Here is a 57671-nt window from a genome sequence, read left to right on the forward strand (position 1 = left end):
CCGGGAATGAAGAACCGCCGTTTATTCCGTCGCAAATAACCGTGTTGCCGATCCCGGACAAAGTGGGCAGCGATATTGAATCGCTACCGATGCCGGAAGAGAAGGATTTTCGCGATTATATTCTGGTCTTTCCCGCCGGTTCAGGCATGAAACCAGTTTATGTGATGTTTAATACTCCCCGGAATCAACCGGGAGTGGTAACTGGTCGGGGGCAAAAAATCGAAGGAAACTGGTTAAGTCGCGCAGGACAAGGCATGGGAGCACCAATTCCCAGTCAGATAGCAGATAAGTTGCGTGGGAGGAGATTTAATAACTTTGATAATTTCAGAAAGGCATTTTGGAAAGAGGTTGCTAATGATCCTGAATTGTCTAAGCAATTTAAAACTGCGAATATGGGAAATATGAAAAAAGGAAAAGCTCCAGCTCCAAGGAAAGACGAATGGAAAGGAAAAAAGAAAAAATACGAGTTACATCATAAAAAACCTATTTCTGAAGGTGGAGATGTTTATGATATTGATAATATTAGTGTTGTTACGCCAAAGAGACATGGTGAACTACATAATTGGAGGTGAATAAACTATGGAAAGTAATGTAATGAATATTACTGAAAATGAATTTTTATCCTTGATAAAGAAAATATTTAATGGAAATTTTCGAACAGAGGAGGAAGAATCAGAAGCTATAGATGAATTTGAAAGAATTTCAGAACACCCCTCTGGCGGTGATTTAATCTTCTATCCAGAAGATGGTATTGAAGATAGTCCTGAAGGTGTGCTTGAAGTGATAAAGGAATGGAGAGCTAAAAACGGCAAACCGGGCTTTAAAAAATAGCGATTGAGTAAGTGATGAAAAGGATTTTTATAATCCTTTTCATCACGAGCAAGGTTAATACCTCACAACTATAATACCGGTATTGAATCGCTCCCGATGCCGGAAGAAAAGGATTTTCGCGATTATATTCTGGTACTTCTTATTCCTGTAACGATTATTTAACTGGTTTAAGACAAAGTTTACTTAAAATTGAAAACATTAATAAAGTTATTTCCTTTTTGAAAATACATTTTTGATTAAGTAATTGATATTCTTATTTGTTATTTTTCACAAAAAGGGATATAAGCATTAACAGAGTTAATTTTTGTTTTTAATTTTTCACTGATAACTATATAATAGGCCAGTTTTAAAATTCATGGTGTTAATCCCCGATATTTACTATCCCTGCATTTGTGCTTTTAAATGGTTATGGCGGATTAGGTAAATGTAAAATAAACGCAGGGATAACATCGTCGAGAAATCATTAAATATGGCAGTAAATAAGACGCTTTTAGTCATGCTGTATCTATCAGGGTGCCGGACATAGTTTATCTCTGCAACCACCAGAAGGTGAGAATCCTGCTTGATGTAAAATCGCCAGCCAGACTGTTTTATACTGTGCAAGTTCAACGGGAAACTCACTTAATTATCGATAATCAAGACGATGCATGAGCATTTCCATAAACTGGCAGCAATGAATACGTGACAAATCGGTTGAAGTGCTATAAACCCTTTGCCAAATCCGCTACAATGCGCGGTTCGAAAAACATCCCATTTATTTACGACTACACAACGTAAGACACTAAAATATGTTTGAAATTAATCCGGTAAAAAACCACATTCAGGACCTGTCTGAACGGACAACGGTTCTGAGGGGGTATCTTTGACTACGATGTCAAAAAAGAACGCTTAGAAGAAGTTAATGCTGAACTGGAACAACCTGATGTCTGGAATGAGCCGGAACGGGCACAGGCTTTGGGTAAAGAACGCTCCTCACTGGAAGAGATTGTTGAAACCATTGATCAGCTTGAGCAAGGTCTGGAAGATGTACAGGGCTTGCTGGAACTGGCAGTAGAAGCTGATGATGAAGAGACTTTTCATGAAGCTGTAGCAGAACTAGAGCAGCTTGAAGGTAAATTGGGTCAGTTAGAATTTCGCCGTATGTTCTCTGGTGAGTATGACAGTGCTAACTGTTATCTTGATTTGCAGGCAGGTTCTGGTGGTACCGAAGCTCAGGATTGGGCAAGTATGCTGATGCGTATGTATCTGCGTTGGGCTGAAGCCAAAGGGTTTAAAACTGAAATCATCGAAGAATCCGATGGTGAAGTTGCTGGGTTGAAATCAGCGACGATTAGAATCATAGGTGATTATGCTTATGGTTGGTTGCGTACTGAAACCGGTGTTCACCGTTTGGTTCGCAAGAGTCCATTTGATTCCGGTGGTCGTCGTCATACTTCATTTAGTTCTGCATTCATCTATCCTGAAGTCGATGATGATATTGATATTGAAATTAACCCAGCAGACTTACGTATTGATGTTTATCGCGCATCAGGTGCAGGTGGTCAGCACGTTAATAAAACAGAATCTGCGGTACGTATTACCCATATTCCAACTAACATTGTTACTCAGTGTCAGAATGACCGCTCTCAGCATAAAAATAAAGACCAGGCAATGAAACAGCTAAAAGCGAAGCTGTATGAACTGGAAATGCAGAAAAAGAATGCCAATAGGCAGGAAATGGAAGAGAACAAATCCGATATTGGCTGGGGCAGTCAAATCCGTTCTTATGTTCTGGATGATTCTCGCATCAAAGACTTACGCACTGGTGTTGAAACTCGCAATACTCAATCTGTGCTGGATGGCGATCTGGATAAATTCATTGAAGCAAGCCTTAAAGCTGGCTTATGAGGAACTAAAATGTCACAACAACAACAGGGCGCAGAACAGGCTCCCGATTTAAATAACGAACTGCAAACCCGCCGTGAAAAACTCGCGGCTTTACGTGAAAATGGCATTGCTTTCCCAAATGATTTCCGCCGTGAAAATATTTCACAAGAGCTGCACGCGAAATATGACGATAAAACCCAAGAAGAGCTGGAAGCACTGAATATTGAAGTGACGGTTGGCGGTCGTATGATGACTCGTCGCATCATGGGTAAGGCTTCTTTTGTCACGCTACAGGATGCGAGCGGTCGTATTCAGTTATATGTTGCTCGCGATGATTTGCCGGAAGGTATTTATAACGAACAATTTAAAAAATGGGACTTGGGAGACATTCTGGGCGCCCGTGGTAAGTTGTTTAAAACCAAGACTGGTGAGCTTTCTGTTCATTGTACTGAATTGCGTTTGTTGACTAAAGCTCTGCGCCCATTGCCAGATAAATTCCACGGTTTGGCTGATCAGGAAACCCGTTACCGCCAGCGCTATTTGGATTTGATTGCTAATGAAGAATCGCGCAAGACTTTCCAGATTCGTTCTCAGGTCTTGTCGGTGATGCGTAACTTTATTATCAGTAAAGGCTTTATGGAAGTGGAAACACCGATGATGCAGGTGATTCCTGGTGGTGCGGCGGCACGTCCGTTTATTACTCACCACAATGCGCTGGACATTGATATGTATCTGCGTATTGCGCCGGAACTTTACCTGAAACGTTTGGTGGTTGGTGGTTTTGAGCGTGTGTTTGAAATTAACCGTAACTTCCGTAATGAAGGTGTATCTCCGCGCCATAACCCTGAGTTCACGATGTTAGAACTCTATATGGCTTACGCAGATTACAAAGATCTGATTGTGCTGATCGAAGAGTTATTCCGTACCTTGGCTCAGAATGTTTTGGGGGATACACGGGTTAAATATGGTGAGCAGGAATTCGATTTCGGTAAACCATTTGCTCAAATGAGCATGAAAGAAGCTATTTGCAAATATCGTCCTGAGACCAATATGGCTGATTTGGAGGATATGGATAAAGCGGTGGCTATTGCTGAATCTCTTGGTATTAAAGTTGAAAAAAACTGGGGACTTGGCCGCGTTCAGTGTGAGATTTTCGAAGAAACGGCTGAAAGCCGCTTGATTCAACCAACATTTATCACTGAATATCCGGCAGAAGTTTCTCCGCTGGCTCGCCGTAATAATGAAAATCCGTTTATCACCGACCGTTTTGAATTCTTTATTGGTGGACGTGAAATTGGTAACGGCTTCTCAGAATTGAATGATGCTGAAGATCAGGCAGAACGCTTTGCTGAACAGGTTCGTCAGAAAGATGAAGGTGATGATGAAGCGATGTTCTATGATGAAGATTATATAACGGCTTTGGAACACGGCATGCCACCGACAGCCGGCTTGGGTATTGGTATTGACCGTATGGTCATGCTGTTTACTAACAGCCATACCATCCGTGACGTTATTCTGTTCCCGGCAATGCGTCCGCAGAAATAACAGACAGAATTAAGTTTTAAATTTCAACTCCCCTGTGGCATAGCTGTCAGGGGAGTTTTTATTTTCAATTGATTGAAATACAAGCAACTTAAATCAATACGGGCTTTTTCTCAAGAGCTTTACCAACCGACTTCAACCAAGCAAAAAGGTTGGAAGCAGTCCAAAATGACCCTGAGATGTCTATTAAACTTGTAGCGATTCAAAATGATTAGAACGCCTTTACTCGTTATAATACTGGGATGATTATGGGCCGAAGGCCATTCAAAAACGTATTAAAAGTGGAGTTTCACAATGACAAGTACCCAACAACGAGCCGAACTACAGCGTTAAATCTGGCAAATTGCCAACGATGTGAGAGGTTCAGTTGATGGCTGGGATTTCAAACAGTATGTACTAGGTACGCTGTTTTATCGCTTTATAAGTGAAAACTTTGCAAACTACATTGAAGGCGGTGATGAGGGTATCAACTATGCCGAGCTTTCAGATGATATTATCACTGACGATATTAAAGATGATGCCATTAAAACTAAAGGCTATTTTATTTATCCAAGCCAGCTGTTTGCTAATATTGCCGCAAGTGCTAATAAAAATGATAATTTAAACAAAGACTTAAATAGCATTTTCGTCGCTATTGAAAGCTCAGCCAGCGGCTACCCATCTGAAGTCGAGATTAAGGGTCTTTTTGTCGATTTTGACACCACCAGTAACCGTTTAGGTAATACCGTTAAAGACACGCTTAGCCGCCGTATTAAAAGGCGTGGCAGGGCTTCAATTTGGTCAGTTTGAAAATAACAAGATTGATCTGTTTGGTGATGCTTACGAGTTTTTAATCTCTAACTACGCTGCTAATGCAGGTAAATCAGGTGGTGAATTTTTTACACCACAACACGTTTCTAGGCTAATCGCTCAGCTCGCCATGCACGGGCAAACCAGCGTGAATAAAATATATGATCCAGCCGCTGGTTCGGGCTCACTGCTATTACAAGCCAAAAAACACTTCGATGCTCACATTATTGAAGACGGTTTCTTTGGTCAGGAGATTAACCATACCACCTATAACCTTGCACGTATGAATATGTTTTTACACAACATTAACTACGACAAGTTCAATATTATGTTGGGTAACACCTTAACCGAACCACATTTCGGTGATGACAAGCCCTTTGATGCCATCGTCTCTAATCCACCGTATTCGGTGAAATGGATTGGTAGTGATGATCCAACACTGATCAACGATGACCGCTTTGCTCCCGCTGGCGTATTAGCGCCGAAGTCCAAAGCCGACTTTGCCTTTGAACTGCACGCATTGAGTTACTTATCCAGCAAAGGCCGCGCAGCGATTGTTTGCTTCCCGGGTATTTTTTACCGTGGTGGAGCTGAGCAAAAGATCCGCCAATATCTGGTAGATAACAACTATGTTGAAACCGTGATCTCATTAGCGCCTAACCTGTTTTTTGGCACTACCATTGCTGTAAATATTCTTGTGCTGTCTAAACACAAAATTGATACCAAAACCCAGTTTATTGATGCCAGCACTCTGTTTAAAAAAGAAACCAATAACAACGTACTTACAGATAGCCATATCGAACAAATCATGCAGGTGTTCGATAGCAAAGATGATGTTGAGCATTTTGCTAAATCGGTCAGTTTTGAAGCCATCGCCGCTAACGATTACAATCTGTCGGTGAGTAGTTATGTCGAAGTTAAAGACAACCGCGAAGTAATTGATATTACAAAACTCAATGCTGAATTAAAGACCACCGTTAAAAAATGACCAGCTGCGGATGGATATTGATGCCATTGTTGCTGAGATTGAAGGCACGGAGAATGAGGCATGAGCAATATAAGCTTTATGGAGAAATTGCTTGATGGCGTTGAGGTGGAATGGAAAACGTTAGGTGAGGTGTTTGATATTTTTGCAGGTGGCGACGTGCCAAAAGATGCATTGTCGGATACTGAAACTGAAGAATTCAATATTTCCATTTTATCTAATGGGATTGGTGATAAATCTTTATACGGATGGACTAATAAAGCTAAAATTGAAAAACCAAGCATAACTATATCTGCAAGAGGTACAATAGGCTGGACGAGTTATAGAGACAAACCATTTTTTCCGATAGTACGTTTGCTAGTGTTAACTCCGAAGATTGAAATGAATCTGAAGTATGCCTACTACTTTATAAAAGCTATTGAGAATAGCTATAAAATTCCAGAAGCTGGTATACCACAACTTACCAAGCCAATGATTAAAGATATACAAATCCCCATCCCTCCACTTCATATCCAAGAAGAAATCGTCCGCATTTTGGACACCTTTACCGAGCTTACCGCTGAGCTTACCGCCCGCAAAAAGCAGTACAACTATTATCGCGACCAGTTGTTAAGTTTTGAAGAAGGTGAGGTGGAGTGGAAGACTTTGGGTGGGCTTGCGGAGAATTTTGATTCTATGCGTAAACCGATAACCAGTGGTTTAAGAGAGCCAGGTGAAATTCCATACTACGGAGCGTCGGGTATTGTCGATTATGTCAAAGATTATATTTTTGATGGTGATTATTTACTAGTTTCCGAAGACGGCGCAAATTTGGTTGCAAGAAATACTCGAATAGCATTCAGTATTAGTGGAAAAAGCTGGGTAAACAATCACGCACATGTACTCAAGTTTGAGACATATGCTGAAAGAAGATATGTTGAATATTATCTAAATAATATTGATTTAACACCGTATATCTCAGGTGCCGCACAGCCTAAACTAAATAAAAAGAATTTAAATAGTATTAGCATTCCCAATCCTTTTCTAGAAGAAAAAGAGCGTATAGTTTCCATCTTAGATAAATTCGACGCCTTAACCACCTCCATCAGCGAAGGTCTGCCGCGAGAAATTGAATTACGTCAAAAGCAATACGAATATTATCGCGATCTGCTGTTGAGTTTCCCCAAGCCAGAGGTAGAGGCGTAATATGAGCAAAACTTTTCTTGGCTATAAAAAGTGGGGTGATTTATTGCCAAAAACTGATGATGGCAGGCCCAATCCTTATGAAGCCAGGATTATTAATATCTCTAGTCATTCAAAACATGCAGGTGAAGAGGTCGCTGAGCTTACGGAAGATGATAAGCGTGTTTTGCGCTATCTGGTTAATGAAATTAACACTATGTACCGCTTCCAACAGGCAGAAGACTAGAGTGAATCTAATTTATAGGTGAAGTATGCACGAATGCAAAACTGTTGCTGAATCAAATAACTTTATCGTACTCGATAAATACACTAAGGAATTGCAGCTAAATGAAACCTACCAAAGCGAAGATAATTTAGAACGGGAATTGATCGACGATTTAATCAACCAAGGTTATGAATATGTTACTGGTTTAAACACGCCCCAAAACATGCTGGCTAATGTGCGGGAGCAATTACAGGTACTGAATAATGTTAATTTTTCAGAAAGTGAGTGGCAACGCTTTGCTGAGCAATACTTAGATAAGCCCAGCGATAACAGCATAGACAAAACTCGTAAGATTCATAACGATTATATCCACGACTTTGTTTTTGATGATGGACATATCGAGAACATCTATCTTGTGGATAAGAAAAACATTGCCCGTAATAAAGTACAAGTCATTAAGCAATTCAAGCAAACAGGGGCGCAAGCGAATCGATACGATGTGACCATTTTGGTTAATGGCTTGCCATTGGTGCAGGTTGAGCTTAAAAAGCGCGGAGTTGCTATTCGCGAAGCTTTTAACCAAGTACACCGTTATAGTAAAGAAAGCTTTAATACAGAAAACTCACTGTTTAAATACTTACAGCTTTTTGTGATTTCAAACGGTACAGACACGCGCTATTTTGCTAATACGACTAAGCGTGATAAAAACAGCTTTGATTTCACCATGAATTGGGCCAAGTCTGATAATACACTGATTAAAGATTTAAAAGATTTCACAGCCACGTTTTTTCAGAAAAATACCTTGCTGAATGTGTTAATTCATTATTCCGTATTTGATGTTAGCAATACTTTGTTAGTGATGCGTCCCTATCAAATAGCGGCTACTGAGTGTATTTTGTGGAAAATTAAAAGTGCATATCAGGCTAAAAATTGGAGTAATACTGAGAGTGGTGGCTACATTTGGCATACCACGGGGTCGGGTAAAACTTTAACCAGTTTCAAAGCGGCGCGTTTGGCTACTGAGCTGGATTTTATCGATAAGGTGTTTTTTGTGGTCGATCGTAAAGATCTGGATTTCCAGACCATGAAAGAATATCAACGTTTTTCACCTGACAGCGTTAATGGTTCGGAGAGTACCGCAGGGCTAAAACGTAATCTTGAAAAAGATGATAATAAAATTATTGTCACTACCATTCAAAAGCTTAATAACTTAATAAAAAGTGAAAGTGATTTACCAATTTACAATAAGCAAGTGGTATTTATTTTTGATGAGGCACACCGCAGTCAGTTTGGTGAAGCACAAAAAAACCTAAAGAAGAAATTTAAAAAGTATTATCAATTTGGTTTTACGGGCACGCCAATTTTCCCGCAAAACGCTTTGGGTGCAGACACCACCGGTAGTGTGTTTGGCCGAGAATTACATTCGTATGTGATTACCGATGCTATTCGTGATGAAAAAGTATTGAAGTTTAAAGTTGATTATAACGATGTAAGACCACAGTTTAAGTCCATTGAAACAGAACAAGACGAGAAAAAATTAACAGCGGCAGAAAACAAGCAAGCTTTTTTACACCCCGTTCGTATTCGTGAAATTTCTCAGTATATTTTAAACAATTTCAGGCAAAAAACGCATCGTCTCCAGGCCGGAGGCAAGGGTTTTAATGCTATGTTTGCGGTTAGTAGTGTGGATGCTGCCAAAGCTTATTATGAAGCGTTTAAGAATTTACAAAAAGAGGCTGATGAAAATAAAACGAGCAGAAAACCGCTTAATGTTGCCACCATCTTCTCTTTCGCCGCTAATGAAGAGCAAGATGCTATTGGTGAGATTATTGATGAAAGTTTTGAGCTCTCTGCAATGGACAGCAGCGCCAAAGAATTTTTAAGCGCAGCTATTGATGATTATAATGCAGCGTTCAAAATGAATTTTGGTGTGGATAGTAAAGGTTTCCAAAACTACTATAAAGATCTTGCTCAGCGAGTGAAAAATCAAGAAGTAGATTTACTGATTGTTGTCGGCATGTTCTTAACGGGATTTGATGCGCCAACATTGAATACCTTGTTTGTCGATAAAAATCTGCGTTACCATGGTCTAATGCAAGCTTTTTCACGCACTAACCGTATTTATGACGCCACTAAGACCTTTGGAAATATCGTAACCTTCCGTGATTTAGAACAGGCTACAGTTGAGGCCATCACTTTATTTGGTGATAAAAACACTAAAAACATAGTGCTGGAAAAAAGCTATAAAGAATACATGGAAGGCTTTACCGATTTAATCACCGGCGAAGCATGCCGTGGATTTTTGGATGTAGTGGCTGAACTACAAAGACGCTTCCCTAATCCTGATAATATTGTTAAAGAGCAAGATAAAAAGGACTTTGCCAAATTATTTGGTGAATATTTGCGTGCGGAGAATGTACTGCAAAACTACGATGAATTTGCAGGATTAAAGGCTCTACAGCATGTAGATATTGGTAATCCGGAGGCTGTTGAGACATTTAAAGTTAAATACTACCTGAGTGATGAAGATATCACCACGATGCAAGCGATTGAGATGCCAACTGAGCGTACTATTCAAGATTATCGCTCAACCTATAATGATACGCGTGATTGGTTACGCCGTGAAAAGTCGTCTAACGAGAAAGACAAATCTACTATTGACTGGGATGATGTCGTCTTTGAAGTGGACTTGCTCAAATCGCAGGAAATTAATTTAGATTACATTCTTGAGTTGATTTTTGAAAACAATAAAAAAAATAAAAATAAGGCAGAGTTAATTGATGAAGTTCGCCGTTTAATTCGTTCCAGCCTTGGCAATCGAGCAAAAGAAAGTCTAATTGTTGATTTCATTAATCAAACTAACTTGGATGAAATTATCGACAAGGCCAGTATTATTGATGAATTTTTCAAATTTGCTCAAGCTGAACAAAAACGTGAGGCAGAAGAGTTAATTAGCTCGGAGAAATTAAATGAAGATGCGGCTAAGCGTTATATTGCAGCATCGTTAAAGCGAGAATATGCAAGTGAAAACGGCACAGAGCTAAATTCAACGCTACCAAAGTTAAGTCCACTTAATCCGGAATACAGAACGAAAAAGCAGACCGTTTTCCAGAAAATTGCTGCATTTGTTGAGAAGTTTAAAGGTGTAGGTGGGCAAATATAGGTATAAGCTAATACACAACAGTCGATCTGCTACTCTAGCTATCATAAACTACTTACTGGCCATCTAGGCACCTTAGCGTTTAGATGGTTGGTGCGCGATTTTCCCCTTTTCTATTTGCATCATTGTCTCACCTTTCCTAGGCTTACAAATTGATGTGTCTCAATAGTTTTAGACTCCACAACAGACTGTAATTGTTGTGAATTTTTATGGAGCTATTTTCACCATCAAACAAAAGTTGACTCTGACAAATCTAACCGATAACGTATTAACCTGTAACTACAAATATCCCATCGTCTGCAAGGATTACCCACCGGGTGGCGAACAAAAACTTCTGTAGCCTGAAAGGGAGAGCAAATATTGCGGTACATCGGCACACTTTTGGAAGCAGATATTGTCAGACATAAACTCTTTGTCTGGCGATGAAGGTTTCTTAAACTAAAAATACGTCCAAAAGTGTTTTTATATTGTCATCGAAGTATGTTGAACGTTGGTTCATGTACTTAACCGATACCCCGCAATACCTCAACTTGCGTTCACTCTGGAGCACAGATATCCGTCAAGGGCAAGGCATTTTTTGTTTTGCCGCACTAGCGCGTGCCAGAGATCGCATGTTGTCAGGTATCAGCAAGGGGAAACTAATGAGCCGATTGATTAAAGAATTAAAATTTTTTGCCCGGAAGGCGGGCGGTAGCCATAAGACCTGCCATGACCGCATTCGGATTGCAGGGCGATTGGGTGCGTTGTTATTGAGCCTGAATATTCAGGTTAAAAGTCTCAGCCATTTGAAAGCCAAGCATGTGGAGCATTACGTTAATGCCCGTTTGTCTCAGGGGATCGCCAAGCGAACAGTGCAAAATGAAATGTCCGCGCTGCGTAATATTTTTCGCATGGCAGACAGGAATAAACTGGAAACTTCGCCACGTTTGAGCAATCTGGCATTAGGATTAAGCGGAACCAGCCGCGCCGGAACGAAACAGTCGATCCCTGATGCTACGTTTCAGGTTATTTATCAGAAAGCCCTTGAACGTGATGCCGGATTTGCCGTCACACTGAAACTTTCCCGATTGCTGGGACTTCGTCCTCAGGAAGCGGTGCAATGTAGCGCTTCACTAAAAAGCTGGCGCAAACAGTTGGATCAACCAGAGCTGAAACTTCATGTTTATTGCTGCATTACGTAAGCGCGGTACAACCTTAGCAGCTCTCTCTCGTGAAGCTGGACTCAGCTCATCAACATTAGCCAATGCACTCAGCAGGCAGTGGCCTAAAGGTGAATGGATAATCGCTAACTATCTTGAAATCCATCCTAGCGGTTATTTTGATAAACGTGGTCAAGTTATTGAGAGTAAGGTTTGCAATAAATCACAATAATAATTCGCTTTAATTTGTGATATGTTTCGTGAAAGTAATAAACTTCTATACAAAGCCCTGAGATTGAAATGGCTGCTTAATTTGACCATTTTTTAAACCTCACGGCTTTTTGCATTTAAAATGCCATAGGAAAAAAGGAGATTATGTATTATCTGAAATAATTAGTACGCTAACTTTACTGTGATTGTATGAGATCTGGATCACAGATTGAAAAATATAACAACAGCAAAGTGATATTTTTGAGGTTTTTAGCAAAAAATAATGTGTATAGAATAAAAAATATAATAAATTTTTTATTTAATATAAATTAGTTAAATATTTTGTTCGATTTCCTTCACCCGCTCCAGTTTTGTCTCTTCTTGAAAATACCGAGTAGTTCACATTAAAAGTATATTTTTTTTATATGATGTAGCCAGGTTAATTACTGAGATATTGTTTAATATGAAAATAATCCCATTATTAAATCAGCCTCGAATCAGCTAGACGTGATGTATTTTGAATGTGGATACATCACCATAGAAAGCATTCTATAGTAAATAAATAATCAATAGAGACTGTTTACCATGAAAGAAAAACATTGGTCGAAAACCCAACTTTTACATAAAGTTGTAACCAATCAAAATATTATTATCAAAGGAACTCATAGCTACTACAGTGATTGTTGGAGTGGTGATTTTGAAGAATCTGTCGTGCGTTATTTATACGGTGATAAGATCAGTCTTCAATGGGAGCCTAAGTGGCCAATTGATAAATTGTATATTGGCGATTATGTTTGCATAGCGGCTGAAACTATCATTCTTATGGGTGGAAATAATACGCACAGAGCCGATTGGTTCTGTTTATATCCATTCATGGAATATATTGAAGACGCATATGTAGGCAAAGGTGATACGCATATTCATGATGGCGTGTGGCTTGGTATTCGTTCAATGATTATGCCAGGTGTCACTATCGGAGAAGGGGCTATAGTTGCGGCTAATAGCGTCGTCACTAAAGATGTTGAGCCATATAGTATTGTGGCTGGATCGCCTGCGAAATTAGTTAAATATCGATTTGAACCGCATATCATAAATGAACTGTTAGCGTTAAAAATATATGATTGGTCAGAAGAGAAATTCAATGCTTTAAAACGATATCTCTGTTCTTCAGATATTAACGTGTTAATATCCGCTGTAAAATCATATGTAGAGAAATAGTTAATTAGGCTGGATTCAATAAGTATAACTTTTCACAATGTCTAATTACTGAATTATTTAATCGAAGTCTATTAGTTATTGGCTGAAATACCGTTTCGGAACTCAGATTGCAAACGGTATTTCTCCGAAAGCAGTCTGCCTTTGACTCACTAAATAGAAAACATCGTACAATAGGGTGAAAAAAATAAGACAAGAAATTGCTGTTTTTTGTTTAATATTACTTCAATATAAAAGAAAGTATGCTACTATTCTTTTATGAAAAGAAAAAATACACCAACGCCACACGACGCTATTTTTAAAAAGTTTTTAAGTCATATTGATACCGCCAGAGATTTTCTAGAGATACACTTACCTACCACATTACGGGCTGTTTGTGATCTTAATACACTGCGGTTGGAATCAGGGTCGTTTATTGAGGGCAATCTGCGGGCACATTATTCCGACATTTTGTATTCACTAAAAACTACGCAGGGAGATAGTTATGTGTATTGTGTGATTGAACACCAAAGTTCCCCGGACAAGATGATGGCATTCCGGCTGATGCGTTACTGTATTTCAGCCATGCAATGGCATCTGGAGCAGGGACATCAAAAATTGCCGCTGGTCATTCCGATATTGTTCTATCACGGAAAAATGCGGCCGTATCCGTGGAGTACCAACTGGTTCGATTGCTTCGATGCTTCGGCTCTGGCGGAAGAGCTCTATTCCAGCGCGTTTCCGTTGGTAGATGTGACGGTAATCCCCGACGATGAAATCCTGACGCACAAACGGGTCGCGCTACTGGAAATAGTGCAAAAACATATCCGGCAACGTGATATGGTGGAGCTACTGCAAGAGCTGGGCATATTGTTGGCGTATGATTATTACTATACAGGTGAGCAGTTAGAAAGCATGCTAAACTACTTACTACAGGTGGGAGATACCGCCGATCCAGAAGGTTTTATCCGGCGACTGGCAGAACAGTCCCCGAAGTATGAGGAGGTACTGATGACAATAGCGCAGAAATTGGAACATAAAGCACGGCAAGAAGGGCTTCAAGAAGGGCTTCAAGAAGGGCTTCAAGAAGGATTACAGAAAGGTGAAAAAAAAGGTGAAAAAAAAGGTGAAAAAAAGGCGAGTCTGAGAATTGCCAGTGCATTAATAGACATTGGTATCGATCGTGAAACGGTAATGAAAACCACTGGATTGAGCCAGAGCGAACTTGAACAAATACGCCATTGATTCGTGCTGAGAGCTTTAATCGGTATTTAAAGGTTCGTGTTAAAAGAGGGGGGCTTGTCCGGCGACTGGCAGAACAGTTCCCGAAGTATGAGGAGGTACTGATGACAATAGCGCAAAGATTGGAACATGAAGCACGTCAAGAAGGATTACAGATGGGTAGAAAACTGGCGGTTGTGAAAATCGTGTGTGCAATGATAAATACGGGTATCGACCGTAAAACGATAATTAAAATGATTGTGATGAGCCAGAGTAAGCTTGAACAAATAGACGATTGACTTATACCGATGCCTTAATCGGTATGAAAATTCGTGTAAATAAGTGCACGAAACTTTACATGGAAGCGATATATTATTTGGATAAGTTTGAAGTCATACTTTTTCTGTCTGGTATTGAGCTTTTTAATTGAAATAGTATTTGAATAGTTAAAAAATATTCTTCAAATAGAACATTCGAAACATCGTAATCCAATGAATTTTATTTTGGAAGTGGCAGCCGGATTGGTTGCCTATACCTTCCAATCTAAAAAAACTAAGTCTGAGTCCATGTATCTCTGAATGAGTTGTTCTTAGAGCAGAAGGTATTTCTGTTATTGGTAAATTCAATCGCTGAAATCAGCCCGCTTAATTTATTGGCAAGGCTGAAATGGGTTGAATTGAGCCGTAATACGAAAATGAATTCAGTATATATCTGATATTCTCTTGGCACTTCTAATCAATATTTCTTTATAATCAGGCGTCTTTTTTTCCACATTGGAAAATATAGCCTGACGTGTGGCATTGGTTATCTCTTTTCCTGCGAATTCTGGAATGCCGCTATTGAACGGAGGTTTTGGGTTATATTGCAGTGCCAATTGAGCTATTTGTGCGTGTTCTTCATCTTTAATTTCCGCGAGCAATGTTAAACCAAAATCAATCCCCGCAGTAACTCCGCCTCCTGTGATCCGGTTTCTATCGATAACGACTCTTTTATTGACCGGTATTGCACCGAACTTGCTGAGATTGTCCATCATCGACCAATGAGTCGCCGCTTTATACCCTTTTAGCAAGCCAGCGGCTCCTAGCAGAATAGATCCTGTACACACGCTTGTTACCCAAGATGCTTTACTGCCCGCTTTATGTATCCAATCAAGCATGTCTAATTCGTTAAGCAAAGCATAAGGATTTCCTGTACCGGGAACACATAAGATATCAACTTTGTCTAACTGCTCAAATGTTATGCTTGGTGAGAATGATATATGTTCCAGCTCAGTACGTACTGGAAGTAAATCGCGCCAAACATATTCAATATTTAACCATTCTCCTACTGCAAGAACCGTCGCGGGACCAATCATATCAAGGGGTGTAATGCCCGGAAAAATGACAAAAGCGAGGGTGGGCTTTCCTCCAGATGATGCTTTCATTGCCGAAGGTAATGCTACAGAGTGTTCTTTGGCAAAAGCGTTCTGATTGGCAAAACTGCCTATTGATGAAATTGTCAGTGCAGATTTAATAATAAAATTTCTTCTATCAATAGATATATTTTTCATGGCGAAATTTTCCTTATCGAGATTGAAAGCGAACCGAAATACGTGTGCCGTTACCTTTATCGATCGCTGAATATTTATATTCCCGGTAGTGAATTGATGGGATAACTGTAACCGTTAGTTAATTGGCGTATATGCCAATATTGCGACGATTTACGCCAAGTGCCATAATTTCCTTATGAACATCAAAACTCTCTATTTTCTGATCTTCCCCAATATAAATCTGCTGGATCTTTCAGGGCCATTGCAGGTCTTTACAACAGCTAATGATCTGGCAGAGAAGTCCGGTCACAGACAACCCTACACCATAAAAGTCGTGGCTTGTGATCCCGGGCAAGTAATGACAGAGGCCGGAATAAGTGTACAGGCAGAGCCCCTGCCTGAGCTGGATTCTCCCGCTGATACTTTGATCGTTGTAGGGGGAATCGGCGTTGAGTCAGCGGCGAACCATCCGCCATTGCGTAATTGGTTAAAGGGACATGCACCTTTGGCTAGGCGTATTGTGTCTATATGCAGTGGGGCATTCGTTCTGGCTGCCTGCGGGTTGCTTGATGGCCGCCGAGTCGTCACTCATTGGAGCAGCTGCGCGGAACTGGCCCGGCGTTACAGTAAATTACAGGTAGAATGTGATCCCATCTTTATTCAGGATGGTCCGGTGTGGACTTCTGCCGGTGTTACCGCAGGCATCGATCTGGCTTTGGCGCTGCTGGAAGAAGATCTCGGTCATAAAATGGCACTGGATGTTGCACGGAACCTTGTTATGTTTCTTAAACGTCCTGGTGGGCAAGAACAGTTTAGTGCTCCGCTGGCGTTACAAAGTAGCACAAGTAAATTTGCAGATCTGCACGCCTGGATGACCAACAATTTGGCAGGTGATCTTTCAGTGATAGCCTTGGCCGCTCGTGCCAATATGAGTGAGCGTAGCTTCGTGCGCCACTACGGCCAACATGTAGGAATTACGCCAGCCAAAGCGGTGGAGCGATTCCGTCTGGAAGCAGCCCGTCATCTTTTGGTTGAATCCACGCTATCGCTCAAGTGTATAACTTCCCGTTGTGGTTTCGGCTGTGAAGACACTTTACGCCGTAGTTTCTGCCGGGCGTTCGGTAGTACGCCGCAGGATTATCGCAAGCACTTCAGGACGACGCTTTAAATCACTTTTTCGTCAATATTTGTTTCTTTATTCCCGTATTCCCGGCCGTTTCCTGTTTCAATCGTCGCCACAACGTAGTACGGCTGATCCCCAGATATTCCGCAGTTGCACGGTGGTTGCCAGAAAATCGTTTCAAGGTTTCATGAGCTGAAAGTGGTGCAACATGTGAAGATTGTTCGGTCAGAGAAGGTTTTATACTTTTTTCTGCTGGTCTGGATGCAAGTTGGCGCTCCGGTGAAAGGGCTAATATCAATTCTGGTGTTAATGTATGCTCAGGATGGGCACTGAGGTATAACGTGAGCCGCTCCATGAGATTACGCAGTTCCCGGACATTACCGGGCCAATGATAGGCTTGCAATGCCTGCTGACAGGCAGAAAGCTCTTGCACTCTTGATTGTGATACCGGCAAGTTTAATGCAGCAAATGCTCGTCGCAGATATTCTAGCGCCAATATACCAATATCGTTGCCTCTTTCTCTGAGAGCTGGAATGTTGATCCGTAATACACTCAGACGATAGAACAGGTCTGTTCGAAAACGCCCTTCTTGCACCCAGGTATCCAAATCGCAATGTGTGGCGCAAATGATCCGAACATCAACGGCAATTGGGCGGTGTCCTCCTACTCTGACAACGGATTTTTCTTCCAGTACTCTTAATAGCCGTGTCTGAAGAGGTAATGGCATTTCACCAATTTCATCCAGAAATAGCGTGCCTCGATGAGCAACTTCAAAAAGACCAGCACGCCCTCCACGCTGGGAGCCGGTAAAAGCCCCTTCTTCATAACCAAACAATTCAGCTTCCAGCAGGGATTCAGCAATGGCTCCACAGTTAACGGCAACAAACGGACGCCGATGTTTTCCAGTAACTTGACCATACCGTAGGGTATATTCATGGTGAATGGCTTGAGCCACCAGCTCTTTCCCTGTACCACTTTCCCCTTGTATCAGCACTGTGGCAGGAGAACGGGCATATAACATGATGGTGTTGCGCACATGCTCCATCACTGTTGAATCTCCCCGGATATCACTGAGAGTGTGACGGATATGTAAGGTATTCTCTGTTGGATAGGTAGAAATGGAAGCCAGGTTGAGCTTGGTCATTCTGGCGATATCCAGAGCATCATGAAATGCCTGGCGAATAGAGTCGGCAGAATAGACAAAGACCCCCACAAGTTCAGCCTCATAAGCGAGATCGGTAATGAGTCCGGCACCGACAATTACCTTGATGCCGATAGCTTTTAATGCGTTGATCTGGGCCCGTGCATCTTCTTCCGTTACGTAGCTGCGCTGCTCAATACGCAAGTTGAATCGTTGCTGAAATTCTTCCAGTGCAGGCAATGTATTTTGATAGGTGATAACGCCAATGCGGGAGCTGATTTGTCGTGCGCGGGCCAATGCCTGCATAAAATCGAACCCGCTGGCCTTAGCAATGATAACAGGTACAGATAAACGACGTTTCAAATAGGCGCCATTGGAGCCGGCACAGAGCACCGCATCACAACGTTCGGTTGTCAAGCGCTTACGAATATGCTGGACTGCATTTTCAAAACCAAGTTGGATTGGCGTGATATCTGCCTGATGGTCGAACTCTGGCGTGATATCGCGGAATAGATCAAAAAGACGGGAAACAGATACTGTCCAAATGACCGGTTTTTCACTGCTATCACGACCTACTGGACCTACTGATTGTGCTTCTGCCATCCTGTTCCCCCTAAATTGTGTGCGCTGTTTTCGTTTTTCCCACGACAATAATTCAATGTTTCTAAATTGTTTCATAAATGTTTCATGAAACAATGGATGATTTATTATGAAACAAATACGATTTTGTATCAATGATGCTTTCCTACAGCATAGAAAATGTCTTAAATGCTATTTTTTAATTTAAAAACAATGCATTGACTCTTAAATTATCTTTATTTTTGAGTTTGCTAATCATCTTTTACTCTGATTGGCACATACATTGCTTTATAACAAATAAATTTCATTTTAATAACAATAAGGTTATGTATGGCGCTTTCTTCTGCTGGTTTGGCATTTCGTCAGGCTATAGAAACTGAATCTCCATTACAGGTTGTTGGTACTATCAATGCTAACCATGCATTGTTGGCAAAACGAGCGGGTTATAAAGCCATTTATCTCTCTGGTGGTGGTGTAGCGGCGGGTTCATTGGGCATGCCTGATCTGGGAATTTCAACATTGGATGATGTACTGATAGATATTCGCCGTATCACGGATGTATGCGATTTGCCATTGCTGGTGGATGCCGATATCGGTTTTGGCTCTTCTGCCTTTAATGTGGCCCGCACAGTGCGTTCAATGATTAAAGCTGGTGCTGCGGGGTTACATATTGAGGATCAGGTCGGCGCGAAGCGCTGCGGCCATCGTCCGAATAAAGAGATTGTGTCTAAAGGGGAAATGGTTGATCGCATTAAAGCCGCCGTTGATGCTCGTACTGATAAGAATTTCGTCATTATGGCTCGCACGGATGCTTTAGCTGTTGAAGGTTTAGAAACGGCGCTTGACAGGGCTAAAGCCTATATTGAAGCGGGGGCGGATATGCTGTTTCCGGAGGCTATCACTGAATTGCACATGTATAAAGCATTTGCGTCAACAACCGGGGTTCCAGTGCTGGCTAATATTACCGAATTTGGGGCGACTCCACTTTTCACTATTGAAGAGTTGAAAAGTGTGGATGTCTCCATTGCGCTTTACCCGCTTTCTGCTTTCCGGGCAATGAATAAGGCCGCCGAGCAGGTTTACACCACACTTCGCCGCGAAGGGACACAGAAGAATGTGATCAGCATGATGCAAACTCGCAACGAGCTGTACGAAAGCATCAATTACTACGATTTTGAACAAAAACTGGATGTGCTTTTCTCCCAGAAAAAATCTCAATGACGAAACAGTTCCACCCAATTTCATCATTTTATGTGGCATAAAACAGTAGAGGTGATCCCATGAGCGAACAGAAGACGATGACTGAGTCAACCACATTCAAGCCTAAAAAATCTGTTGCCCTTTCAGGAATCAGTGCGGGTAACACAGCACTTTGTACAGTTGGAAAAACCGGTAATGATTTGCACTACCGGGGTTACGATATTCTTGATCTTGCAACCCAGTGTGAATTTGAGGAAGTTGCCTACCTGTTGATCCATGAAAAACTACCTTCTCGCGCTGAACTGACCGCTTATAAAACGAAATTAAAAGCATTGCGAGGCTTGCCGGGTAGCGTTAAAGCAGCACTGGAGACATTGCCTGCTGCTGCTCATCCTATGGATGTCATGCGTACTGGAGCTTCCGTTCTTGGTTGCACATTACCTGAGAAAGACGACCGTAATCTTGCCGGTGCGCGTGATATTGCTGACAGACTGCTGGCCTCTCTCGGTTCCATGTTGCTCTACTGGTATCACTATAGTCATAACGGACGCCGCATTGAGGTAGAAACCGATGATGAGTCGATAGGTGGGCATTTTCTTCACCTTCTGCACGGTAAAAAACCCAGTGAATCATGGGAAAAAACTATGCATACATCTCTGATCCTTTATGCAGAACATGAGTTTAATGCCTCAACATTTACTAGTCGGGTTATCGCAGGAACTGGCACGGATATTTACTCCGCCATCATCGGGGCGATTGGCGCATTACGAGGACCAAAACACGGTGGAGCAAATGAAGTCTCTCTTGAAATTCAACAGCGTTATGAAAATCCTGACGAAGCAGAGATAGATATCTTGGCGCGTTTGGAAAGAAAAGAGGTCATTATTGGTTTTGGTCATCCGGTTTACACCGTCTCAGATCCCCGTCACGAAGTGATCAAAGATTTGGCTTTGAAACTCTCCAAACAGTCTGGAACAACCAAAATGTTTGATATTGCGGACCGACTGGAATCGGTGATGTGGGCTAATAAAAAAATGTTCCCAAATCTTGATTGGTTCTCTGCGGTTTCCTATCACATGATGGGGGTGCCAACTGCGATGTTTACACCGCTATTTGTGATTGCTCGTACAGCGGGATGGGCTGCTCACATCATTGAACAGCGTATTGATAATAAAATTATTCGGCCTTCGGCCAACTATACCGGACCAGAAAATCGGGTATTTATGCCAATTGATGAACGTGGATAACGTTATTTCTGGTGTAGGGTTTCCTGCATTAATGTTTTTTTAACAAGGAATTATTATGTCTACCTCTGTTACACATAACCGCCCTGAATATGATCAAGTTATTGTGGATATTGTGGATTATGTTATGGAATACCCCATCACATCATCCGTCGCACATGAAACGGCCTATTACTGTTTTCTTGATACGTTAGGCTGTGGGCTAGAGGCACTAGAATATCCGGCCTGTAAGAAACTACTGGGGCCGATTGTGCCGGGTACGGTTGTGCCCAATGGTGTACGTGTACCGGGAACTCAGTTTCAGCTTGATCCCGTACAGGCGGCATTTAACATTGGTACGATGATCCGGTGGTTAGATTTTAATGACACATGGCTTGCGGCGGAATGGGGACATCCATCCGACAATCTCGGTGGTATATTGGCAGTGGCTGACTGGTTATCAAGGAATGCCGTCGCGGGAGGGAAAAAGCCTCTCACGATCAAAGATGTTTTGATCGGAATGATCAAAGCACATGAGATCCAGGGATGCCTTGCACTAGAGAATGCGTTTAATAAAGTTGGGCTGGATCACGTTGTTTTGGTAAAAGTGGCTTCAACCGCCGTCGTTGCTGAAATGCTGGGGTTGAATCGGGAAGAGATCCTAAGTGTAGTATCGCTAGCTTGGGTTGATGGGCAGGCGCTGAGAACTTACCGTCATGCTCCCAATACGGGTTCACGTAAATCTTGGGCAGCGGGTGATGCGACGTCTCGTGCGGTTCGTTTAGCTCTGATGGCGCAAAAGGGTGAAATGGGCTATCCCTCGGTATTAACTGCAAAAACATGGGGATTTTATGATGTCCTGTTCAATGGTCAGCCTTTTAAATTCCAGCGTCCATATGGCGCTTATGTGATGGAAAATGTGCTGTTCAAGATCGCTTTCCCGGCAGAGTTTCATGCACAAACTGCTGTGGAAGCCGCAATGAGTCTGCATCAGCAATTGAAAGACGCCGGTAAGACCATTGATGACATTGCAAAAATCACTATTCGTACCCATGAGGCTTGTATTCAGATTATCGATAAGCAAGGCCCATTAAGTAATCCAGCTGACAGAGACCACTGTATTCAATATATGGTTGCAGTGCCTTTGATTTTTGGCCGCCTCACCGCTGCGGATTATGAAGATAGCGTTGCGGCAGATCCCCGTATTGATGCACTGCGGGAAAAAATAGTGTGTGTTGAAGACCCTGATTTTACCTGTGATTATCACGATCCAGAAAAACGCTCTATTGCCAACGCATTAACGGTTACGTTAGCAGATGGTAGCCAGCTTAATGAAGTCAAGGTTGAATTCCCTATCGGCCATGCTCGTCGTCGCGAAGAAGGTATGCCGTTATTGCTGCAAAAATTCAAAACCAACCTGGCACGCCAGTTCCCTGAAACCCAGCAGAGGAGAATTCTGTCTGTCTCCCTTGATCGTGCATTGCTGGAAAACATGCCTGTAAACGAATACCTCGATTTATACATTATATGATCTGAAACGCTACCAGAGGCTGCTCTCCCAGAGTGCTGCCCTATCATTTACGCAGCACTAGGAGAGACTATGTCATTCAAAGCTTTTTATCAGCAATCCATTAATGAGCCGAATGCTTTTTGGGCTGAACAGGCTCAACGTATTTTCTGGCAACACCCTTTTGAGCAGGTTTTAGATCATAATAACCCTCCATTTGCCCGTTGGTTTTGTGGAGGAAAGACCAACCTGTGTTACAACGCGCTGGATCGCTGGCTGGAAAGCCAGCCTGATGCTAAAGCGCTCATCACAATTTCAACCGAAACGAATAGTGAGAGAGTATTCACGTTCAGGGAACTGCATCAAGAAGTGAACAGAACTGCCGCTATGATGCTCTCCTAGGGCGTTAAAAAAGGCGACAGGGTTTTGGTTTATATGCCGATGATTGCTGAAGCGCTGTTTGTTTTGCTTGCCTGTGCTCGTATCGGTGCTATTCACTCGGTTGTCTTCGGTGGTTTTGCTTCCCATAGTCTTGCCACACGGCTGGATAATGCCGAGCCTGTGCTGGTGGTGTCTGCTGATGGGGGATCTCGTGGTGGAAAAATCATTCCCTACAAACCGTTGTTAGATGAAGCTATCGAACTGGCGAACTACAAACCGCGCCATGTACTGATGGTTAATCGTGGACTGGCTGAAATGGCTTGGGTGCCTGAAAGAGATATCGATTTTACTACATTGCGGCAGCAATACCTTAATGCTGATGTGCCTGTGGCTTGGCTTGAATCCAATGAGACCTCTTGTGTGCTCTATACCTCTGGTACGACGGGCACCCCAAAGGGTGTGCAGCGTGATGTTGGAGGTTATGCTGTCGCATTAGTGACATCCATGGATGTTATTTTTGGTGGTAAAGCCGGTGAAGTGTTTTTCTGTACGTCAGATATTGGCTGGGTTGTAGGGCATTCTTATATTGCCTATGCTCCTTTGATCGCGGGAATGGCGACGATCATGTATGAAGGGCTGCCGATACAGCCGGATGCGGGCATTTGGTGGAAAATAGTGGAAAAGTATCAGGTAACCCGGATGTTTTCAGCACCTACGGCTATTCGTGTATTGAAAAAATATCCAGTTGAATATATTGAACAATATGATATTTCATCACTTAAGTCATTGTATTTGGCGGGAGAACCGCTTGATGAACATACTGTCCGTTGGATAGCTGAGGCTATCAACATCCCTGTTATTGATAATTACTGGCAGACTGAGACAGGCTGGCCGATTATGGCGATTGCACGCAGTTTGGATGACAGACCGAGCCGATTTGGTAGTACGGGTTTCCCGATGTATGGTTTTCATGTCAAGCTTATTAATGAATTAACCGGCAAAGAGTGCGGTGATAACGAAAAGGGTATGCTGGTTGTTGAGGGGCCTTTGCCGCCGGGTTGTATTCAAACTATTTATGGTGATGATACTCGTTTTATCAATACTTATTGGTGCCACTTCGATCATCCGGTTTATTCCACATTCGATTGGGGTATCCGTGATAGTGACGGCTATTACTTTATTTTGGGACGTTCGGATGATGTGATTAACGTTGCGGGACACCGCTTGGGAACGCGGGAGATAGAAGAGTGTCTTGCCAGTCATGAAGATGTTGCTGAAGTGGCTGTTATTGGCATTAAGGATGCTGTCAAGGGGCAAGTTGCCATTGCTTTTGCTGTTCTTAAGGATGGAAGTGAAATCCAGAATGCTGAGCATTTTGCCTCTTTGGAAAAGGTCTTGATGGGTTTGGTAAATAAACAAATTGGCAATGTGGGTCGCCCGGAACGAGTATATTTCGTGTCTCAGTTGCCTAAGACCCGTTCAGGAAAAATGCTGCGTCGAACCATGCAGGCAATATGTGAAGGGCGTGAACCGGGTGATCTTTCTCTGGTTGAAAACCCAGCTTCACTGGAAGTTATTCGAGAAGTTGTTTTTTGCTGACAGATTGTAGCTCTAATCCAAGAGAAAAGTTTAATAAGTTTGATTGTGGAAATGGATTGCCTATGCTTATGGGGCCAAACGATTTAAGACTAAATTTTTCGTTATTGGTTTGCGGATAGTTTGAAAATTTCATCCCGAAATTCATCCTGCCAGTACATGGTCGTGAACGTTCCGATATCGCGTCTACGACCATGATGTAGTATAGAAAATCAGCATATCAAGGTGTTGCTATGCTTGATTCGGTTAGTGAAATGGTTATTGCACCAAGTAGAGTGGATGTTTTGTTGGATAGGAATCGTATTCAGCTGACGGTACCATCTTAATAGATGATTTATTATCTCTGATTATCTTTAATCCATTCACCGGCCATTTAGCCGAATTAAGAAGAAATGAGGCTGGTTGTCCAGCTGTGCCAATAGCAGGAGCACCGATTTTTAATGAAGCGCCATATGGAATGGCATGGAAAATCTCAGGCGTGACTTCGACGAAGTTCTTAGTTAAGAACTGAATTGGTCGAATGGAATCAGCTTGAAAACGCGTTCCTGATACAACAAATGTTAAAGGTAAGCCGACTGCTTTAATTCCATAGCCTTCGTAGATATTCGCAACCTGACTGGGAAGCATACTTTTACAGCTCATTCCAGCACTGATGTCGATACCAATATGTGCCAAGTTTGTAGGCGACCTACGAGGGAAATTACGCGCAGTCGCATTGATAACATCAATTGGCAGTGTACTGCACTGTCCGGTACTTGAGACAACTGAGTGCTTATCCGGTCTTGATACAATACCGGGACCTTCTACAGTGGCGGTGCTTAATTGGACATCGTTGTAAATTTTCGTAGAGAAGTCTGGCGGATAAAAGCTCAAAGATAGTCTGGAGCCATCATTGTGAGCTACGATCCATGCATTGAGTGCATCAGAAAACTGCATATCGACGCTTACCCAATAGTTTTGACGGTATTCGGTGTGATTCTCTTCCGTTTTTGTGACGAATCCATTCGGAGTAAGTTCTTCCACTTCACTTTGAAAGGTTGGATCGGGAGATCTTAAGATATATTGTCCACCGCCGCCGTAAATTTTATCTAGGGAATTTGCTCCGGTTGTATCGGTGTACATAAGGTAAAACATACCATTGAGATAGGATACGGAGGGTTGCCCTGCTCCGTAAGGATTTCCATCTAGCTTCTTGTTAGCGGGTAAGATTATCGGATTACCATTGTTTGCACGTGTCCAGTTAATTCCGTCAGTACTTGTTGCGAGGCCAATTTTTGTTATGCCTCCGATTTCAGTGCGAATACTGTCCCATCCACCGTAATACATATAATATGTACCATTAACTCGTATGACAGAGGGATCGCAAGTATGGACTTTATCGAATGCGTTCACTGCCTTGTCGGGAGAAAAAACAATCTGGTAAGCATTTTTACCCCCACGGGCACGGAAAGGGCCATCAAGAGATGAAGATTCGGCATAGAAAATATGGTCACCGGGATGAGTGGGATCGGAACCACACCACCACATCCGATATACCCCGTCCAACATCACGGAAGGCGCATAGTTGTATACCCCCCCCTTAACCACAGGACCGATAGAAGTTCGAATATCTGATGTTGTTAACGGTATCTCTGTTTGTGCGAATGATGGGGTTGCCAATAATAACTCGCAGAGAAGAATTGGGATCAATAAAATATTTCGGCAAGTCACACTCAAATGGTGGAGTAAGAATCTGCAAGAATGCAGAGCATAAACTAAAACATCATTTAACGCAGATTCGCAATGATTTTTCCAGGCCGACATTTTGAATATATGGTTGCTTATGTTTAATTGTTTAGTAATGATGCCCCAAATTTTGGGAACTGTTTTGGTACATAAAGTCACAATTTTCTCCAGAGTTTTAAGTTTAAGTAATGGAGCGAGTAAAGTTCTTAGCAAAACTTCCCTCAGATATGCCCCTAAAAAAAGATGCAAGGATTGATAACTAGTATTCGTCGTGTTAGCTCCATTCGGAGACTGATAATTTAACCTGTACTGTCTTTCAGCAATAATGCAGTGTAATATTCTGTTTTCATTGGTGGTTATAAAGGTAAATTTTTTGTGTTTTTTCCTTTCCAGTGAAAAACTATCAGAATTAAATAATTAAGTATAAAAAATTAATCAGATATTGTTCGTCTTGTGGTGAACATCTGTTCATGTCAAAAAATGTTACCTAAATCACAAAATAATATCAATGAGTTTATTTTTAAGACTATTCCTAATTAATCGAGCAAAAAATATCGGTTGGGGACCGGTTCTCTTATTCCGTTTTATCGTGTGTTGTATTTCAGCCATAGAAAACGCAAGTCTGCGTTTTTTCTGATGTTCACAACCGTAAAAAGTTGCATAACTTAAGGCTTTTCTAATGAGTATTTTTTGTTGAGGATAAAAAAAATGCGGCTGTAATATGAAGGTCTATGGATTATATATAAGGGTCAATATGGAAACAGAATTGTGTAGACATACTGAATCAAATCTACCTTTATTACGCATGGGGCAATGCCTTTGCTCGTGACGTTAATCTCTGTGATTTTGTTCGGTGTTCATTTGGAATTCACTTAGATTGTGGGTATTGTTGTCATTTATTTAGGAATTATGCGGCTAACTTCTCACAATGGTTTCCTAAATAGTGAAGAACGAGCAATGAGTTTCACGCTAGGTACCGTTGGTTTTTATCGTTACATTTATCTTGCTAAGAATGCAGTTATTGCGGCAGGCTGGATTTTCGATATTTTTGGTCGAGTTAATGAACATAATCCATCTCGCTAACCTGAGAAAAGCATCAAATTTTGCTGCCAAAGCGACATTCCTGCATAAAGTGTTTTAACATTTGGTTGTTAAATACGTACAATCCCGTCCCTGAATGTGTTCTCTACAAGAATAGGCTTAGTTTGTCACTGATCCAATTTTACCCATCGCGGTACCGCCTGCCAGCTTGGCTCGGTATATTCGCGATACTGATGTTGTTCATTGCGCCAGTGATTTCCCGGTCACTGGAACATGCGCGCATTGGTGAGGCTCATTCATCGAAAGTGGTCGATTGCCATATGGTGATGTCATCTAACGATGATATGCCCCGGAATATATCCCATTCTGACGTTTCTTCCGGTACTAACCATCATGATGGAATGCAGATGAGTATGCATGCCGGTGGTGGTATGTCGATGTTGGAGGATATTGCCTGTGGATACTGCGTTTTTCTGATCCATGTACCTATGCTGGATTTGGCGAATACACCGCTATTTTGGTCAACCTCGCTGACTTCACGGCCACCACCGATTCAAACCGTAGCTTCCTTTCTGCCGCATTTCATCTTTTCTGATTCGTTACCTCGCGCTCCGCCTGAACAGATCTGATCTCACTGATTTAAACATAACGAAATGCTTTGTCCTGCTAATTGTTAAATCAGGAAGAGCTTGTTTATGCCAAAAACTGTTTGGTTTGGTTCTGTGACGTATTCCACTTTTGAGAGAGATTTTTCGAGGGGTGGGTTCGTATTTAAGGAAAAATGATGTTTGAAAGAAATTCTTCTCATAAAAAAAATAAACTATCTCGTTGTATTAGTTCGGCAATGCCGCTTTTTCTGCTAGCTGCTTTCAATGGATATACGGCTGAAACGACATCAGATTCACATGAGCATAAGAATGGCCCAAAAACCAGTGATGGTGATGTAATCACTGTAACAGCCCCTTTATATTCTCCTTTGGCGATTGTCACTTCGCCAAAAACTCCCCGTCAGCCCGTTCCTGCAAGTGACGGTTCTGACTATTTAAAAACCATACCCGGATTTTCACAAATCCGTAATGGTGGGACTAATGGTGACCCGGTATTTCGGGGAATGTTTGGTTCAAGGCTTAAGATTTTAACTGATGGTGCAGAAATGCTGGGCGCTTGTCCGGGCAGAATGGATGCACCTTCATCTTATATTTCACCGGAAAGTTATGATTTGCTGACGGTGATTAAAGGACCTCAATCCGTGTTGTGGGGGCCGGGTGCTTCAGCCGGTACTGTAAGGTTTGAACGTGAACATCCCCGATTTAATAAGCCGGGGGTAAAAGTCAATGCCAGTGGATTGGCTGGCTCAAATAGTCGTTGGGATGGCAATGTTGATGCCAGTATCGGTAGTGAATTGGGATATTTACGTTTAATGGGAAATAAATCCCGTTCAGATGATTACAAAGATGGCGGTGGGTATCGTGTCCCGTCTCGCTGGGATAAATGGAATAGTGATCTGGCGTTAGGGTGGACTCCAGATAAAGATACATTGCTTGAATTAACCGCAGGGAAGGGTGATGGTGAAGCCCGCTATGCTGGACGTAGCATGGATGGCTCACAATTCAAACGTGAAAGTCTCGGTCTGCGTTTTGAGAAATCAAACATTGGTGAGGTTTTTGATAAAGTTGAAGCTCAGGTTTATTACAACTATACCAACCATATTATGGACAATATCACCTTACGTTCTCCGAACATGAGTATGTCTTCTTCGACCTGTAAGCATATGTGTGGCATGCACATGAATATGAATCACGGTATGTCGATGCAATTGGATCGCCGTGTCGTGGGCGGAAGAGCTATGGGGACCTGGCTATGGCAAGATTTCAAACTGGAAGGCGGTGCAGATACTCAAACCAATACCCATCGTAATAAAGTTGGCGGCGCATGGCAAAAGGATGCTCAATTCCATAATTATGGTTTGTTTGGTGAATTGACCTGGTATGCCACAGAACAGAGTGAGTTGATAACGGGTGCTCGTCTTGATCGCACTTTGGTAAAAAGATTTGCTGGAAATAGTGAGAAGGAACGCAATGATACCTTGCCAAGTGGTTTTGTGCGTTTAGAGCATACTCTGGCTGATGTACCACTGATGTTTTATGCCGGTGTTGGTTATACCGAGCGTTTTCCTGATTATTGGGAACTCTTTTCGCCTACATATGGTCCGGCTGGCAGTGCCAGTGCTTTTGATGGGGTAAAAAGTGAAAAAACCGTCCAGCTTGATATTGGTGCTCAATATACCAATGAGCGTTTTAATAGCTGGGTATCCGCTTACTTAGGGCGTGTAAATGATTTCATTTTATTTAGATATAGCCCTCATAATGCTCGCATCAGTCAGGCTGATAATGTCAATGCCAATATTATGGGGGGGGAGATGGGCTTTGGTTATCAACTGACAGAACATTGGAAAACGGATGCCAGCCTTGCTTATTCCTGGGGTGAAAACACCACGGATAATAAGCCGATGCCTCAGATTCCACCTCTGGAAGCTCGTTTCGGATTGACTTATGAACGTGGCGATTGGAGTAGTACCGGTTTATGGCGTTTGGTGAGCAGTCAGCATCGGATTGCTGTGAATCAAGGAAACGTTGTTGGTAAAGATTTTGAAAACAGCCCAGGTTTTGGCGTGCTTTCTGCGAACGTTGCCTATAAGGTTAACAAAAATATCAAAGTTAGTGCGGGCATCGACAATATTTTGGATAAAGAATACAGCGAACATCTTAACCTTGCGGGTAATAGTACCTTTGGTTATTCAGCGAATACCTCAGTGAATGAACCCGGCAGGACGGTGTGGGCTAAAATGAATGTAACATTTTAATTAGAAAGTGGCGTCCAGTGATTGGACGCCAATACTTGTTTTTTCTTTGGGTATTGCCGGAATAAAATCCGGCAAATAAAGATGATTACTTCTTATTACCGATATACGGATAAACTCTTACATAATCAACATCGAATGTTGCAGTGGTTTCATTAATAGGGCCATAACCCTGAGTTGGATAACTGCGTGGTACTTCAGAACTTAAAATAATATATTGGTTGGCGATTGAGATTGGGACTTGATCCAGACCCGATAGATTTTGAGGAATATCATCAACATAAAATGTATAACCATGCGGTGTCCATGCCACGGCAAATTTATGGAATTCACCATCAGCCAGCTGACTCATAGACAGTTTTTTTGACCACCCCTTATACGCACTGCCATAACCATTCCAGTGAATAGCATGATTATATTGCTCCTGCGTTGCTTCAGCTAAGTGTTCAAATACATCAATTTCGACGCCTGATTTTTCTGGATTTGTCAGATCATTACCTATTGTTGGTGATTGTATCTAGAATGCGACCTGATTACCTTCTGCACGATTAAATCTGACAGCGGCTTCCCAATAACCATATGCCTGCAAGAAACTTTTTTGTGTCGAAATCATTCCGCAATAATTCTGTAACTTGCCAGAAGAGCTATTGGAATAGGTTTTTATTGTTAAATGCCCGTTTTGTACAGTAACTGCTGATTGAGTATTAATACAATTTTTTCTGACACCCAAGCTACGATAATCCCACTTCTGGATGTCGAGCATTGTACCATTGAAATTATCTTCGAATGATGGGGTGCTGCTGAATCCCTCTGGGATGAGTGCCGAAGCATATCCACTGAATAATAAGCTTAATAACAACATAGAGGCTAACTGAACTTTCATATATTTTCCTTGTATGATTAACGTGTTTACATGTTTCCGTTCGACCCCTTGACTTGTATGAATTTCAAAAAATAAGTGATACTGATTTCATCTTTTTGCTGGGGTAGGGAGAGGTAACTTTATCGAATATTGGCGATTGGGTTACCGATTTAATCTGTTAACCCTATGCTTTTCGTTTTAGTTATTTAGGTAATAATGGTCAGCTCTGGAGGCTCATTCTGTGAGTTGTGCTGTAAATATTGGATGAATAAAACCCCGTTTATTAAAACGGGGTCAAATTATTGAGGTATATATGATTATTCTAAATTACTTCGATGCATCCAGAGCTTGGGCAAGATCGGCAATAATATCATCAATATGTTCAATGCCGATTGATAGACGGATCATATCATGTGATACGCCGGCTTTAATTAACTCCTCATCATTTAATTGGCTGTGAGTTGTTGACGCAGGGTGGCAGGCGAGTGATTTGGCATCACCAATGTTAACCAGGCGCACAATCAGCTTTAATGCGTCAATAAATTTTGCGCCGGATTCTTGTCCGCCTTTAATACCAAAGGAAAGGAGTGCTGATGGTTTCCCATTCATATACTGCTGAGCCAGTTCATGTTCTGGATGGTTTGGCAGCCCGGCATATTTCACCCAACTAACTTGAGGATGATCTTGCAGATAATGAGCAACTTTTAGCGCATTTTCAGTATGACGCTCCATTCTTAATGCCAGTGTTTCCAATCCTTGCAGGATAAGGAAGGCATTAAAAGGAGACAATGCAGCTCCCATGTTACGTAGTGGTACAACACGGCAATGCCCGATAAATGCAGCTTTGCCGAATTGTTTAGTATAGGTGACGTTATGGTAGGACGGATCTGGGGTAGTCAATATAGCAAATCGTTGCTGATGTTTTTCCCAGGGGAAATTACCGGAATCCACAATGATGCCGCCAATAGAGGTACCATGCCCTCCCATATACTTGGTTAAAGAGTGAATAACGATATCAGCGCCATGTTCAAAGGGGCGACAAAGCACAGGGGTAGCGACAGTATTGTCAACGATTAAAGGAACGCCATGACGATGGGCAACTTCTGCGAATTTTTTCAGATCGACAATGTTACCCGCTGGGTTACCGATAGACTCACAAAATACCGCTTTGGTGCGATCATCAATCAGTGACTCTAATGTGGCAATATCGTCGTGTTCAGCAAATCGGGTCTCAATACCGAACCGAGGCAATGTGTGAGCCAGCAAGTTATGCGTGCCGCCATATAACTTAGCGACAGATACAATGTTATCTCCGATGCTAGCAATGGATTGAATCGCACAGGTGACGGCAGCCATACCAGATGCAACGGCTAAAGCGGCTATCCCTCCTTCAAGTAGAGCAACCCGTTTTTCCAGTACATCATTGGTTGGGTTCATAATACGGGAATAGATGTTTCCCTCAATCTTTAAATCAAACAGATCGGCGCCGTGTTGAGTATCGTCAAACGCATAGGATGTCGTTTGATAGATAGGAACAGCGACGGCTTTAGTGGTTGGATCTGGGGAATATCCGCCGTGGATAGCAAGAGTTTCTGGTTTCATTTTTGATCTCTTCTTTTATCGGTAAGATGACATGTATCTTGGGTGAATAGATGTATACCCGTTATCTTTCAAGTTGCCTCTTTGTTGGCTGCACTCACTCACCCCGGTCACATCGTTCTCTATGACATAGTTATCTATGCTCCCGGGGATTCACTCCCTTGCCGTCGCGATGCATCTTGAAATCTATTGGGTATATGTAGACATTATATTTCCACTAATTCTTTATTAATTAAAGAAATAATTCGAAAAAGTGACTAATTATTTGCTTCTGTTTCAGTTATCTGTCTGCTACCTTTATTTTTTAATTATGTGGATATTGTTACAAAAGACATCAATGATTTTAGACAAGTAACATTAACTATTAAAACGAAAAATGAGAACAAGATACTCGAATAAATTTCTATTTTTGTATAAAGATCACAAAAAATTCTGTGAAATAGTTAGTTTGTGTTAATTTTATTTAATTATTCCATCTGTACTCTTTTAACGAAAATAGGAAATATATTTTTAATTTTTTAAAATTTTGTGAATTATTTTAGTCATAATTTATTGTTAATATGATCAACATTGAAGCCAATCAATAAATTGAGAGGATTTTTATGGGTAAATTTTCAAAAAAACTAGAGTTGAAACAACTTTTTTCGTTATCTTTACCCATCATAGGACAAATGGCACGTACAGCAATGAGCGTGGTCGATATTGTCATGTCTGGTCACTATGCTACCGCAGATTTAGCTGCTGTCGCGTTAGGAGGCAGTATTTGGTTTCCTATATTTGTATTGGGATACGGGGTTATTATCATGCTTGCGGCAGATGTGGCAAAGCAGAAAGCGCAACATGATGACGAAGGGATTAAAATAAGTCTTAAAAATTATTTTTTCCTATCGATGATCCTTTCGATACCAATAATTTTCCTATTAATATTAGTGAGTAAACTATTTTATTTTATACCCTATGGATTTCAAGATGCATCGCGACGGCAAGGGAGCGAATCCCCGGGAGCATAGCTAACTATGTGACCGGGGTGAGTGAGTGTAGCCAACAAAGAGGCAACTTGAAAGATGACGGGTATAAATTTGAATCAATCACTATAGGATTAAGTATTGGAGATAGTATTTGGACGCCAAAGGACAATCTTTCTTTTAATGATCATGTTAATTACCCACAAGCGTCTAGTCTAACGATTATATCAAGAAATTATCCACATTATCAGAATGTGGATAGACTTTACCAAACAGTTAAAGATTATAAAGAAGGAAAGATAGCCCCTCCAGATTATCATCTTGGAGCTTTTAACTGCATTCATTTTATTAAAGAGTTGACTGAAAATGCTGGAATAAATTTGAGTCTAGGATCTACTCCTAATAGTGTTGCTGAATACATAGAGCATATTGCTGATGGATATAGAACACCTATAGTAATAGATCTTAATGGAGATGGTGTTAAGACGATTTCCATTGATTCAGGTATAAAATTTGATTTCGAGGGTAACGGAGATAAGATTAAAACTGGTTGGATAAATGAAAATGATGGCTTTTTAGTTCTCGATAGGAACAATGATGGCATAATTAACAATGGAAGTGAACTATTTGGAGAGGAAACCATACTTTCTTCTGGTAAAAAAGCGAAAAATGGCTTTGAAGCTTTACTGGACTTAGACTCTAATAAGGATGGTATATTGGATGCTAATGATTTGTTGTGGTCTTCTCTAAAGATATGGCAAGATAAGAACCGGGATGCTTATACAGATCAAGGTGAATTGAAAAGTATGGAGGAAGTTGGAATTGAATCTATTAATTTGAACTATAAAGAAATGGAGTATTTTGACTCTGAAGGTAATTATCATGGTTTAGCATCATCTGTTAATTGGATGGATGGTAGAAATACAGATATTGTTGATGTTTGGTTTAAGCAAGGGGAAAGTAATCATTTTCCCCAGGATAATAAAATTGATAAATTAGTCAACCCTTTGGAGAATTTTATAGAACAAAATAGTGATGTAGCCATTGAAAATATTTAGAATGATCTCATTCAGCCACAGAATATTTTGATAAATAATTTAGGACAATATCATGAAGTATATTATTTTGATGATGGTTTTATTGGCTTCTAATGTATATGCTGAAAATATGGGGAAATATATTCCCAAAACTGTGTTTACAGGAATGCATTACGAGGATAAAGAAATTACCTTAAAAACACCCAAAACCGTTGAGGAGTTCAATAAATTAGAAAAACTGGCAGAAAAAGGGAGTGCGGATGCTAATTTTTTGCTTGGGCGTCTATATAGTGACATTTCATTGCCAAGTTCGGAAAGGGATTATGAAATGGCTAAATATTATTATGAGAAAGCTTTAGATTTAGATAATAATCACACATTGGCTTTATTTTGGTTAGGGTTAGCTTACGAATCTGGAGATAGTGATAAGCATGATGTAAAGAAATCATTAGAATTTTACGAAAGAGCCGGTAATCAAGGTCTTTTAAAAGCATACAATAATATGGCTGTCATTTATTTACATGGTGATACTAATGTTCCACAAGATTTAGAGAAAGCGAGAATATATTTTCAGAAAATGGCTGATATGGGAGATAAAGAATCTAAATATACTTTAGAGCATTGGGACATAATGCTGATACAACAAGGATACAAAGAACCTGAATGATGCTGATATTGGCTTGAAAGTGATCATGTCTGAAGTTTTTACATAATTCCTTGTCGAAAGGCAAGGAATTTTTCTGAATTTATTTAAATAACTTATTCAATTATTTTATATAGAGAAAATTATATCGATATTGTCATTTGGGAATTTATTTTAAGAAAAATTTCGGTGTGAATAATAATTTGTTTTTTAAGATTATGGTTATTAAATCCTGAACAACTTTTAGATTGTATTTTTTTGAATTTAAATCGTTATAGTAATATATTTATTTTAGTGATTTTGGTAAGCTATATTTTAGTGATATTTCTTTGAATAATTGTATTGCAATTTTGTAGAATAATTTTTTATTTTTAAATCAATAAAATGAATTATCTTTTTAGGATTTTTATTTTTCATTGTTAAATAATTCTTTATTAATTTCAGACCAATAATGAACATCATATTAGTACCCAGAAAAATAATAATAAAAGAATTAATTTCTTTAAGTGATAATATTAGTTGTATTTATTTTCGTGTATTGATTTTTTTACACTAATTATTGGTTTTTTCCACTTAAGATTAATCCCGTTATTATATTATGGTTATGGTAAATATTGATTTAATAATTAGATGGTTAGCTGTATTTATTGCCATTTTATACAAGTATGTGTAATGAATTTATGATAATGATTATCATTTCATTTTTTATTAAAAGTGCGTTAATATGCGCGGCAGTCTTAGGACAGTACTAAAACTATGTAATTAAGCAATCTCTAACATTTAATGAGTTAACATAAGGAATATGCTATGAACAGAGTTAAAGTGTTAATTGCAGTATTAGGTACATGTGGATTAGTTACACAAGTAATGGCTGAGCCGGGTTTTGGGCAAACCCAAAATTTTGATACTTACAGTCAAAGTATTAGAGTTGGAGTAACTGAACCGCGTGGTGGTGGTCATCCGACCCCAGGTGGAGAGCCTGGAATTGGGGTGCAATCTGTTGCTAGAGGTCAAATTACCAGCTTCTCAAGTCTTGCTCGTTATGTCGAAGCGGATAACAACGGAATTCATAAAATTTCTATGCCTGGATCAAGTAGCCATGAAGGTATGGGAGTATTTAACTTTAGTAAAGTGGCGAATGCTGATGTCTATTTCGGTGAATGGTCACAAACCGGTAAAGTAAGTGATACTACCCATGCCGCCTATTATTCTGGTAAAGATGTGACGACCAATTTGCCTACTGGGGGCATAGCGACTTATACGGTTAAAGGAATTAACCAATATAGTGGTAATAATGCTCTGCAAGGCACATTCACTGCTGATTTTGGTCAGAAAAGGCTTAATGGTTCAATAGCGAATAGTGCACTGACCGTTAATATTAATTCCAGAATTAGAGCTGATGGTTCATTTGCGGGTAGGGCAACAGCCGGAGATGTTGTCGGTACAAACAGAGGCCACTTTTTTGGTGATAATGCAGCTAGTTTAGCAGGAGCTGCTACGTTCCCTACGGATCATAGTAAAGATACTGCTTTTGGCGGGACTAAAAACCCATAATATGAATTTGTGTTAGCTGAATAAGGCAAAGTTCATAGGGACTTTGTCTTATTTTGCTTATATATTGGTCGGACTATAAAGCAGTGATATTCCAATGTTAAATAGCCTCATTATCCGTTTTACTATATTGATTAGTTGTTTATTTGTTTATTCCTCTTGGGTTTTGGCAGATGAAGATACCGGCAGAAGGTTGTGGCATAACGTACAGCGAAATTTGCAGGAGCAAGAAAAAGAGATCATCACTGATGAAATAGTTAATCAGAATAGCGGTAATTTATCGATAGTACTTAATGGTCTGACTTTTAGCGTCGAAAATAATGTCAATGATATTGGTCAGGCATTGTATTTAGCCATTAATCATCAACAAGTGAAGGATGTCGAGCGCTTTTTGTCAATGTATCAGAAGCTACCTGGGCATGATACCCAATTGGTCCATTTTGCTCAGGCAAATCTTGCTCGTTCACAGGGTGATTTAGTGACGGCGGAACAGCATTATCAAACTATCTTGCACAAACAACCTGATTTTACCCGCGCTAAATTAGAGTTAGCCAGGGTCTATTATGAAAACCAAAAAAATAAAGAGGCCAACTTACTGTTTAATGAAATTTTTGCTGATAATCATAATAACGAAAATAAATTACCACCAGCAGTCATTAAGAATATAACCAGTTATCAGGATGCCATTAATTTACGCAATGCCTGGCGTGGGTCTTTTGCCGTAGGCTATATTTTTAACGATAACACTAATATGTCTCCGAATCAGCCTCCTGTTTGCACTGAGTATTATGAAAATGGTAGTTGCAGGACTGAACGTAAATTACCTTTGGCGAAGAAGGCGAGTGGAATGAGTTATGATGCCACGTTGCGTAAGATATATCCGTTAAGTGGTCATCACGGTATCTTTTTGCGCTCAATGACTTATGGAGAAAGTTACCGTAATCATAGTGAGGAAAATGAAAATACTACTTCTGCTTATTTGGGTTATAACTATAAAGCGCTGAAAAATGATTTCCTGATGGGGCCAATTATTGAGTTTAATCATGTCGGTAATCGTTTCCGTTATCGTACTACCGGGGCGAAAGCGGAATGGATGAATATTCTATCTCAAAATTTGGCATTGAATCTGGAAGGCGAATATAAACAGTTTCGTTATCATAAACTTTATAATCATAATGACGGTAATATGACATCTGTTTATGCTACGCTATCTTATTATTTAACTGATCAAACAATCACTTTTGCTGGCGGTGACTGGATTTATAAAACCAGTGTTGAGAAAGAGGATGATTATCACCAGCGAGGAATACGGGCTGGTATTTCCACTCAACTGTATCCAGGAATTAATGCAGTGGCTTTTACCGCGTTACGTCAGCGGCAATTCGGTGATTACAGTGTGCCGTTAGGCGCACGTCGTAAAGACAATGAACAACTCTATTCGGCAATTATCAGTATGCCTAAATTTGAAGTTTTCGGCTTAACTCCGGTAATAACTTATCGATACAGAAAAAATAATAGCAATGTCGATTGGTTATATTCATATAGTAAGAATGAAGTTTTAGTTAAGTTCGAAAAGTATTTCTGATGCTAATTGAAGTAATCAATTATTTAAATCCGTACTATGGCAGATAATCACTATGTATAAATTAAATAATAAATATAGCAAAATAACATTCATGCTGGCATTAACCTACGGCATGATACCTTATCGCGTGGATGCTGAAACACCAACAGCTTCTTCTCAACCAGTCAACCAGTCCGCTGAAAATAAGACCGACTTAGGTAAGATCAATGTTTCAGCTACCAGCGAAAAAGATCAGGCAGGTTATGATGCGGTCTATGATAAAGATATTACCAATATTTACTTAGGTAAGGATTTGGTAGAGCGCTATAAGGGCGCTTCCCCAGCAGATGTTTTAAAAAGTGCAGTTGGTGTATTCAGTGGAGATTCCAGAAACAGTGGCGCATTAGATCCTAATATCCGTGGCATCCAGGGACAGGGGCGGGTTCCTGTGACTATTGATGGTACTGAACAGGCGATTACGACCTGGCGTGGTTATAACGGCGCGAACAACCGTAATTATATTGACCCTAATTTGATCAGTAGTATTGAAATAGAAAAAGGACCATCGCTGACTCGTGGGGTAAAGGGTTCGATAGGTGGCGCCGTAATGATAAAAACCCTAGGCATTGATGATGTGGTACCGGCAAATGAGCGTTTCGGTATTAATTTGAAATTGGAAACCAGCAGTAACGCTGTCAAGGAACGTGTACCGAATCTACAATGGGGACAAGATTATCGTGATATTCCTGATTTTATGCAGGGGTTTAATTATTCTGATCCCGCGTTAGAAATTACGCCGAAAACTTCAAAAGATAATAGATTATTGGGTCTGAAAGATAATGCGATACGTCTGGCGATAGGTACCCGGCAGGAATATTTTGATTTAATGGCAGCCTATAGTTATCGCAGTAAAGGCAACTATTTTGCTGGTAAGGGAGGTGCCCATCGTTATGATGCTTCGATCAGTGATGAGGATAAAGTTATTCTTGATGGCGGTACCCGAGCGTATGATCCTTATCTGCCTTTTGCGGCACGTATATATCGTCCTGGCAATGAAGTACCGAATACCTCCAGTGAAATGGAATCTTGGTTACTGAAAAATACCTGGCACTTGGCTAATCGACAGACTATTGAGTTTGGTATTCGCGATACCAAAACAACTTATGGTGAAATTATGCCTTCGCGGCTTGGTTGGGTTCGGGCTGAGGATAATGTTGTACCGCAATGGCCCTTGGCTAATGTCCATCAGCAGGCGTTTAATATGGATTATAAATGGCAGCCTGAGGGGAACAAATGGGTTGATTTTGATATGAAATTCTGGATTACCCGTACTATTAGCAATACTAATACTGCCGGGGGATATCCACGTGAACCGCGGGATCGGGATCAGGTCTGGGATAAGAATCAGCAGAGAAAAGATCCGAATAAAGATGGTCGTTTAGTCGATACTGCTTCCACCAATGCGCATAATAACCGCTGGGGGGTTGACCTTTCTAATGCCTTTGCATTGACGGCGGATTTGGATTTAACATTGTCAGCCAGCTTGCAACAGGAGCGTTTGGGTTCGCATGATGATTATGAAGCAAAGAGTTTCTCCAGTTTTCGTTCACCACCAAGAAAGGGGCGACGTCAGGAAAACAATATTGCCTTTAATTTCGATTGGCGTCCTACCTCATGGTTATCATTAAGTGCTGGCGCTAGGCGAGTGAGTTATTGGTCTAAGGATGATTTTTTAAATGAACGTTTAACTGCACGTGATCCCCGTTATAGTAAGGACAAAAAACTGGTTGGTCAGGGTTTACAATATAAGAGAACACTTACCGAACGGGAATCTGAATTATATAAAAAGTTTGATGAATGTTTTGAGTGTTTAACTGATGATGAATTTAGCGAGTATTCTGAAAAGAATTTCTCAGTATCAGAAGAGCGAGATTCAATTTCTCGCCCTATGGTACCTGTAGATGTGCTGTGGGAATATCGTGACGATGGTAAGTTATATAAGCAAGATAATCCCTATTTTAATGGGGGGCTTGATATGAATGAACGCGTTATTGATCCTGTAACTAAAAAAGAAGTATATAAATATGAGTACAGTGATGCTCAAAATAATAGTCGTTATGTTAATAGCTCAGGAGAGATATTGAGTAATGGTGATGGTGGTTTAGTTTATAAAGAAAAAAGTGAACAAGAACGTTGGGCTAAACAACCTAAACGTAAGGATCATGCTTGGGCGCCGGTGTTTTCCGCAACGGCTTATGTGAGTGATAATGCACGTATCTATACCCGTTACGCTGAAGCAGTACGTATGCCGAGTATTTTTGAAGATACCGTTGGCTTTTCTTCTGGTTTGACGGATAAACCTGCACGTGCCTTTAAACCTGAGCGGAGTAAAACCGTTGAAGTCGGTTATGTGCATGATTTAAGTTATTTGCTGGGAGCGGAGCATAATGCAGATATTAAATTTGCTTATTACAATACTGTTATAGAAAATATTTTTGACCGTGATAGTAACTTTAAATTTACTCAATTAGATAAACAGAAATTATCGGGTTTAGAAGTACAAGGCCGTTATGATAACGGCGGTTTCTTTACCCATTTTGGCTTGTCTTATAATCTTAAAAATAAAGTTTGTGATAAAACTTCATCAGGTATGTTAGATTCGAACAATAAATTTGGTGTTCCAGAGTGTATTGATGGCGGTTTTCCCGGTGGTTTTTTAAGAACAACGATTCCTCCGCGTTATTCTCTTAACCTGAATATTGGCGGTCGGTTATTAGATGAAGATTTAGAAATTGGTAGCCGGGTGTTGTATCACAGTAGCGTGGAAAATAAGGATGAAAAATGGTTAATGAAAAAAATGCCGGACACTTATAAAGGGATAAGTAATAACCCGATGCGCTGGAATCCGGTCATGACTGTAGATGCTTATATTAATTATAAGGTTACGCCAAATATTGTCGTCGAATTATCCGGCACTAACTTAACCGATCGCTATTATTTGGACCCGCTGACCCGTTCCATGATGCCAGCGCCTGGACGGACGTTTAAGCTGAGTGTCACCAGTCAGTTCTGACTCTTTAAGGGAGATTAGCCGGTTGCTTGTTAAGGGAACCGGCAATCTCTACAGATAACGAACGGAAAGATGGCTTAAATTATGGTGAAAAATCGTCTATATATTGGCTTGGCTGTTTCTTTGCTGTTACATGTAGGAATCGCTGTGTTTATGGCATGGCATTTATTACAGGATGACAGTGCGAATAATCAATCAGTGAATTCGCCAATAATCAGTATGTCAATAGAAATGGTGGCTCCAGCGGCACCTGCTGAGCAAAAGCAATCTATAGAGCCGGAACCGATTCCTCCGCCACGATCACCAGAAATTGTGGTAGCGGAATCACCGTTTGAGGCAAAAATTGCGCTTAATAAACCAGTGGATCGGCCACGGAAGAGGCAACCGCTGGAAGAACATACAGATACCAAACCACGGAACAAACCTCAACCACAGAAAAAACCGGTAGAAGATCGTCAGCCCAAATTAGCGGAACGTGAAAGTAAATCAGCAACTGAGCAAAACCGAACAGTGCAAACAGCGGATCATTCTCAGGCAGCAGGAAAAGATGTTGCGGATTCACAAGCTGGGGCGCGTCAGGCAACGACCAGCCAACCGATGATCGGCTTGGGTTCTGATGACTTACAAGGCTATCAGTCAGCCCTACGTCGTGAAATTGAAAAACATAAACGTTATCCGCGTCGGGCGAAGAAGATGAAGCAACAGGGTACGGTACAGGTAAGATTTAGCTTGTTGGACAGCGGTGATCTGACCAATCCTCAGTTAGTGCAGAGTTCGGGAGCTGACGAATTGGATCGGGCTGCCCTTGCGGCTATCCAACAAGCTCGGTCAGTGGGGATGAAACCGGCCAATTTACCAAGAGAGCTCACCTTAGCAATCGAATTTAATTTGAAGTGAAAAAGTTATGAACAGCGAAGGTATTAAAAAGCTGCCTTCGCTGTGTTGACAACAATAGCGTGATGTTGAACTGGAGTCAGTTATGTCGCTTCGGAATTTCGCTGTTCAATCCGCATATGTAATAACGGAAATGGATTACCTTGGCCGTCAATTTCTGAGCGGTTGAAAATTTTAAATCCTTGGTGCTGATAGAAATCAACGCTTTGAGTATTTTGTTCATTGACATCAAGTTCATTGATACCTAATTCAGCGATAGCAAAATTCAGAAGTGCTTTGCCGATGCCTTTACCACGGGAATCAGGGGAGATAAACAGCATTTCAACCCGATGCTGATCAACACTGATAAAACCTTCAATTTCGTGTTTGTCATTTATTGCTTTATAAACAGTAAGCGCTGGCAAATAGGTATGCAGAATTAATGGGCGTAGTGCATTAATATGTTCGTCAGACAAAAAATCGTGTGTTGCCCGCACAGAGGCTTCCCAGATTTCGATTAGGTTATTGAAATCTGTCTTCATTGCCTGCTGAATTTTTATATTCATTTTTCTTAATCTTTTATTTTTCTAAATCGATGATGGATTGATGCTATCACGTTTATTGTGATGAATCGCTTCAGATATTACCCAGACTTAGCTGTTATCCTCATTAAGAACTCAAATTGTTAAAATTGTTGCTATTTTGTGATCTATTTCATGAAGTGGGAGAGAGAGATGAGTCTATTTGGTCTAATATTATCTTTTATAGCTAGTTGAATTTTAACCGAATTGGCTATTTGAACTATTAAGCAACACTAAACCTTAAGATGTAAAAAAACAATACAGGATATTCTCTCTTACTAACTATAATGAGGTATTGGTTAGCTAGGAGAAGGAACGCGTTATATTTCACCAACGCAGGCTCTGTTTGGATTGATCATTTCAACTGAACGGCTAGTTCAATGATAAATATAAAATTATTTCTTGAGGATCATATTAATGAAACGGTCATTTATATTTGCACCAGGCATATTAGCACTTTCGATAAGTGCAATTTCGAACGCACACGCTTATGACAATCTATATGTTTTTGGCGATAGCCTAAGTGATAGTGGAAATGAGGGGCGATATACAGTAAATGGTAAGACCAGTGATCTATATCACGATATTATTGCTCAACATTTAGGAACTAAACTGACCCACTCTAACAGCGGAGGAACTAATTATGCTGCTGGTGGTGCGACTGCTGTTGCCAGTTTAAATAGTGAAGATAACACTGAGGATCAGATAACTCGTTATCTGGCGAGCCATGGTGGTCGTGCAGATTCTAATGGCATATATGTTCACTGGATTGGTGGTAATGATGTTAAGGATGCATTGAAAGATCTGGGTAAAGCACAAGATACGATTGATAAGAGTGCGAAAGCCGCTGCATCCCAGGTATATACGCTTCTTGATGCGGGGGCCGGGTTGGTGATCGTGCCTACGGTTCCTGATGTTGGTATCACTCCGAAGCTTATGGAAACCATTATCTCTAAAGGACTCGAATCTGGAGGAGCTACCCCAAAACAAGTTGAGGAAGCGCTGAATAAAGTTCATGTGGCAGTTAATCAGTATCCAACACTTGATGAAGGCACCCGTCTTAAAGTTATCCAAGGTGCTTTCAAAAATATCAGCGCTAAAATTTCGGAAGGTGATGCTAAAAAAGCGGAGGTGATAACTCAGCAATTAATTGATAATTATGAAAAGCATAGCCGTGGTGCGTCAGATCTGGTTGATAGTTATAATCGATTAGAAGATAGAGTATTGAGTCAGAGGGATGGCAATATCGTTCGTGCTGATGTTAATGCGCTTTTGCATGAAGTCATAGCAGATCCTCTACGTTATGGCTTTCTCAATACCATAGGTTACGCTTGTCCTCAGGGTGTTAATGCCAAAGATTGTGATGCTAATAAGCCCGGTTTTGATAAGAATATGTCTTTTTTATTTGCTGACGATTTTCATCCAACTCCTGCTGCACAGCGTATGGTCGGTCAGTACATTATTTCAATCCTTAATGCTCCACAGCAGGCTATGTTACTGACGAAAGCCAACAATGTGCCGGTGAAGGGGGCACTTGCCTCTCTTGACGGTCGTTTGCAACAGCTACGTAGCGTGGGTAATGAGCAAGGTAAAATAGGTGTATTTGGTGGTTATAGTGGTAATCATAATCATACTTTAACATTAGGTAGTGACTATCAGCTCACGGATAATATTTTGTTAGGTGGGATGATCTCGCGTTATCAAGATAATCGCTCAGTGAATAATTTCCGCTATGATGGCCGTGGTTATGTATTCACCGGCTACGGTTTATGGCGTTACTATGATAAAGGTTGGATTAGTGGTGATCTTCACTATTTGGACATGAAATATGAAGACATTACTCGAGGTATCGTGCTCAATGAGTGGCTGCGTAATGAGCATGCTTCGACTACCGGTCATCAGTGGGGAGGACGCATTACCGCGGGTTGGGATATTCCTCTGACATCTACGGTTATGACTAGCCCGATCATCCAATACGCGTGGGATAAGAGTTATGTTAAAGGTTATCGTGAATCGGGTAATAACAGTACGGCTATGCATTTTACCGATCAGCGTTACGACTCTCAGGTTGGAACATTGGGCTGGCGCCTGGACACGAATTTTAGTCGTTTTAACCCCTATGCCGAAGTTCGGTTTAACCATCAGTTTGGTGAGAAACGTTATCAAATTCGCAGTGCTATCAACTCAACTGAGACATTTTCCGTTAGAAAAAGCCCAAAACAGGATACCGATTGGCGTGAATATATCATTGGTATGAATGCTGTTATTAATAAGGATTGGGGAGCTTTTGCATCAATATCACGTAATGATGGTGATGTACAGAATCATACCTACACTTTTAGCTTGGGTGTTAATGCCAGTTTCTAATCCAACTATATTGATTAATAAAAGGTTCCAGTATGGTAAAACAGTAGCCGTGTACTTGTTATAAATAGTGTGGCTATCGTAGTAATAATGCCCGATGAAATAATCGGGCATTTATCGGTTGTTTTTTATTATCAGTAAATTAATATTAAAAACTTATATCTTCGGTGGTTTGTAAATATCTGGCCGAACAATTTGCCAGACAAAATTTTCTTCATTTACCGGCGAATAACCTATTTTTTCATACAGCCACGAAGCCATAGAAGTGACAAGCATAATATGGCGAAGCTGTGCTATTTGGGGATGTTCCAGGCAACATTCCATTAGCCAGCGTCCTAATCCTACTCCTCTATGGCTCTCCAAAACAAAAACATCATTGATATATCCAAAGGTTATGAAGTCAGTCACGATACGAGCGAATCCTATTTGCTGAGTATTTTTATACAGACCGAAGTTCAAACTATTTTCTATCGACAACTTGACTGTATCTTTGTCAATTCCTTCCGCCCAAATGGATTTTGTTAAAAACTGTTGTATAATCGTAATGTCTAACTGATTTTTATCAGTAGTAATGATATATCCATCCTTTTCCCAATAATGTAATTTCTCCATGTTAACTTCCTCTGATATGAAATAATATTAATAGGTTATTACATTTCTGTACTGGAAATTTTTACCAAGATTTTTATAATTAAAAGAATAAAGTCGCTAATACAATCATAGCAGAAATGATAGGACAGATTATCTGAATAAAAATACATTTACCATCGTCAGAATTTTGGCGTTGGCATGCAGTTATATTATCTATTTGAATAAATAACACCTTAGGGCCGTATGTTGTCTCTTCAAATTTTTGACTATTTGGACAGGCCCTATTGTGCAGAGTAAACACCCATTTTTTCAGATTTGTAGTCGTTAGATGGGTTTAATTTTATCTTCCGATATATACCATCGAAGAGAATTCTTAACGGGAGATGGAGTAACCATAACTAATCCTTTGTTAGCCAGCTTCAATAATAGATAACGAGCTTTGTAGATAGTGAAATTGCACTGTTCTGCTACATCACGAGTGCTAGGCCATGATTCTGGTGGGGGAGCCACTTGCATCTTCCGGACAGTACATAATTTGGATATGACATTAAGTACTTGATCTATCTGGGAAGGTTGAGTCGAATCTTTCCGATTTTCCATATTAACTCCAGGCTTTATTGAGTCTAGTCAGATATCTTGAGTTACTTGGGGTAATCCAATGGTTAATTTCAACACACGAGGGCAGTCTGGATGTCCGTTCATAACGAATTACCGGATATATCCTGTTTTGCCATGGTTGGTTTTTATGCGATGTCAATTTATTATATCGAAAAATTAAAATTTTAGATCTTTTAATTTGAAAAATAAACCACATAAAGAATTTTATTCTTATATAGATATAATTTGCGATACTATAGATCGCAAATTATAGTATTGAAATGTTATCTAAGTATTTTGTTGTGAAATTATTTGAATTTGTATTTTTTGTTTTTATTAATTCAATTATTCTGTAATACTTAAAAAGTCGATAGGGTAATTGTTCATATGTAAATATTTCTGGATGATCAATGTGTTATATTAATTTTTTGGCGTCTTATAGGGCTAAGGTAGAATTTCTAATGAAATAATTTTCATTTCTCTGTATTCAATAATATTTCTTGTATATGAAGTCATTTATCTGTGTTTTTTGACAGCTGTATTTATGCCAATGAGTTTTGTACTCTAACTATTTTTCAATAAATTTAACTTATAAGAAATTATAAAGTTATTTACTGTCTATATCAAATAGGCGTTGTTATTGAAGACAGTTTGAACATTGCTAAGGTTCACTCTTTGCTACAAAAAATGGAAAATAAAATAGCTTAATGGAGTGAGCTGTTATTTAAAACGTATTTTCATTCTTAGCTTATATTAACGATTAGAAATGGAACTGAATAAAATTATTATAGTGGCTATATTAACATTTGGCGTTGTTTCTGTTGTAAATAAGGCTGATCAAGATCATTACATTGTTACTTTCAACGACGCTATTATCACTGTGCCGTATTCCATCGCTCCAAACACTTTCGATCATACTGTGAGTTCTGGTGTAACGTTGAAAGGTGAGAGGGCTTCAGCTCCAGAACATGTTGAAATCCGCTGGAAAAATTGCAGTTTGAAACCGGTAGTTCAGCGGTTATTGTCTCGCGTGATTTTAAAAGTATTGTTGGCTTTACCCTGGGATATTAATAAGCCTGATAAACCTCCAAAATCATGCCAGTGGGGGGAACTTAGCATGTTCATATTAATAGTAATTTTCACTTTTCAATAGTTGTTTCTTGATTGAATTCCTTAATTATAAAACTGGAGAGCTTGGTAATTTTCAAAAGGATTTTGGGGTTTAAATTATCATTTCTATCGAGTATTCCATTCTTCATTTCCTGTCTATAATTATTGTCATGCCAGCCTGATCTGATTGATAAATATTTTCATTATCGTTTAATATGTAAATAAAATTAAACATTAATAACGTGACTTTATTATTATGTTATGTTATCAAATTCATGGTTAATATTTGCATTTTAATACTAAATTTTCCTTATTGATTGTTATCTAAAAGCCTAATGGAAGAATGGATAATGGTTTTAACCGTCTAATAACACAGTAAATACTGGCTTTCCCTTAGCATTGATTGCTATTTATTCTGTTAAGATAATGATTTGGTTTGTATTTTCTAATGAAAAAAGTATGAAAAATAATAAGAATGCGAAAGAACATGGCAAAACATCGTTTTTCAGACAACATTTTTCTGAGCTGTATATGGATCATGTGGAGCATTGCTCTGGGATTCTATCTGGCTGGTAATCTTCTTAGCTGTGCCGTGACAGCGATTCTATCTTTTCTGGCTTTAATATTTTGCTTTATTCACATGAGGTCGAGATTAAAAACTATGTTTGGAAAAAAAACAGAGACAGTAGCTGCTGAACCTGTGTCTCAAGCTGTTGATGATAAAAAGAACACTAATGCAGAAGCCCGCCGTTGTACAATTGTCGCTAAAAGCTCGGTATTTAAGGGCGATATTGATGTGGAAGGTGATATACAGATCTGGGGTAAAGTGATTGGGAATATCCGAGTGAAAGAGGGGGCGATTCGAATTATGCATGCCGGGCGGGTTGAAGGTGAACTCAGCGCCCCAGAGATTATCATTGATGGTGATGTTGAAGGGACTTGTTGTGCAGCAACGCTGGATATTCTTGAACATGGTGAACTACGTGGTATCAGCCGTTGTGGCAGTATGTCTATTAAGCGTGGTGGTTTGTTTTTGGGGCAATCAGAACAGATTGAAAATAAAGCGAAATCCGCATCTGAGCGTGTTGTACCAATTAAAGATACCAATAATGACAAATCCAAAGATAAGGCTACAGTAAAAACGAGTGTTTGATAGCCGGGCCCGTGTGATGTGATTATGATGGTTTTTGGCACGGGCCACTCTCTTCTGATAAATTATTAGTCTTTTGAATTACTTTGTCCTATTCTATTTTTCTTTATGAGCATATTCTTTAGCTGATATTGAGGGAAATATAATTGTGATATTGGAAACAAATAGATTAATAATGCGGAAATGGAAAGAGGAGGATAGAGCACCGTTCTTCCATTTGAATAGTAACGCGGAGGTTATGGAATACTTTCCTGCCACTTTAACGGCTGAACAAAGTAATGCAATGGTGGATAAAATTATCCAGAAATTTGAGCAGCAGGGTGATTGGGGATTATGGGCTGTGGAGCTGAAAGAAACTGGGGATTTTATTGGTTTTGTCGGTTTGAATATTCCTATAGCGGAATTACCTTTTTCACCTTGTGTCGAAATTAGCTGGCGTCTTGATAAGCCATTTTGGGGTAAAGGTTACGCTAGTGAAGCTGCTCGTAAGGCATTAGATTTTGCTTTCACTAGATTAAAACTTGAGGAAGTGGTTGCATTTACTACAGTTTCTAATTTGCGATCTCAAAAAGTCATGGAGAAGTTTGGAATGGTGAAAGATGAAAATACTTTCTTACACCCTTTATTACCGAATGGACATCCGCTTCATGAGCATGTGCTCTATAGAATCCGCCAGTAATAACTTTATTCTTCTTTCTGGTTTTTGTTACTTTGGTGTTTTATACTGTTGCTGCATATATATACGTATTTAGGAATGCAAATGAAATATGAATTAGCTGTTATGGCGGCTCTGACTAAATTAAATCATCCTAACACTCGTTCAATTATGGATGCGACAGGGATATCTGAGCGTAAAGTACAACAGGTATTGCAAACACTGCAACAAGACTTAGAGGTAAAGATTAACCGTGTTAGAAATGGTAAGGCTAGTTATTTCAAAGTTATTTCTTGGGGAATATTTGAAAGTGGTCAGGCAATTAACTGTAAATTGAGTGACTTAGATCTCGCTAAGTTTAAGTATTCCCGTCAGCAAGAAAGAGATATTAGAAGCCAAAAAAATAAAAAAACAATAATGAAAACTTATAATGAAAAGAAACATTATTTTGATCGAATAAAATTGAAAAACTACAGACATAGTATGCGTCTTGAAGGAATGAATATTATTATGAATAGCTTGCCTGAGACTAAAGAAGAACAAGAAAATCTGAGAAATAATTTAATTAGAAAATACAGTGAACAGTGAGGAGATTATGGTAGATAAATATGGTGCAGGACAAGATCCCTACACATACTTAGGCACAGATATTCTCGTCAATAAATTAGGTATTCGTGATTCAGTCATTCTGGAACAGGCAGAGAGAGAATTCACTGAGCTTGCTATATTAAATATTTCATTTCGGGAACCACCTTACGATTTGGATTTTTGGTGTCAACTTCATAAACAAATATTTGCGGATTTATATGATTGGGCTGGTCAGTTGAGAACAATTGATATATCAAAAGGTAATACCCGTTTCTGTAATGCTGAACGTATTGAAATAGAAGGAAATAGAATATTTAATATGTTAGCGAGTGAAAATTATCTCGTAGGATTAAACTATCAGGAATTCATCAGAAAACTTGCTGGGTATTATGCAGAATTAAATGTGATTCATCCTTTCAGAGAAGGAAATGGGCGAACACAACGTTTGTTATTTGAATATATTGTTATAAACTGTGGATATAATATTTCTTTTGAATCTGTGGATGTTGAACAATGGGTTTGGGCTAATATTTCCGCCTATCAATGTAACTATCAGCCATTAATAAAAATCTTTGGAAACTGTGTCTCTTAAATAATGTAATGTGGAGGTAATATAAATAGTTATTTTATGATGTTAATTTATCTGACATTTCTGTTACTTTAATGATTATTTATAGAAAAAATAGTTTTTCAGCTGAGATAACTCATTGTGGTTTATTTGTTTTTGCTGTGATCTGTGATTAATATAACTTAATCCTGTGGGTTCTTCGATTAAGTGGCTCACTTAATTCTGATTGGATTTATTTAAAATGATCGACTGTTTCTATAAGGTTTTATATTGTTTCTGGTTAGTGTAATATATCTTACAGTAAAGTGACAAGAGCAAAACTATTCTTGTCACTTTTTTTATTTAATATGTTGTTGTTAATTGATTTAAAGGCAAATTGTTGCAAGGAAAGGGCTAATAAGAATTACCGGCGCGCACATTTTAGCGCATTTACCCAGATTTCTCTCACCTTGAAAACAAATATTTGCAGACGCGAAGTTAGGTGCGAAGGCAGTGATGCTCAATACTAAAAGACAAGTTGATAACTTCTTCATGGTTAGTACCTCATTAGGAAATAATTTACTAGAGTTACTAATTATTGTTCAGGAATTAATGTTGTGCTTACTTTTCGGTATGATTTTTATTGTCTTGCTGAAAATCTATTGAAGTTACGTTGGTAGATTTGTGACAAAGGGTAGGGAAGTAATTGTTATCAGTTAATAATAAGGAATCACTGAACCCCGTCATCAGCTGTATTAGTCACAACTTGAGTTGATACTGGGCCTTGAAAGGTTTATTTAAAAGAGACTAATTGTATAAAAACAATAATCATACTTTGCGCTTTGCGATTGTAAAAGTTGTGTTTTTTTGATCTCTTTCACTCTATTAATACAGCTTGACATGATTTTATTGAGTTGCTAAATCGGTTCTTTTATTTTAACTCGTAATTTGGTCTTGATGAGAAACCGGGATTAAACATGGTTAATCGCGTATGGGTATTGGGTGACGCTGTTGTTGACTTAGTTCCTGAAACTTCAAATAGCTATCTGAAGTGTCCCGGGGGTGCACCAGCCAATGTAGCAGTGGGTGTCGCACGACTGGGAGGAAATAGTGGTTTTATTGGTCGCGTAGGTAAAGACAGCTTTGGCACATTCCTGCAACAGGTGCTGCACGCTGAAGGTGTAGATATCCGTCACATGATACAGGACGATAAATATCATACTTCTACTGTGGTAGTGGATCTGGATCAGCAGGGCGAGCGTTCGTTTACTTTTATGGTCACTCCCAGTGCCGATCTATTTCTACAGCCCTCTGATGTACCGGAGTTTAGCGCTGGGGAATGGTTACATTCCTGTTCAATTGCCTTGTCGCAGGAGCCGAGTCGTAGTACCACATTGAAGGCAATGGGAGATATTAAGACAGCTGGCGGTTGGGTGAGTTTTGATCCCAATATCCGAGAGGAGGTATGGAAGCACCCAGAAGAATTGCGACCGTGTTTGGAAGAGGCGCTGATGTTGGCGGACGTAGTAAAAATCTCACATGATGAACTCAATTTTATCAGCAACATTGATCAACTGGAAAACGCGATTGACTGGGTGATGGATCGTTTTCCATTATGCTTACTTTTGGTTACGCTTGGTAGTGAAGGTGTCTACGTGCACGATGGCAAACAACTCCGTCATTTTGGCGCTACACCGGTTATCCCTGTTGATACGACCGGCGCTGGTGATGCATTTGTTGCCGGTCTGTTGGCAGCACTGGCAAAATTAGGGCGTATCCCGCAGAATGACGAATGGACGGTAGTCATCACTCAGGCCCAGGCTTGCGGTGCATTGGCGACTACTGCTAAAGGTGCGATGACTGCGCTGCCATACATTGATGAATTGAGCGCTTTCTTACAGATGCATACTTGAACATATTGAACACATAATGACGGGTATCTGATTTACCGTTTCTTCACCTTTCTGCCGAATTTGAGGAATCGATCACAATAGTTTGAGCTGGTTAACAAACTTAATTGCTATCTGCCAATTAACTCAACTATCTTTTTGCACTGAAAAATCGGTTTTGCAATTTGGTAGAACAGAATACTAATATCTTGATGGGGCGAGTGCTATGAAAAATCTTTACTATCTAATTGTCGCTCCAGGATTAATATTTTCAGCTTCTGCCCTTGCTTCCCCCATCAACAGCATTGAAGCGCGTCTTGAAGCATTAGAGCAGCGATTGCAACAGGCAGAACAACGTGCCGCTCAAGCAGAAGCCCGTGCCATAGCTGCCGAGCAACGAACGCAACGTTTGGAACAACACTCCGTCGAAAACCAACAGCAGACTGTGCAAGTGGCACAGCACAATGCTTTGCTGGAAAATAATTCTCAGAAAAATAATGCCGTACTAACCAGTAATTTAAAGCTGAATGACTTTGGTAATCTGAAATTGTACGGTGATGTAGAGTTTAATCTTGATGGTACCAGTCGAAGTGGTCAGCTTACTTCACTGAAAACGAGCGATAATAAAGACTGGAAACTGGGTGACAAAGAGCGCTGGAATATCAATGGCCGTATTTTGATTGGATTAGATGGCTATCGTAGTAATCAGAATGGCAACTTCGCTGGCTTCAGTGTGCAGCCGCTGGCAGATATGACTGGAAAAATGAATCTCGATGATGCTGCTTTCTTCTTCGGCAACGAGAAAAACTGGCAGACCAAAATCGGGCGTTTTGAAGCTTACGATATGTTTCCCCTTAATCAAGACACTTTTATTCAGTATTCTGGTAATACTGCCAATGACTTGTATGCTGATGGTTTCGGCTATATCTACATGATGAAAGAAGGACGTGGCCGCAGTAACAGTGGTGGTAGCCTGATGCTGAGCAAATACGCCGGTAACTGGTATTTCGAACTCAATACATTACTTAAAGACGGCACTTCGCTATTTCAGGATAACATCTATCATGGTAACACACTGGATAATAATAAAAATGTTGCCTATTTGCGTCCAGTGATAGCTTGGAAAAAAGACCAATTTAGTGCAGCAGTGGCTATGGAAAGCAATGGGGTCAACAACGCCTATGGCTACCAAAATGCCCAAGGGCAATGGATCGATCAATCCAGACGCAATGGTTACGGTATGACACTGAGTTGGAACAATCTGGTGACTGATCCAGAGAACGGTATTGTCGCCAACCTGAATACCGCTTATTTGGATGCTTCAGGCGAGCAGAATTTCACGGCTGGGATCAATGTGATGTGGCGTCGCTTTGAACTGGGCTATATCTATGCTCACAACAATATCAAAGAGTTCAACACTGATGGTATGACTGCACATATTGATCAGCCATTCAATGAGCCAGGCGAATATGACATTAGTACCATCCATACGTCATATCAGATTCCTAACCTCATGAATATGAAGAACTTCAATCTCTATCTTGGCGCTTATGTCTCCATGTTGGAAACCGATGCTAACAACAAAATTGCCAACAGTCATAACGATCAGCGCTACGGAGCACGTGCTAGATTTAAATACCTCTTTTGATGTAAATTAACCGATTTCTGCCATAGCTTATTACCCATAGAGATATTTTGGTCCATAAGGGGCATTACATGGATATAACTACAACTGTTAACGCACTGGTGCCACTGTTTGGCGGTAAAGAAAACACCATTTACGCTGCCTATTGTGCTACCCGTCTGCGTTTGGTGTTATTGGACGATAGCAAAGTGGACAAGACCGCCATCGGTAAGTTCGAAGGGGTAAAAGGTTGCTTCAACAACGCCGGGCAGATCTAGGTGACCTTCGGTACTGGGCTGGTCAGCAAGGTATATCCAGAATTTATCAAGGTGGCGAATGTCAGCGAATCCAGCCAGTCGGAAACCGCTAACATTTTAAAAATGAGAGATAAAGTAGTGTTTAATCTTGAGTAGATCGGGTATGTGGTAAGAAACAGCATGCAGATTATTGTTGATGAGCTTAATACTACAGTTGTAATTGTTCCGTAAGATAATCCTTTCCTCGGCGACGATAGTGACATTGTTGTGCACGATATTGATGTTGCCGCTGCCAGTATGACCAATGTAAGATCTGCTCTATTGTTCCCTCCGTCTTTTTCATCAGCTTTGACAACAACTTACGCAGTTCCGATACTTTCAGGAAGAAGAGAGTGTCATCATGACACAATATGGATTACGACTATAGTACTAGGAAGCTGAAGTTGGATGGGATCATGATTATGACAGCATACTGTCGTACAGGCAGCTTAGAATTGGACGTTTTCTTGAGGATACAAGGGAAGATAACAGAACTGATCCTCCCACTAAATGGTTTATATCTGAAACTGATTATGGTGTTAAGTTAAAGATAGTCTTTATCTATTACCCTGAAAAAGGGGGTTGCTATAAGGACAGCTTATGCACCTAATGAAGATGAATTGAGAATTTACAAAAAATACGGTCTAGGAACAGAGAAATGAGCAAGCAAACTGATAAGCGAGCAAATTAAGAGGTGCGAAACATCGTTCATTGATAGCCCAATTGAATGAAAAATTTGAAGGCTATACTCCAGATCTTTTTAAAGAAGAAGATAGTAAACATCATAATGACATTGATACGTTAGGTGTGTTGTTAATAAATATTAATCCACCATATCATGAATCTCAGGCCAGCATGATGGATTTAAGGATTGTGGTTCCTTTTACCAATCTGAAAGGTTTTCACTATAATAAATCTGTAACGGAGCTTTTAGCGCTCTATACTGGAGAGAAGAAGATAGTCATTCCTGATATGGTTTTACCTAAGCTCAAGAAGCGCCTGAAGGATCAGGAAAAATAGAATAGGTGAGACATTATGAGAGTGGGAATTTCTGGTTTCCAATCTGAAAGGTTGACACAGATAAGAGAAGCGAGGGGATTATCGAAAATTAACCTTGGTAGGTTAGTGGATCGTTCGCCATCAACTATTACCAAATGGGAAAACGGTAATCATTCCCCCGATGCAGAAGTATTGCATAGCTTAAGTCAGATTCTTAATTGCCCGGTAAGTTGGTTCACAAAGCCTATTGTTAAGTACGAAAAAAAACCAGTATTCTTCCGAACACTTTCAACCACGGCAAAAGACTTATGTATCGCTTCAGAGCGATACATGGGGTGGTTTCAAGAGTTATCATGTAAGATGCAAGAATATCTTGATTATCCAAAGGTTAACATTCCTCATCTTAACGTAAAGGATTACAGAGCGATAGATGATCAATTGATTGAAAGAATGGCTTTTGAGTGTAGGAAAGCTTGGGGATTAGGTATTGCACCGATAGATGATCTATTACTGGTAATGGAGAATGCGGGGATAGTTTGTTCCAGATTTGAACAAGGTAGTTCTGTAATGGATGGCTATTCCCAATGGAATGATTTAGAGAATAGACCGTATGTGGTTTTAGCTAGTGACAAAGATAACTATTATCGTAGTCGATTTGATGCTGCTCATGAATTAGGCCATATAGTCTTACATCGATATATAAATAAATTTGATACTATTAATTTTAATCCAATAGAAGAGCAAGCACATAAGTTTGCGTCGAGTTTCATGCTGCCGGAAGAGTCATTTTCTGTAGAGCTTCCTCCATATCCTACATTACAGAATTTCATATCTTTAAAAAATCGCTGGGGGATGTCTGCACAATCTATGATCCTTAGAGCGAGAAATTTAGAATTAATATCTTCTCTGGAATATCAGAGGTTATATAAAAATATTTCTGCTAGAGGTTGGCGAAAAGGAGAGCCGCTTGATGATCTTAGAAAACCAGAGTCGGTTCGTTTGTTACCTAGGTGCTTGAATCTATTATTAGATTCTGGAACTTTTAGTAAAAAAACACTTCTTGAGGAATTTGGTTTCCCAAAAGGAGATTTAGAGGATTTATGTTCAGTTCCTAAGGGATTCTTGTCAGAATCACAGGTACTTGATTTCCAATCCAGAATACAATTGAAGAATAGTATTAATATATCTACTACACAACAAGATACAAATGTCGTTAATTTATTTAATAGAAAGTAAAATTGGGAATTAATACTAACACCTGTTATTCTATTCGTATCGGCCTGAACATCCGATAACCTAAACAAAAGCTGCTGTGTCATAACTTTGAGGATAAGTAATGACGCAGCATAGTTTTATCAAAATCTCGAATGACACCCTGAGACCGGCGACTCTCGCAGCCTGGGAATACCTGCATTCCAAAGTGAAGTATGGCGATGTGCTCTATGCGGATTTTAAGAAAGCACGTAACCCGCGTTTCCATCGTAAATATTTTGCCCTTCTGAATCTTGGCTATGAATACTGGGAACCTACTGGGGGCACCATTTCCCCAGAAGAGAAAGTGTTTGTGCGTGGCTACGTACAATTTCTTGCACACTTCGTGGGCAGTGAAGATGTCTTACAATCCGCTGCGGATGAATATCTTGCTGGCATATCTAAAAACCGAGCCCAGAATATTACTGCCACCAAATCCTTTGATGCCTTTCGGCGCTGGGCAATAGTGGAATCAGGGCACTATGACATTTACGAAATGCCCAACGGCAGTCTGTACCGTGAACCTCGTTCAGTCAGTTTCGCCAAAATGGAAGAGATGGAATTTCAGGAACTTTATAAAGATACATTAAACGTGCTTTGGAACTTTATTTTGTATCGCAATTTCCCGACCCGAAATGCCGCTGAACATGCTGCTTCTCAGTTGTCCGATTTTATGTAATGAGAGGCAGAGCCAATGGCTAAAAATGAAAAACAATGGCTTTCTGATGTGACATTACTGGGATGTATCTGTTGTCGGAATATGGGGTTGGGGGTAACACTTGCGGAAATTCATCATGTGAGAGCGGTACAGGATATGGCCCAAAGGGCTGCTCATTTCTCTATTCTGCTGTTATATCCTCGCTATCATCGAGCGTTTTATCCCAAGAGCTTTCATGCGGTACCGAAGACATGGCAAGCAATCCACGGTATGGCAACGGAACTATTGCCCCAAGTTAAAAGGGAAGTTGAGGTGGTACGGTTATGTCGGGTGTGATATTTTCGACGGATGGGCTGCAATTGACTCACGCACAAGAAAT

General features: G+C 40.2%; 49 protein-coding genes and 4 pseudogenes (1 of these 53 running past the window's edge). 43 read left to right on the plus strand and 10 right to left on the minus strand.

All coding sequences use genetic code 11. The features are described 5' to 3' along the window. The 14 genes and pseudogenes from C5469_RS13410 to C5469_RS24495 all read left to right on the plus strand — a co-directional run. On the plus strand, positions 1-572 hold a 572-nt coding region (locus tag C5469_RS13410), incomplete at its 5' end, for an S-type pyocin domain-containing protein (protein WP_207629026.1). A gap of 7 nt (positions 573-579) precedes the next feature. Further along, the gene (locus C5469_RS13415; protein WP_166307490.1) at positions 580-831 is read left to right on the plus strand and encodes a bacteriocin immunity protein; all 252 of its coding nucleotides are present in this window, start codon (positions 580-582) and stop codon (positions 829-831) included. Between the two features lie 788 nt (positions 832-1619). Next, positions 1620-2718 (plus strand): peptide chain release factor 2 gene (gene prfB / locus C5469_RS13420; RefSeq protein WP_166307493.1). Its coding sequence is split into 2 segments (ribosomal slippage): positions 1620-1694 and positions 1696-2718, totalling 1098 coding nucleotides; the frame shifts between segments, so codons are not numbered across the junction. A gap of 9 nt (positions 2719-2727) precedes the next feature. Beyond that, a complete protein-coding gene (gene lysS / locus C5469_RS13425) occupies positions 2728-4242 on the plus strand; it encodes a lysine--tRNA ligase (protein WP_166307496.1) in 1515 nt (504 codons plus the stop codon). Between the two features lie 330 nt (positions 4243-4572). Then, positions 4573-6080: pseudogene (locus tag C5469_RS13430) on the plus strand (type I restriction-modification system subunit M). Further along, entirely contained in the window at positions 6077-7198 is a 1122-nt protein-coding gene (locus C5469_RS13435; protein WP_166307499.1) for a restriction endonuclease subunit S, read from the plus strand. Before C5469_RS13430 ends, C5469_RS13435 begins: the two are co-directional and overlap by 4 nt. 1 nt (position 7199) lies before the next feature. After that, complete coding sequence (locus C5469_RS13440) at positions 7200-7421, plus strand: hypothetical protein (protein WP_242689464.1); 222 nt, start codon at positions 7200-7202, stop codon at positions 7419-7421. Between the two features lie 25 nt (positions 7422-7446). Then, positions 7447-10563, plus strand: coding sequence for a type I restriction endonuclease subunit R (locus tag C5469_RS13445; protein WP_166307502.1), 3117 nt, complete (start codon positions 7447-7449; stop codon positions 10561-10563). 464 nt (positions 10564-11027) lie between these two features. Beyond that, the gene (locus tag C5469_RS13450; protein ID WP_242689465.1) at positions 11028-11741 is read left to right on the plus strand and encodes a phage integrase N-terminal domain-containing protein; all 714 of its coding nucleotides are present in this window, start codon (positions 11028-11030) and stop codon (positions 11739-11741) included. Beyond that, positions 11719-11931, plus strand: a complete 213-nt coding sequence (locus tag C5469_RS13455; protein ID WP_166307505.1) for a helix-turn-helix domain-containing protein — start codon at positions 11719-11721, stop codon at positions 11929-11931. Before C5469_RS13450 ends, C5469_RS13455 begins: the two co-directional genes overlap by 23 nt. A 563-nt stretch (positions 11932-12494) precedes the next feature. Continuing rightward, a complete protein-coding gene (locus C5469_RS13460) occupies positions 12495-13127 on the plus strand; it encodes a CatB-related O-acetyltransferase (RefSeq protein WP_166307508.1) in 633 nt (210 codons plus the stop codon). Positions 13128-13382: 255 nt separating this feature from the next. Then, positions 13383-14348, plus strand: coding sequence for an Rpn family recombination-promoting nuclease/putative transposase (locus C5469_RS13465; protein WP_166307511.1), 966 nt, complete (start codon positions 13383-13385; stop codon positions 14346-14348). 101 nt (positions 14349-14449) lie between these two features. Then, positions 14450-14623: a hypothetical protein gene (locus C5469_RS13470; protein ID WP_166307514.1), complete on the plus strand. Its 174-nt coding sequence runs from the start codon at positions 14450-14452 to the stop codon at positions 14621-14623. 147 nt (positions 14624-14770) lie between these two features. After that, a pseudogene (locus C5469_RS24495) lies at positions 14771-14902 on the plus strand (IS982 family transposase); the annotation flags it as partial. A 122-nt stretch (positions 14903-15024) separates the two neighbouring features. On the opposite strand, the gene C5469_RS13475 reads toward C5469_RS24495, so the two are convergent. Continuing rightward, a complete protein-coding gene (locus C5469_RS13475) occupies positions 15025-15873 on the minus strand; it encodes a DJ-1/PfpI family protein (RefSeq protein WP_166307517.1) in 849 nt (282 codons plus the stop codon). 175 nt (positions 15874-16048) lie between these two features. Between C5469_RS13475 and C5469_RS13480 the strand changes: the two genes are divergently transcribed. Continuing rightward, entirely contained in the window at positions 16049-17020 is a 972-nt protein-coding gene (locus tag C5469_RS13480) for a GlxA family transcriptional regulator (protein ID WP_166307520.1), read from the plus strand. Between the two features lies 1 nt (position 17021). Here C5469_RS13480 and prpR read toward each other — a convergent pair whose 3' ends face one another. Then, positions 17022-18719: a propionate catabolism operon regulatory protein PrpR gene (gene prpR, locus C5469_RS13485; RefSeq protein ID WP_166307523.1), complete on the minus strand. Its 1698-nt coding sequence runs from the start codon at positions 18717-18719 to the stop codon at positions 17022-17024. Positions 18720-19025: 306 nt separating this feature from the next. Between prpR and prpB the strand changes: the two genes are divergently transcribed. The 4 genes and pseudogenes from prpB (at position 19026) to C5469_RS13505 (ending at position 24605) form a co-directional block, all read left to right on the plus strand. After that, positions 19026-19916, plus strand: coding sequence for a methylisocitrate lyase (gene prpB / locus C5469_RS13490; protein WP_166307526.1), 891 nt, complete (start codon positions 19026-19028; stop codon positions 19914-19916). A gap of 59 nt (positions 19917-19975) precedes the next feature. Beyond that, the gene (gene prpC, locus C5469_RS13495) at positions 19976-21142 is read left to right on the plus strand and encodes a bifunctional 2-methylcitrate synthase/citrate synthase (RefSeq protein ID WP_166307529.1); all 1167 of its coding nucleotides are present in this window, start codon (positions 19976-19978) and stop codon (positions 21140-21142) included. 55 nt (positions 21143-21197) lie between these two features. After that, positions 21198-22649: a bifunctional 2-methylcitrate dehydratase/aconitate hydratase gene (locus C5469_RS13500; RefSeq protein WP_166307532.1), complete on the plus strand. Its 1452-nt coding sequence runs from the start codon at positions 21198-21200 to the stop codon at positions 22647-22649. Positions 22650-22718: 69 nt separating this feature from the next. Then, a pseudogene (locus C5469_RS13505) lies at positions 22719-24605 on the plus strand (propionate--CoA ligase). A gap of 255 nt (positions 24606-24860) precedes the next feature. On the opposite strand, the gene C5469_RS13510 reads toward C5469_RS13505, so the two are convergent. After that, entirely contained in the window at positions 24861-26486 is a 1626-nt protein-coding gene (locus C5469_RS13510) for a glycoside hydrolase family protein (protein ID WP_166307535.1), read from the minus strand. A 720-nt stretch (positions 26487-27206) separates the two neighbouring features. On the opposite strand from C5469_RS13510, the gene C5469_RS13515 reads away from it, so the two are divergent. From C5469_RS13515 to C5469_RS13525, 3 genes are all read left to right on the plus strand, one after another. Beyond that, positions 27207-27410 carry a hypothetical protein gene (locus C5469_RS13515; protein ID WP_036770790.1) on the plus strand — a complete coding sequence of 68 codons (204 nt, stop codon included), beginning with the start codon at positions 27207-27209 and terminating at the stop codon, positions 27408-27410. 122 nt (positions 27411-27532) lie between these two features. Beyond that, the gene (locus C5469_RS13520; protein WP_166307538.1) at positions 27533-27997 is read left to right on the plus strand and encodes a DUF2946 domain-containing protein; all 465 of its coding nucleotides are present in this window, start codon (positions 27533-27535) and stop codon (positions 27995-27997) included. A gap of 152 nt (positions 27998-28149) precedes the next feature. After that, positions 28150-30231 carry a TonB-dependent copper receptor gene (locus C5469_RS13525; RefSeq protein ID WP_207629028.1) on the plus strand — a complete coding sequence of 694 codons (2082 nt, stop codon included), beginning with the start codon at positions 28150-28152 and terminating at the stop codon, positions 30229-30231. A gap of 85 nt (positions 30232-30316) precedes the next feature. Here the strand turns inward: C5469_RS13525 and C5469_RS24260 are convergent, their stop codons facing one another. The 3 genes from C5469_RS24260 to C5469_RS13540 all read right to left on the minus strand — a co-directional run bounded on the left by C5469_RS24260 (position 30317) and on the right by C5469_RS13540 (position 32692). After that, complete coding sequence (locus C5469_RS24260) at positions 30317-30745, minus strand: family 16 glycosylhydrolase (protein ID WP_166307769.1); 429 nt, start codon at positions 30743-30745, stop codon at positions 30317-30319. Continuing rightward, positions 30746-31111, minus strand: coding sequence for a LamG domain-containing protein (locus C5469_RS24265; protein WP_166307544.1), 366 nt, complete (start codon positions 31109-31111; stop codon positions 30746-30748). Between the two features lie 306 nt (positions 31112-31417). Further along, positions 31418-32692, minus strand: coding sequence for a bifunctional O-acetylhomoserine aminocarboxypropyltransferase/cysteine synthase (locus C5469_RS13540; protein WP_166307547.1), 1275 nt, complete (start codon positions 32690-32692; stop codon positions 31418-31420). A 599-nt stretch (positions 32693-33291) separates the two neighbouring features. On the opposite strand from C5469_RS13540, the gene C5469_RS13545 reads away from it, so the two are divergent. The 7 genes from C5469_RS13545 (at position 33292) to C5469_RS13575 (ending at position 42416) form a co-directional block, all read left to right on the plus strand. Next, positions 33292-33699, plus strand: a complete 408-nt coding sequence (locus C5469_RS13545; RefSeq protein ID WP_242689467.1) for an MATE family efflux transporter — start codon at positions 33292-33294, stop codon at positions 33697-33699. A gap of 47 nt (positions 33700-33746) precedes the next feature. Next, positions 33747-34712: a hypothetical protein gene (locus C5469_RS13550; RefSeq protein ID WP_166307550.1), complete on the plus strand. Its 966-nt coding sequence runs from the start codon at positions 33747-33749 to the stop codon at positions 34710-34712. A 52-nt stretch (positions 34713-34764) separates the two neighbouring features. Continuing rightward, positions 34765-35358: a tetratricopeptide repeat protein gene (locus C5469_RS13555; protein WP_166307553.1), complete on the plus strand. Its 594-nt coding sequence runs from the start codon at positions 34765-34767 to the stop codon at positions 35356-35358. Positions 35359-36141: 783 nt separating this feature from the next. Next, positions 36142-36888: a Slam-dependent surface lipoprotein gene (locus C5469_RS13560; RefSeq protein WP_166307556.1), complete on the plus strand. Its 747-nt coding sequence runs from the start codon at positions 36142-36144 to the stop codon at positions 36886-36888. A gap of 94 nt (positions 36889-36982) precedes the next feature. Further along, positions 36983-38470 (plus strand): surface lipoprotein assembly modifier, encoded by a 1488-nt coding sequence (locus tag C5469_RS13565; protein WP_166307559.1) that lies wholly within the window; start codon positions 36983-36985, stop codon positions 38468-38470. A 52-nt stretch (positions 38471-38522) separates the two neighbouring features. Then, a complete protein-coding gene (locus C5469_RS13570; RefSeq protein WP_166307561.1) occupies positions 38523-41522 on the plus strand; it encodes a TonB-dependent receptor domain-containing protein in 3000 nt (999 codons plus the stop codon). An 81-nt stretch (positions 41523-41603) separates the two neighbouring features. Next, positions 41604-42416, plus strand: coding sequence for an energy transducer TonB (locus C5469_RS13575; protein WP_166307563.1), 813 nt, complete (start codon positions 41604-41606; stop codon positions 42414-42416). Between the two features lie 80 nt (positions 42417-42496). On the opposite strand, the gene C5469_RS13580 is transcribed toward C5469_RS13575, so the two are convergent. After that, positions 42497-42958, minus strand: a complete 462-nt coding sequence (locus C5469_RS13580; RefSeq protein WP_166307565.1) for an acetyltransferase — start codon at positions 42956-42958, stop codon at positions 42497-42499. Positions 42959-43390: 432 nt separating this feature from the next. Between C5469_RS13580 and C5469_RS13585 the strand changes: the two genes are divergently transcribed. Then, complete coding sequence (locus C5469_RS13585; RefSeq protein WP_166307567.1) at positions 43391-45340, plus strand: autotransporter outer membrane beta-barrel domain-containing protein; 1950 nt, start codon at positions 43391-43393, stop codon at positions 45338-45340. A gap of 153 nt (positions 45341-45493) precedes the next feature. Here C5469_RS13585 and C5469_RS13590 read toward each other — a convergent pair whose 3' ends face one another. Then, a complete protein-coding gene (locus tag C5469_RS13590; RefSeq protein WP_166307569.1) occupies positions 45494-45949 on the minus strand; it encodes a GNAT family N-acetyltransferase in 456 nt (151 codons plus the stop codon). A 303-nt stretch (positions 45950-46252) separates the two neighbouring features. Further along, positions 46253-46528, minus strand: coding sequence for a FaeA/PapI family transcriptional regulator (locus C5469_RS13595; RefSeq protein ID WP_054475139.1), 276 nt, complete (start codon positions 46526-46528; stop codon positions 46253-46255). Between the two features lie 763 nt (positions 46529-47291). Here C5469_RS13595 and C5469_RS13600 point away from each other — a divergent pair. The 8 genes and pseudogenes from C5469_RS13600 to C5469_RS13635 form a co-directional block, all read left to right on the plus strand. After that, the gene (locus C5469_RS13600; RefSeq protein ID WP_166307571.1) at positions 47292-47678 is read left to right on the plus strand and encodes a fimbrial protein; all 387 of its coding nucleotides are present in this window, start codon (positions 47292-47294) and stop codon (positions 47676-47678) included. A gap of 618 nt (positions 47679-48296) precedes the next feature. Then, entirely contained in the window at positions 48297-48788 is a 492-nt protein-coding gene (locus C5469_RS13605; RefSeq protein ID WP_242689468.1) for a bactofilin family protein, read from the plus strand. Between the two features lie 172 nt (positions 48789-48960). Continuing rightward, on the plus strand, positions 48961-49464 hold the full coding sequence (locus C5469_RS13610; protein ID WP_207629030.1) for a GNAT family N-acetyltransferase: 504 nt from the start codon (positions 48961-48963) through the stop codon (positions 49462-49464). 81 nt (positions 49465-49545) lie between these two features. Next, positions 49546-50028, plus strand: a complete 483-nt coding sequence (locus C5469_RS13615) for a YhfG family protein (protein WP_166307575.1) — start codon at positions 49546-49548, stop codon at positions 50026-50028. 7 nt (positions 50029-50035) lie between these two features. Beyond that, positions 50036-50620 (plus strand): putative adenosine monophosphate-protein transferase Fic, encoded by a 585-nt coding sequence (locus C5469_RS13620; RefSeq protein ID WP_166307577.1) that lies wholly within the window; start codon positions 50036-50038, stop codon positions 50618-50620. Positions 50621-51552: 932 nt separating this feature from the next. Further along, on the plus strand, positions 51553-52488 hold the full coding sequence (locus C5469_RS13625; protein ID WP_166307579.1) for an aminoimidazole riboside kinase: 936 nt from the start codon (positions 51553-51555) through the stop codon (positions 52486-52488). A gap of 202 nt (positions 52489-52690) precedes the next feature. Then, positions 52691-54112: a carbohydrate porin gene (locus tag C5469_RS13630; RefSeq protein ID WP_166307582.1), complete on the plus strand. Its 1422-nt coding sequence runs from the start codon at positions 52691-52693 to the stop codon at positions 54110-54112. Between the two features lie 68 nt (positions 54113-54180). After that, a pseudogene (locus C5469_RS13635) lies at positions 54181-54462 on the plus strand (glucose PTS transporter subunit EIIB); the annotation flags it as partial. Positions 54463-54553: 91 nt separating this feature from the next. Here C5469_RS13635 and C5469_RS24060 read toward each other — a convergent pair. Beyond that, on the minus strand, positions 54554-54688 hold the full coding sequence (locus C5469_RS24060) for a hypothetical protein (RefSeq protein WP_278249763.1): 135 nt from the start codon (positions 54686-54688) through the stop codon (positions 54554-54556). Between the two features lie 419 nt (positions 54689-55107). On the opposite strand from C5469_RS24060, the gene C5469_RS13640 reads away from it, so the two are divergent. The 5 genes from C5469_RS13640 to C5469_RS13660 all read left to right on the plus strand — a co-directional run. Then, entirely contained in the window at positions 55108-55404 is a 297-nt protein-coding gene (locus C5469_RS13640) for a hypothetical protein (RefSeq protein ID WP_166307585.1), read from the plus strand. A 15-nt stretch (positions 55405-55419) separates the two neighbouring features. Continuing rightward, the gene (locus C5469_RS13645) at positions 55420-56619 is read left to right on the plus strand and encodes a helix-turn-helix domain-containing protein (RefSeq protein ID WP_166307588.1); all 1200 of its coding nucleotides are present in this window, start codon (positions 55420-55422) and stop codon (positions 56617-56619) included. Positions 56620-56719: 100 nt separating this feature from the next. Then, positions 56720-57313, plus strand: a complete 594-nt coding sequence (locus C5469_RS13650) for a DUF1367 family protein (protein WP_166307591.1) — start codon at positions 56720-56722, stop codon at positions 57311-57313. 15 nt (positions 57314-57328) lie between these two features. Continuing rightward, a complete protein-coding gene (locus C5469_RS13655) occupies positions 57329-57628 on the plus strand; it encodes a Ref family recombination enhancement nuclease (RefSeq protein WP_166307594.1) in 300 nt (99 codons plus the stop codon). After that, positions 57616-57671 carry the 5' end (the start) of an antiterminator Q family protein gene (locus C5469_RS13660; protein WP_166307597.1) on the plus strand. It continues 460 nt past the right edge of the window, so 56 of the gene's 516 nt are visible here — the first part of the coding sequence; it begins with the start codon at positions 57616-57618; its stop codon lies beyond the right edge, outside the window. Before C5469_RS13655 ends, C5469_RS13660 begins: the two co-directional genes overlap by 13 nt.

The sequence above is a fragment of the Photorhabdus cinerea genome (genome assembly GCF_011189575.1).
GTDB classification, from domain to species: Bacteria; Pseudomonadota; Gammaproteobacteria; order Enterobacterales; family Enterobacteriaceae; genus Photorhabdus; species Photorhabdus cinerea.

Coding starts and splice junctions, on each gene's coding strand:
- C5469_RS13625 (WP_166307579.1), top strand. CDS start 51,553: ATGGTTAATCGCGTATGGGTATTGGGTGACGCTGTTGTTGACTTAGTT.
- C5469_RS13605 (WP_242689468.1), top strand. CDS start 48,297: ATGTTTGGAAAAAAAACAGAGACAGTAGCTGCTGAACCTGTGTCTCAA.
- C5469_RS13435 (WP_166307499.1), top strand. CDS start 6,077: ATGAGCAATATAAGCTTTATGGAGAAATTGCTTGATGGCGTTGAGGTG.
- C5469_RS13560 (WP_166307556.1), top strand. CDS start 36,142: ATGAACAGAGTTAAAGTGTTAATTGCAGTATTAGGTACATGTGGATTA.
- C5469_RS13415 (WP_166307490.1), top strand. CDS start 580: ATGGAAAGTAATGTAATGAATATTACTGAAAATGAATTTTTATCCTTG.
- prpB (WP_166307526.1), top strand. CDS start 19,026: ATGGCGCTTTCTTCTGCTGGTTTGGCATTTCGTCAGGCTATAGAAACT.
- C5469_RS13540 (WP_166307547.1), bottom strand. CDS start 32,692: ATGAAACCAGAAACTCTTGCTATCCACGGCGGATATTCCCCAGATCCA.
- C5469_RS13465 (WP_166307511.1), top strand. CDS start 13,383: ATGAAAAGAAAAAATACACCAACGCCACACGACGCTATTTTTAAAAAG.
- C5469_RS13525 (WP_207629028.1), top strand. CDS start 28,150: ATGATGTTTGAAAGAAATTCTTCTCATAAAAAAAATAAACTATCTCGT.
- C5469_RS13445 (WP_166307502.1), top strand. CDS start 7,447: ATGCACGAATGCAAAACTGTTGCTGAATCAAATAACTTTATCGTACTC.
- C5469_RS13500 (WP_166307532.1), top strand. CDS start 21,198: ATGTCTACCTCTGTTACACATAACCGCCCTGAATATGATCAAGTTATT.
- C5469_RS13590 (WP_166307569.1), bottom strand. CDS start 45,949: ATGGAGAAATTACATTATTGGGAAAAGGATGGATATATCATTACTACT.
- C5469_RS13440 (WP_242689464.1), top strand. CDS start 7,200: ATGAGCAAAACTTTTCTTGGCTATAAAAAGTGGGGTGATTTATTGCCA.
- C5469_RS13480 (WP_166307520.1), top strand. CDS start 16,049: ATGAACATCAAAACTCTCTATTTTCTGATCTTCCCCAATATAAATCTG.
- C5469_RS13595 (WP_054475139.1), bottom strand. CDS start 46,528: ATGGAAAATCGGAAAGATTCGACTCAACCTTCCCAGATAGATCAAGTA.
- C5469_RS24060 (WP_278249763.1), bottom strand. CDS start 54,688: ATGAAAAAGACGGAGGGAACAATAGAGCAGATCTTACATTGGTCATAC.
- C5469_RS13580 (WP_166307565.1), bottom strand. CDS start 42,958: ATGAATATAAAAATTCAGCAGGCAATGAAGACAGATTTCAATAACCTA.
- C5469_RS13555 (WP_166307553.1), top strand. CDS start 34,765: ATGAAGTATATTATTTTGATGATGGTTTTATTGGCTTCTAATGTATAT.
- C5469_RS13630 (WP_166307582.1), top strand. CDS start 52,691: ATGAAAAATCTTTACTATCTAATTGTCGCTCCAGGATTAATATTTTCA.
- prpR (WP_166307523.1), bottom strand. CDS start 18,719: ATGGCAGAAGCACAATCAGTAGGTCCAGTAGGTCGTGATAGCAGTGAA.
- C5469_RS13645 (WP_166307588.1), top strand. CDS start 55,420: ATGAGAGTGGGAATTTCTGGTTTCCAATCTGAAAGGTTGACACAGATA.
- C5469_RS13545 (WP_242689467.1), top strand. CDS start 33,292: ATGGGTAAATTTTCAAAAAAACTAGAGTTGAAACAACTTTTTTCGTTA.
- C5469_RS13610 (WP_207629030.1), top strand. CDS start 48,961: ATGCGGAAATGGAAAGAGGAGGATAGAGCACCGTTCTTCCATTTGAAT.
- C5469_RS13455 (WP_166307505.1), top strand. CDS start 11,719: ATGTTTATTGCTGCATTACGTAAGCGCGGTACAACCTTAGCAGCTCTC.
- C5469_RS24265 (WP_166307544.1), bottom strand. CDS start 31,111: ATGAAAGTTCAGTTAGCCTCTATGTTGTTATTAAGCTTATTATTCAGT.
- C5469_RS13585 (WP_166307567.1), top strand. CDS start 43,391: ATGAAACGGTCATTTATATTTGCACCAGGCATATTAGCACTTTCGATA.
- C5469_RS13565 (WP_166307559.1), top strand. CDS start 36,983: ATGTTAAATAGCCTCATTATCCGTTTTACTATATTGATTAGTTGTTTA.
- C5469_RS13570 (WP_166307561.1), top strand. CDS start 38,523: ATGTATAAATTAAATAATAAATATAGCAAAATAACATTCATGCTGGCA.
- C5469_RS13575 (WP_166307563.1), top strand. CDS start 41,604: ATGGTGAAAAATCGTCTATATATTGGCTTGGCTGTTTCTTTGCTGTTA.
- C5469_RS13600 (WP_166307571.1), top strand. CDS start 47,292: ATGGAACTGAATAAAATTATTATAGTGGCTATATTAACATTTGGCGTT.
- C5469_RS13470 (WP_166307514.1), top strand. CDS start 14,450: ATGACAATAGCGCAAAGATTGGAACATGAAGCACGTCAAGAAGGATTA.
- C5469_RS13460 (WP_166307508.1), top strand. CDS start 12,495: ATGAAAGAAAAACATTGGTCGAAAACCCAACTTTTACATAAAGTTGTA.
- C5469_RS13655 (WP_166307594.1), top strand. CDS start 57,329: ATGGCTAAAAATGAAAAACAATGGCTTTCTGATGTGACATTACTGGGA.
- C5469_RS13620 (WP_166307577.1), top strand. CDS start 50,036: ATGGTAGATAAATATGGTGCAGGACAAGATCCCTACACATACTTAGGC.
- C5469_RS13650 (WP_166307591.1), top strand. CDS start 56,720: ATGACGCAGCATAGTTTTATCAAAATCTCGAATGACACCCTGAGACCG.
- C5469_RS13615 (WP_166307575.1), top strand. CDS start 49,546: ATGAAATATGAATTAGCTGTTATGGCGGCTCTGACTAAATTAAATCAT.
- prpC (WP_166307529.1), top strand. CDS start 19,976: ATGAGCGAACAGAAGACGATGACTGAGTCAACCACATTCAAGCCTAAA.
- C5469_RS13475 (WP_166307517.1), bottom strand. CDS start 15,873: ATGAAAAATATATCTATTGATAGAAGAAATTTTATTATTAAATCTGCA.
- lysS (WP_166307496.1), top strand. CDS start 2,728: ATGTCACAACAACAACAGGGCGCAGAACAGGCTCCCGATTTAAATAAC.